The 57,347-nt window shown below is 72.9% G+C and carries 46 protein-coding genes and 1 riboswitch (1 of these 47 cut by a window edge); of the genes, 10 read left to right on the forward strand and 36 right to left on the reverse strand.

All coding sequences use genetic code 11. The features are described 5' to 3' along the window. Both ACIRRU_RS01015 and ACIRRU_RS01020 read right to left on the reverse strand, forming a co-directional pair. Positions 1-1,765, reverse strand: the 5' portion of a protein-coding gene (locus ACIRRU_RS01015; RefSeq protein ID WP_403675581.1) for a putative bifunctional diguanylate cyclase/phosphodiesterase. 1,061 nt of this gene lie to the left of the window's left edge; 1,765 of the gene's 2,826 nt are visible here — the first part of the coding sequence; its start codon is at positions 1,763-1,765; its stop codon lies beyond the left edge, outside the window. A gap of 337 nt (positions 1,766-2,102) precedes the next feature. Then, positions 2,103-3,050, reverse strand: a complete 948-nt coding sequence (locus ACIRRU_RS01020; protein ID WP_403674553.1) for a 2-hydroxyacid dehydrogenase — start codon at positions 3,048-3,050, stop codon at positions 2,103-2,105. 288 nt (positions 3,051-3,338) lie between these two features. Here ACIRRU_RS01020 and ACIRRU_RS01025 point away from each other — a divergent pair, with 288 nt between their 5' ends. Beyond that, on the forward strand, positions 3,339-4,514 hold the full coding sequence (locus tag ACIRRU_RS01025; RefSeq protein WP_403675584.1) for a PQQ-dependent sugar dehydrogenase: 1,176 nt from the start codon (positions 3,339-3,341) through the stop codon (positions 4,512-4,514). A 53-nt stretch (positions 4,515-4,567) separates the two neighbouring features. On the opposite strand, the gene ACIRRU_RS01030 is transcribed toward ACIRRU_RS01025, so the two are convergent. The 16 genes from ACIRRU_RS01030 to ACIRRU_RS01105 form a co-directional block, all read right to left on the reverse strand. After that, positions 4,568-7,657, reverse strand: a complete 3,090-nt coding sequence (locus ACIRRU_RS01030; RefSeq protein WP_403675586.1) for an AAA family ATPase — start codon at positions 7,655-7,657, stop codon at positions 4,568-4,570. 155 nt (positions 7,658-7,812) lie between these two features. Next, positions 7,813-7,986: a hypothetical protein gene (locus tag ACIRRU_RS01035; RefSeq protein ID WP_403674555.1), complete on the reverse strand. Its 174-nt coding sequence runs from the start codon at positions 7,984-7,986 to the stop codon at positions 7,813-7,815. A gap of 264 nt (positions 7,987-8,250) precedes the next feature. After that, complete coding sequence (locus ACIRRU_RS01040) at positions 8,251-8,865, reverse strand: hypothetical protein (RefSeq protein WP_403674558.1); 615 nt, start codon at positions 8,863-8,865, stop codon at positions 8,251-8,253. A 48-nt stretch (positions 8,866-8,913) separates the two neighbouring features. After that, positions 8,914-9,471, reverse strand: coding sequence for a GNAT family protein (locus ACIRRU_RS01045; RefSeq protein WP_363200715.1), 558 nt, complete (start codon positions 9,469-9,471; stop codon positions 8,914-8,916). Beyond that, positions 9,449-11,689 carry an MMPL family transporter gene (locus ACIRRU_RS01050; RefSeq protein ID WP_403674561.1) on the reverse strand — a complete coding sequence of 747 codons (2,241 nt, stop codon included), beginning with the start codon at positions 11,687-11,689 and terminating at the stop codon, positions 9,449-9,451. Before ACIRRU_RS01050 ends, ACIRRU_RS01045 begins: the two co-directional genes overlap by 23 nt. A 268-nt stretch (positions 11,690-11,957) precedes the next feature. Next, positions 11,958-14,060 (reverse strand): phosphocholine-specific phospholipase C, encoded by a 2,103-nt coding sequence (locus ACIRRU_RS01055; protein ID WP_403674563.1) that lies wholly within the window; start codon positions 14,058-14,060, stop codon positions 11,958-11,960. A 134-nt stretch (positions 14,061-14,194) separates the two neighbouring features. After that, positions 14,195-15,433, reverse strand: coding sequence for an arsenic transporter (locus ACIRRU_RS01060; RefSeq protein WP_403675589.1), 1,239 nt, complete (start codon positions 15,431-15,433; stop codon positions 14,195-14,197). A gap of 103 nt (positions 15,434-15,536) precedes the next feature. Further along, on the reverse strand, positions 15,537-17,045 hold the full coding sequence (gene gatB, locus ACIRRU_RS01065) for an Asp-tRNA(Asn)/Glu-tRNA(Gln) amidotransferase subunit GatB (RefSeq protein ID WP_403674566.1): 1,509 nt from the start codon (positions 17,043-17,045) through the stop codon (positions 15,537-15,539). Between the two features lie 16 nt (positions 17,046-17,061). Beyond that, entirely contained in the window at positions 17,062-17,295 is a 234-nt protein-coding gene (locus tag ACIRRU_RS01070; protein WP_363201034.1) for a hypothetical protein, read from the reverse strand. Between the two features lie 5 nt (positions 17,296-17,300). After that, complete coding sequence (gatA, locus tag ACIRRU_RS01075; protein ID WP_403674569.1) at positions 17,301-18,803, reverse strand: Asp-tRNA(Asn)/Glu-tRNA(Gln) amidotransferase subunit GatA; 1,503 nt, start codon at positions 18,801-18,803, stop codon at positions 17,301-17,303. 5 nt (positions 18,804-18,808) lie between these two features. After that, on the reverse strand, positions 18,809-19,105 hold the full coding sequence (gene gatC / locus ACIRRU_RS01080; protein ID WP_003966094.1) for an Asp-tRNA(Asn)/Glu-tRNA(Gln) amidotransferase subunit GatC: 297 nt from the start codon (positions 19,103-19,105) through the stop codon (positions 18,809-18,811). A 284-nt stretch (positions 19,106-19,389) separates the two neighbouring features. Further along, positions 19,390-21,546: a putative bifunctional diguanylate cyclase/phosphodiesterase gene (locus ACIRRU_RS01085; protein WP_403674572.1), complete on the reverse strand. Its 2,157-nt coding sequence runs from the start codon at positions 21,544-21,546 to the stop codon at positions 19,390-19,392. A gap of 349 nt (positions 21,547-21,895) precedes the next feature. Next, positions 21,896-24,151 (reverse strand): NAD-dependent DNA ligase LigA, encoded by a 2,256-nt coding sequence (ligA, locus tag ACIRRU_RS01090; RefSeq protein WP_403674574.1) that lies wholly within the window; start codon positions 24,149-24,151, stop codon positions 21,896-21,898. Positions 24,152-24,183: 32 nt separating this feature from the next. Then, entirely contained in the window at positions 24,184-25,212 is a 1,029-nt protein-coding gene (locus ACIRRU_RS01095; protein ID WP_403674577.1) for a methionine synthase, read from the reverse strand. Positions 25,213-25,258: 46 nt separating this feature from the next. After that, positions 25,259-25,948, reverse strand: coding sequence for an SDR family oxidoreductase (locus ACIRRU_RS01100; RefSeq protein WP_403674578.1), 690 nt, complete (start codon positions 25,946-25,948; stop codon positions 25,259-25,261). Between the two features lie 24 nt (positions 25,949-25,972). Continuing rightward, positions 25,973-26,512, reverse strand: coding sequence for a TIGR00730 family Rossman fold protein (locus tag ACIRRU_RS01105; RefSeq protein WP_363200724.1), 540 nt, complete (start codon positions 26,510-26,512; stop codon positions 25,973-25,975). Between the two features lie 94 nt (positions 26,513-26,606). Here ACIRRU_RS01105 and ACIRRU_RS01110 point away from each other — a divergent pair, with 94 nt between their 5' ends. Both ACIRRU_RS01110 and ACIRRU_RS01115 read left to right on the forward strand, forming a co-directional pair. After that, positions 26,607-26,942 (forward strand): DUF427 domain-containing protein, encoded by a 336-nt coding sequence (locus ACIRRU_RS01110; protein WP_403674581.1) that lies wholly within the window; start codon positions 26,607-26,609, stop codon positions 26,940-26,942. 77 nt (positions 26,943-27,019) lie between these two features. After that, positions 27,020-27,820 carry an alpha/beta fold hydrolase gene (locus ACIRRU_RS01115; RefSeq protein WP_403674584.1) on the forward strand — a complete coding sequence of 267 codons (801 nt, stop codon included), beginning with the start codon at positions 27,020-27,022 and terminating at the stop codon, positions 27,818-27,820. A 65-nt stretch (positions 27,821-27,885) separates the two neighbouring features. Here ACIRRU_RS01115 and mnmA read toward each other — a convergent pair whose 3' ends face one another. Continuing rightward, complete coding sequence (gene mnmA, locus ACIRRU_RS01120) at positions 27,886-29,022, reverse strand: tRNA 2-thiouridine(34) synthase MnmA (RefSeq protein ID WP_403674587.1); 1,137 nt, start codon at positions 29,020-29,022, stop codon at positions 27,886-27,888. A 61-nt stretch (positions 29,023-29,083) separates the two neighbouring features. Here mnmA and ACIRRU_RS01125 point away from each other — a divergent pair, with 61 nt between their 5' ends. Then, a complete protein-coding gene (locus ACIRRU_RS01125; RefSeq protein WP_363200728.1) occupies positions 29,084-29,809 on the forward strand; it encodes a peptidoglycan recognition family protein in 726 nt (241 codons plus the stop codon). A 6-nt stretch (positions 29,810-29,815) separates the two neighbouring features. Here ACIRRU_RS01125 and ACIRRU_RS01130 read toward each other — a convergent pair whose 3' ends face one another. From ACIRRU_RS01130 to ACIRRU_RS01140, 3 genes are all read right to left on the reverse strand, one after another. After that, positions 29,816-30,985: a cysteine desulfurase family protein gene (locus ACIRRU_RS01130; RefSeq protein ID WP_403674590.1), complete on the reverse strand. Its 1,170-nt coding sequence runs from the start codon at positions 30,983-30,985 to the stop codon at positions 29,816-29,818. 81 nt (positions 30,986-31,066) lie between these two features. Continuing rightward, on the reverse strand, positions 31,067-31,453 hold the full coding sequence (locus ACIRRU_RS01135; RefSeq protein WP_403674593.1) for a hypothetical protein: 387 nt from the start codon (positions 31,451-31,453) through the stop codon (positions 31,067-31,069). Positions 31,454-31,537: 84 nt separating this feature from the next. Beyond that, complete coding sequence (locus tag ACIRRU_RS01140) at positions 31,538-31,696, reverse strand: hypothetical protein (RefSeq protein ID WP_403674596.1); 159 nt, start codon at positions 31,694-31,696, stop codon at positions 31,538-31,540. Between the two features lie 116 nt (positions 31,697-31,812). Here ACIRRU_RS01140 and ACIRRU_RS01145 point away from each other — a divergent pair, with 116 nt between their 5' ends. Beyond that, the gene (locus tag ACIRRU_RS01145) at positions 31,813-32,487 is read left to right on the forward strand and encodes a TetR family transcriptional regulator (RefSeq protein ID WP_403674599.1); all 675 of its coding nucleotides are present in this window, start codon (positions 31,813-31,815) and stop codon (positions 32,485-32,487) included. A 109-nt stretch (positions 32,488-32,596) separates the two neighbouring features. On the opposite strand, the gene ACIRRU_RS01150 is transcribed toward ACIRRU_RS01145, so the two are convergent. The 10 genes from ACIRRU_RS01150 to ACIRRU_RS01195 form a co-directional block, all read right to left on the reverse strand. Beyond that, on the reverse strand, positions 32,597-33,478 hold the full coding sequence (locus tag ACIRRU_RS01150; RefSeq protein ID WP_403674601.1) for a thioesterase family protein: 882 nt from the start codon (positions 33,476-33,478) through the stop codon (positions 32,597-32,599). A 63-nt stretch (positions 33,479-33,541) separates the two neighbouring features. Then, complete coding sequence (locus ACIRRU_RS01155; RefSeq protein WP_403674604.1) at positions 33,542-34,213, reverse strand: trimeric intracellular cation channel family protein; 672 nt, start codon at positions 34,211-34,213, stop codon at positions 33,542-33,544. An 18-nt stretch (positions 34,214-34,231) separates the two neighbouring features. Beyond that, positions 34,232-35,422, reverse strand: a complete 1,191-nt coding sequence (locus ACIRRU_RS01160; RefSeq protein WP_403674607.1) for an ABC transporter ATP-binding protein — start codon at positions 35,420-35,422, stop codon at positions 34,232-34,234. Next, complete coding sequence (locus ACIRRU_RS01165) at positions 35,419-36,411, reverse strand: ABC transporter ATP-binding protein (protein ID WP_403674610.1); 993 nt, start codon at positions 36,409-36,411, stop codon at positions 35,419-35,421. The genes ACIRRU_RS01160 and ACIRRU_RS01165 overlap by 4 nt, the downstream gene beginning before the upstream one ends. Before the next feature lie 6 nt (positions 36,412-36,417). Then, a complete protein-coding gene (locus ACIRRU_RS01170) occupies positions 36,418-37,380 on the reverse strand; it encodes an ABC transporter permease (protein ID WP_363200737.1) in 963 nt (320 codons plus the stop codon). Between the two features lies 1 nt (position 37,381). Then, positions 37,382-38,386, reverse strand: a complete 1,005-nt coding sequence (locus tag ACIRRU_RS01175; RefSeq protein WP_403674613.1) for an ABC transporter permease — start codon at positions 38,384-38,386, stop codon at positions 37,382-37,384. Between the two features lie 85 nt (positions 38,387-38,471). After that, positions 38,472-40,142 (reverse strand): ABC transporter substrate-binding protein, encoded by a 1,671-nt coding sequence (locus ACIRRU_RS01180; RefSeq protein WP_363200739.1) that lies wholly within the window; start codon positions 40,140-40,142, stop codon positions 38,472-38,474. A gap of 222 nt (positions 40,143-40,364) precedes the next feature. Next, complete coding sequence (locus ACIRRU_RS01185) at positions 40,365-41,108, reverse strand: enhanced serine sensitivity protein SseB C-terminal domain-containing protein (protein ID WP_403674616.1); 744 nt, start codon at positions 41,106-41,108, stop codon at positions 40,365-40,367. A 209-nt stretch (positions 41,109-41,317) separates the two neighbouring features. Beyond that, positions 41,318-42,088, reverse strand: coding sequence for an enhanced serine sensitivity protein SseB (locus tag ACIRRU_RS01190; RefSeq protein ID WP_363200741.1), 771 nt, complete (start codon positions 42,086-42,088; stop codon positions 41,318-41,320). Positions 42,089-42,177: 89 nt separating this feature from the next. Continuing rightward, positions 42,178-42,876 carry an AAA family ATPase gene (locus tag ACIRRU_RS01195; RefSeq protein WP_403674619.1) on the reverse strand — a complete coding sequence of 233 codons (699 nt, stop codon included), beginning with the start codon at positions 42,874-42,876 and terminating at the stop codon, positions 42,178-42,180. Between the two features lie 162 nt (positions 42,877-43,038). Further along, a riboswitch (glycine riboswitch) is annotated at positions 43,039-43,136 on the forward strand. Between the two features lie 178 nt (positions 43,137-43,314). On the opposite strand from ACIRRU_RS01195, the gene gcvT reads away from it, so the two are divergent. From gcvT to ACIRRU_RS01215, 4 genes are all read left to right on the forward strand, one after another. After that, on the forward strand, positions 43,315-44,430 hold the full coding sequence (gene gcvT, locus ACIRRU_RS01200; protein WP_403674622.1) for a glycine cleavage system aminomethyltransferase GcvT: 1,116 nt from the start codon (positions 43,315-43,317) through the stop codon (positions 44,428-44,430). Between the two features lie 148 nt (positions 44,431-44,578). Continuing rightward, positions 44,579-44,956: a glycine cleavage system protein GcvH gene (gcvH, locus tag ACIRRU_RS01205; RefSeq protein ID WP_148020931.1), complete on the forward strand. Its 378-nt coding sequence runs from the start codon at positions 44,579-44,581 to the stop codon at positions 44,954-44,956. An 18-nt stretch (positions 44,957-44,974) separates the two neighbouring features. Continuing rightward, positions 44,975-46,234: a serine hydroxymethyltransferase gene (gene glyA / locus ACIRRU_RS01210; RefSeq protein WP_403674625.1), complete on the forward strand. Its 1,260-nt coding sequence runs from the start codon at positions 44,975-44,977 to the stop codon at positions 46,232-46,234. 227 nt (positions 46,235-46,461) lie between these two features. Continuing rightward, entirely contained in the window at positions 46,462-47,847 is a 1,386-nt protein-coding gene (locus tag ACIRRU_RS01215; RefSeq protein ID WP_363200745.1) for an L-serine ammonia-lyase, read from the forward strand. Between the two features lie 78 nt (positions 47,848-47,925). Here ACIRRU_RS01215 and ACIRRU_RS01220 read toward each other — a convergent pair whose 3' ends face one another. The 4 genes from ACIRRU_RS01220 to ACIRRU_RS01235 all read right to left on the reverse strand — a co-directional run bounded on the left by ACIRRU_RS01220 (position 47,926) and on the right by ACIRRU_RS01235 (position 55,000). Beyond that, positions 47,926-50,112 carry an AAA family ATPase gene (locus ACIRRU_RS01220; RefSeq protein WP_403674627.1) on the reverse strand — a complete coding sequence of 729 codons (2,187 nt, stop codon included), beginning with the start codon at positions 50,110-50,112 and terminating at the stop codon, positions 47,926-47,928. Next, entirely contained in the window at positions 50,109-50,816 is a 708-nt protein-coding gene (locus ACIRRU_RS01225; RefSeq protein WP_403674629.1) for a DUF4255 domain-containing protein, read from the reverse strand. Before ACIRRU_RS01225 ends, ACIRRU_RS01220 begins: the two co-directional genes overlap by 4 nt. Next, entirely contained in the window at positions 50,813-54,046 is a 3,234-nt protein-coding gene (locus ACIRRU_RS01230; RefSeq protein ID WP_403674632.1) for a hypothetical protein, read from the reverse strand. Before ACIRRU_RS01230 ends, ACIRRU_RS01225 begins: the two co-directional genes overlap by 4 nt. A gap of 225 nt (positions 54,047-54,271) precedes the next feature. Next, the gene (locus ACIRRU_RS01235) at positions 54,272-55,000 is read right to left on the reverse strand and encodes a response regulator transcription factor (RefSeq protein WP_403674635.1); all 729 of its coding nucleotides are present in this window, start codon (positions 54,998-55,000) and stop codon (positions 54,272-54,274) included. Between the two features lie 263 nt (positions 55,001-55,263). Between ACIRRU_RS01235 and ACIRRU_RS01240 the strand changes: the two genes are divergently transcribed. Beyond that, on the forward strand, positions 55,264-56,706 hold the full coding sequence (locus ACIRRU_RS01240; protein WP_403675592.1) for a hydrolytic protein: 1,443 nt from the start codon (positions 55,264-55,266) through the stop codon (positions 56,704-56,706). Positions 56,707-57,347 lie beyond the last annotated feature (641 nt).

Consider the following 57,347-nt stretch of genomic DNA (forward strand, 5'->3'; position numbering starts at 1 on the left):
TGAGGCGCAGCCGGTCGGCGATCTCGTGGACCTGGTACTCCCGGGCGCCCTGGTCGCGGGTGCCGTCGCCGACGATGAGGGCGGCGAACTCGTCGCCGCCGAGCCTCGCCGCGGTGTCGCCCGCCCGGACGGACTCCTGGAGGCGGCGGCCCGCCTGGATGAGCAGCTCGTCGCCCGCCTGGTGGCCGATGGTGTCGTTGACGGCCTTGAAGCCGTCCAGGTCGATGAAGAGGACGGCGGTGCCGGGGTCGCTCGCCCGGCGGCCGCCGAGTGCCTGGCGGACCCGGGCGGTGAACAGGGCCCGGTTGGGCAGGTCGGTGAGCGGGTCGTGCTCGGCGTTGTGCTGCAACTGGGCCTGGAGCCTGACCCGTTCGGTGACGTCCCGGCTGTTGAGCAGGAGGCCGCCCTGGTGGCGGTTGACGGTGGACTCGACGTTGAGCCAGTCGCCGGTCCCGGAGCGGAAGCGGCACTCGATGCGGGTGGTGGGCTCCTCGTGCGGCGCCGCGGCGAGGAAGCGCCGCACCTCGTGGACGACCCGGCCGAGGTCCTCGGGGTGGATGATCGAGGACAGCTCGGCGCCCACCAGGTCCTCCGCCTCGCGCCCGTAGACCCCGGCGGCGGCGGGGCTGACGTAGCGCAGGGTGCCGCTGGGCGCGGCGATCATGATGACGTCGCTGGAGCCCTGGACCAGGGAGCGGAAGTGGTTCTCCTTCTGGGCCAGTTCCTGGGTGAGCGCGATGTTGTCGAGCAGCATGATGCCCTGCCGCACGACCAGGGCCAGCACCACGGTGCAGCCGGTGAAGATGACGACCCGGTCCACCTGCCGTCCCTCGACCGCGTTGTACAGGATGCCCAGGGTGCAGACGGCGGCGGCGAGATACGGGGTGAGGGCGGCCAGGGAGCCCGCGATGGGGCGGCTGGCGGTGGAGGAGCGCGGGGGTGCCGGGCGCTCGGCTCCCCGGGCCGCGCGGCGGGCCGCCCAGGGGGCGTAGGCCAGGAGCAGCGAACCGGCGAACCAGCCCGCGTCGAGCAGTTGGCCCGAGTGGTAGGTCGAGCGCAGCAGCGGTGAGGTGAAGACCGCGTCGCTCAGCACGGTGAGCGCCAGGGCGGCGATCGCGGTGTTGACGGCGGAGCGGTTGACGCCGGAGCGGCGGAAGTGCAGGGCCAGCACCATCGAGACGAGCACGATGTCGAGCAGCGGGTAGGCCAGCGAGAGGGCGGCGGGCGCCACACTGGTCTCCTGGAAGCCCGCCACGTGCGCGGTGTGGGCGAGGGCGAGGCTCCAGGCGAGGGTCAGCAGGGACCCGCCGATCAGCCAGGCGTCCAGCGCCAGGCAGACCCAGCCGGCCCGGGTGACGGGGCGTTTGGCGAGGACGAGCAGCCCGATGATGGCGGGCGGCGCGAAGCAGAGGAAGAAGACGTCGGCGAGGGACGGGGAGGGCACGGGGACCCCGAGGATCACCTCGTACCAGCCCCAGACCGCGTTGCCGCAGGCCGCCATGAGCGAGGAGAACGAGAACAGCAGCCAGGCGGGGCGCAGGCGCCCGGCGCCCGAGCGGGCGTAGAGGAAACAGGAGACGGCGGCGATCAGCGCCGCCACGGCGAGGCCGAAGTCCCCCATGATCAGCGCCAGTCGGGGCGAGCCCCAGCCGACCGCGGCGCCCACCGAGTATCCCGCGCAGACCAGACCGAGCAGGATCCGCGAGCGCAGCCCCGAGCCCGCGGCGGCGGAGCGCGGGGACAGCAGGGCCCCCAGCGCGCTCACCGGAGGGCTCCCCGCCCCGGGCCCGGCCTCGCCGCCGGCGCGGGAGAGGGGCCGGAATCCGGCCACCGGGGGGCACGGGACCGGGCCGGGGCCGACGGCCTCGGCCGCCCGCTCGCCCGCGTCGGATCGTCTCTCCATGGCCAGCACATCGCCCGTCGCCCCCTCGCGTTCCGGTGATCCCCCCGCGCCTTCCCTTCCCCGGCGCAGCCTCCCGGTGCGGACCATACACCAGATCCGTCACTCAGGGCCATAGCTTCTCTACTCTCCGTGACGAAATACGAGGTGAGCGGCACTGCGTGCACCTGAACCACCCCGCAGCGTGGCCGCCCGGGGCCGGTCAGCCGGTGGTGGCGACGACGTTGCGGACCGGCTCTCCGGCGGCGAACCGGGTGAGCTGCTCGGCCAGCAGCCGCTTGGCGCGCGGTGCGAACGCCGAGGTGCTGCCGCCCACATGAGGTGTGATCAGGACATTCGGAGCATGCCAGAGTGCGTGGCCCTTGGGGAGTGGTTCGGGGTCGGTCACATCGAGTGCGGCCCGCAGCCGACCGGTGACGAGCTCGCCCAACAGGGCCTCGGTGTCCACGACTCCGCCCCGGGCGACGTTGACGAGGAGGGCGCCGTCGGGCATCGCGGCGAGGAAGCCGGCGTCCACCAGCCCCTGGGTGGAGGGGTTCAGCGGGGTGGAGAGGATCACCACGTCGGCCCCGGGCAGCAGGGCGGGCAGCTCGCCGAGCGGGTGTACGGGACCGCGCCCGGTGGTCCGTGCGGAGCGCGCGACGCGGGTCACCCGCGCGCACTCGAACGGGACGAGCCGGTCCTCGATGGCCGCGCCGATGGAGCCGTAGCCCACGATCAGCACGGACTTGTCGGCGAGGGCCGGGTAGAAGCCGGACCGCCACTCCTCGGCGTCCTGGCCGTGGACGAATCCGGGGAAGCCGCGCAGGGAGGCGAGGATCAGGGCGATCGTCAGCTCGGCGGTGGAGGCCTCGTGCACCCCCTTGGCGTTGCACAGGCGCACCCCGGCGCGCAGCAGGGGAAGGCCGGGCTCCACGTGGTCGATGCCCGCGGAGAGCGTCTGCACGACCCGCACGGCGCTCATCGCCGCGAGCGGCCGGACCGCGACCGTGGTGCCCTTCATGTAGGGGACGACGTAGTAGACGCAGTCGGCCGGGTCGCCGGGGAGGTCCGGGCCGCCGTCCCAGAAGAGGTAGTTGAGGCCCTCGGGGAGCCCGTCGATCTCGTCGGCCGGGAAGGGCAGCCATACGTCACCAGTCGTCGCAGTCATGGTCAGGAGGCTATGCGACCAGGTGTGCGAGCGCTCCAGAACCGCTGTGCGGGGGCCGGGGGCGGCAGAGGTTACGTCGGAGTGCGGCGGGGCTCGCCGTGGGCGCGGTCGGGGCAGGGCTTAAGGGTGTTCCAGGAGTTCTGTTGATCCGGCTGACGGAAGGGTGGCCGCTTCGGGAACTTCTTGACCACCCCGGGGTGTAGGAACAGGTAGGCCGGTAGTCAGGCAGCCGTCGAAGGGATCGGTTCCGTGCGTGGTGCTCTGTTCGGACCTGTGCAGTCCGCTGCGATGCGCAGGGGGGCGGTGGCCGCGCTGGCGTCGGCCGCCCTGCTGCTGTCCGCGGCGTGTTCCGGCGGGGGTGAGGGGGACGGTGGGCCGAGCGGCCGGACCGGTTCCCCGGCCGCGTCGGGGGGCTCCCCTCCCCCGGCCTCGCCCAGCGGTTCGGCCGGTCTGCCGCCCGCGAAGGGCTCGGCGAAGGTCGTGTCGACGCTGAGCGAGGACCTGAAGTCGCCCTGGGGGCTGGCCGCCCTGCCGGGCGGGGATCTGCTGGTGTCCTCGCGGGACGAGGGCACGGTCCACCGCGTCGACGGCGAGAGCGGCAGGAAGACGCTGCTGGGCTCGGTGCCGGGGGCGTCCCCGGCGGGCGAGGGCGGGCTGCTCGGGCTCGCCGTCGCCCCGACGTTCGGCGCGGACCAGCTGGTGTACGCCTACGTCACCACCACGTCCGACAACCGGATCGTGCGGATGAACTACGACGAGAAGCGCCCGGCGGGACAGCAGTTGGGCGCGCCGGACACCGTCCTGCGCGGCATCCCCAAGGGGAGCATCCACAACGGGGGGCGGATCGCTTTCGGCCCGGACAGGATGCTGTACGCGGGCACGGGCGAGGCAGGGGACACCGAGCTGTCCCAGGACAAGGAGTCACTGGCGGGCAAGATCCTGCGGATGACCCCCGACGGCGAGCCGGTGCACGGCAACCCCGAGGCGGACTCGGTGGTGTATTCGTACGGGCACCGCAATGTGCAGGGGCTCGCCTGGGACGCGCGAAAGCGGCTGTGGGCGGCCGAGTTCGGCCAGAACACCTGGGACGAGCTGAATCTGATCGAGCCCGGGAAGAACTACGGCTGGCCCGAGGTCGAGGGCCAGGAGGGGAAGGACGGGTTCGTCGACCCGGTCGCCCAGTGGAAGACCTCGGAGGCCTCGCCCAGCGGGATCGCGTACGCGGGGGGTTCGATCTGGATGGCGGGGCTGCGCGGTGAGCGGCTCTGGCGGATCCCGCTCTCCGGCAAGAACACCGGGGAACCTCTGGCGGACCCCCAGCCGTTCCTGGAGGGGAAGCACGGCCGCCTGCGTACGGTGGTGAGTGCGGGGAGCGACCGGCTGTGGCTGGTCACCAGCAACACGGACGGCCGCGGGACGCCTCAGCCGGGAGACGACAGGATTCTCCTGGTGGAGGTGGAGTAGCGGCCGGAGGCCTCCTCGTACGGGGGCGGGGTCCGGGGCCCCCGGGCACGCTGTCACTGGCCGGGGTAGAGGCGGAGGCGGTGGGCCAGGGCGGCTGCCTCGCCCCGGCTGGAGACGCCGAGTTTGGCCAGGATGTTGGAGACGTGCACGCTCGCGGTCTTCGGCGAGATGAACAGCTCCTCGGCGATCCGGCGATTGGTGTGCCCGGCCGCGACCAGCCGGTGCACGTCCTGCTCGCGCGGGGTCAGCCCGAAGGACTCGACGGCCGCGGTCGCGGCGGCGGTCTCTTCGGTGGCGGTCGGCCCGGTCGGCTCCGCGGCTCCGTCGTCCGCGGCGGCCCCCGGGTGTTCCGGCCCGGCCGGACCGGTCGTGCCCAGGGGGATCCGGGCCCGGCCCGCCAGCTGCTCGATGGCCTCGGCCAGCGGGCGGGCGCCGAGTTCCCGGGCGACCGCGTGGGCCTGGCGCAGCGGCTCCGTGGCGGCGGACCGGCCGCCGGGGGCGTTGAGCAGGGACTCGGCCCAGCGGTGGCGGATCCGGGCCAGCTCGAAGGGGCGGCCGAGCGGGGCGAAGGCCTCGGCGGCGCGCGCCCAGTGCGCGGGGGTGTCGGTGCCCTCCGCGCGGGCGAGCTCCGCGTCGATGAAGGGGCCGTGGGCGGCCCAGACGGGGACGAGCATCGGCAGGGCCTTCAGGGACGCGCGGATCAGGGCGAGGATCTCGGGCCGCCCCGCTTCGGCGGCGGGCAGTCCCCGGGCGTCGGCCTCGATCATGGCGGCGGACTGGAGCAGCGGCAGGGCGTAGCGCTGGGTGCCGGGCGGGAAGCCGGGCCGGGCCAGCTCCTGGAAGGCGGCCCGCGCCTCGGCGAGCCTCCCCCGGGCCGCCGCCAGGAGCATCCCGTGCTGGACCGGGGTGATCAGATGCTGGGGCTGCGGGTCGCGCTGACCGAAGTGCCCGCGGACCAGGGCGAGCAGTTCCTCCGCTTCGGCGAGGTCCCCGCGGGCGACGGCCAGGTCGGCCAGGCGCTGCGCGGCGAGTCCCTTCGCCTTGGGCGACAGGGCGAGTCGGACGGCCGACTCGGCGGCGGCCGTGCTGCGCGTCCAGTGCCCGAGGGAGAACAGGGACTGGGCCTGGTTGGCGTGGACCCAGGCCCCGGAGTCGGCCAGCCCGTGGTCGTGACAGACCTCGATGCCGTGGTCGGCGGCGGCGACGGCCTCCAGGGAGCGGCCCATCGACTCCAGCGACGAGGGCAGGTTGACACTGGCCCGGCCCAGCAGCTGGACCAGGCCCAGCTCCTCGGCGCGGTCCCGGACGGCGTACATCTCGGCGAGACCGTCCTCGATGCCGCCCGCGTCCGCGGTGAGCCAGCCGCGGGTGAGGCGGGCGTGCAGTTCGATGAACTCGTTGCCGACGAGCCGGGCGTACTCCACCGCGCGGTCGCTGTCGGCGAGCGCCTGCGGGCCGGGCTGGTGCAGGGCCCGCCAACTGGCCACGTTGGTCAGGACGTCGGCCGTCACGGCGGACGGCGGCAGGCCGCGGACCAGTTCCTGCGCGGTGGCCAGCTCCTCCCAGCCGTCGCCCTTGTCGAGGCTCTGGACGAGCCGGGAGCGCTGCACCCAGAACCAGGCCTCGCGCAGCGGGTCGGCCTCGGTCCGCAGGACCCGCATGGCCTTCTTCGAGATGGCCAGGGCCCGCCCGCGGTCGCCGCCGAAGCGGGCGGCGACGGTGGCCTCGGCCATCACGTCCAGGTAGCGCAGGGGCGCGTTCTCCGGGTCGCGGCCGGAGGCCGGGTAGGCCTCCGCGTAGTCGAAGGGGCGCAGGGTGGCGAGGACCGTACCGGGCACGTCGTCCCACAGCTCCATCGCCCGCTCCAGCAGCCGTAGTTGCTCGGAGTGCGCGTAGCGGCGCCGGGCCTCGACGGCGGCCTGGAGCACGGCGGGCAGGGCCTTGGCCGCGTCGTGGGCGGCGTACCAGTAGCTGGCGAGGCGGGTGGCGCGTTCGTCGGCCCGGACGAGGGAGGGGTGGGCTTCCAGCGCTTCCGCGTAGCGCCGGTTGACGCGGGTGCGTTCCCCGGGCAGAAGGTCGTCGCTGACGGCCTCGCGGACCAGGGAGTGCCGGAAGCGGTAGCCGTCGCTGTCGGGCGCGGGTTGCAGCAGGTTGGCGCCGACGGCGGCCCGCAGCGCCTCGTTGAGTTCGTCCTCGTCGAGCCCGGCGACGGCGGCCAGCAGTTCGTGTTCGACGAAGGAGCCGCCCTCGGCGGCGACCCGGGCGACGCGCTGGGCGTGTTCGGGGAGCGTCTCCACGCGGACGAGCAGCAGGTCGCGGAGCGATTCGGTCAGCCCGGAGCTGTCGCCGCAGCACTCCAGGGAGCGGGCCAGCTCCTCGACGAAGAAGGCGTTGCCGTCCGAGCGGTCGAAGATCTCGTCCACGAGCCCGCTCTCGGGGGCCACCGCGAGGATTCCGGCGAGCTGGCGGCCGACCTCCTCGTGGCTGAACCGGTCGAGTTCGACCCGGGTGACGGTGCGCAGCCGGTCCAGTTCGGCGAGGAGCGGGCGCAGCGGGTGGCGGCGGTGCAGGTCGTCGGAGCGGTAGGTGCCGACGACCATGAGGCGACCGCTGCGCAGCGTACGGAAGAGGTAGGCGAGCAGATGCCGGGTGGAGGCGTCCGCCCAGTGCAGGTCCTCCAGGACGAGGACGACCGCGCGGTCGGCGGAGATCCGTTCCAGGAGCCGGGCGGTGAGTTCGAAGAGGCGGGCGATGCTGTGCTCGTCGGTGGCGTCCTGATGGACCTCGCCGAGTTCGGGCAGGAGGCGGGCCAGCTCGTCCTCCTGCCCCGCGCAGGCGGCGGCCATCTCCTCGGGCAGGGCCCGGCGCAGGGAGCGCAGGGCGGTGGGGAAGGGTGCGAACGGCAGTCCGTCGGCCCCGATCTCGACGCAGGCCCCGACGGCCACCACGGCCGCCCGACGCTCGGCCGCCGCGACGAACTGCTCGACCAGACGGGTCTTGCCGACGCCCGCCTCCCCGCCGATCAGCAGCGCCTGCGGCTCACCGGACGCGGCACGTGCCAGCCCCTGGGTGAGCGAGGCGAGTTCCTCGGCGCGCCCGACGAACACGGGGTTGACTGACCTGGTCTCCACGTCGTCGAGCATCGCATACGCCGCCGGTACGGTGACGCCCTCCTCACCGAAGGTGACCCCGCGCGCGAAGCCGTCCGCCCCCGGCCCGGAGGAGGTTCGGGCGGGGGCGGACGGGGCGAGGACGGGCCCGGGTCGCGGGGCGAGGGGTGTCCCGGGACGTCCCACGCTCAGGCGGCGGACACGCGGCGGGCGGGGCCCTGGATCACCTTCCTTCCGGGGGCGCCGCGTCCACTGCGGCGGGCGGCGCGGCGGGCGCGGCGGGCCCGGCCGACCTCGCGCTCGGTGTCGGCACGGCGGATCAGCTCGGCGGAGACGCTGCGGTAGAGCTCGTACTCGTACATGGATCTTCCCCTGGCTCCTGGTCGGTGGCCGTGGCCGGCCGGTGACCCTCGTGGCAGCGGACCGGAGAGTCGCCCCGCCCGGTCGGCCGGGGCCCGTTCGCGCTGTGTGTCCACTGTCGTCGGCCAGGAGGGGGCGCCGCATCGGGCGAGTTCCGCATCTTCGCGGCCCCGGGTGCCTTAGGCGGGCCCGGTCCGGCGCCCGAGGGGCGGGGCGGGTGCCTTAGACCGTGCCTTACGGGGCGGGGTCAGCCTTACGGGGCGGGGTCAGCCGCCGTTGGGGGTGCCCGCGCTGGGCAGGGAGAGGAACAGGTCGGCGTACATGCCCGCGGAGATCAGGACGCCGAGGACGCCGAGGGCCACACCGGCGAGGGCGACCGCCCGGACCCACGTCGGCTGCGGCACGGCGGCGGGCGCGCCGAAGGAGGGGCGGGCCAGGACCACGGCTCCGACCAGCAGGGCCAGGAGGGCGAAGAGGCCGTTCACCAGGGCGGTGGTGTGCCAGGCGTCGCCGTAGATCTCGGAGATCTGCTGGGCCGCACTGCCGCCGCCGGAGGTCTTGATCTGGCCGATCAGGGTCTCGCGCTCGGCCGCGACCCGGCCGGTCCAGGCACCGGTCAGGGCGACGACGCCCAGGGCCGTGGAGACGACGGCGGCCGCGCCCGCCCCGACCCCGGGCCGGGCCTCGGCGTGCGGGGCGGGGTCCAGATCCTCGTCCGGGTCGGCGGCCTCGGCTGTGCCGGTCGCGTCGGCGGCCTCGTCCGGGCCGGTCGCGGCGGCCGGAGCCCCGGCCCCGTCCTCCGCCGTCGCGTCCTTCGTCGCGGCGACCTCCGCCGCGGCCGTTTCGTCGGTGCTGGTCGTCCTGGAGGGGGTGGTGTTCATGTGCCGCACGCTAGGGGGCCCGGATGAGAGCCCGCTTAACGCCGGGGCTCAGCGCCCGGGGCGGGCCCGCCACTCCGGGGCGAGGACGGACCAGATCTCGGAGTCGTGGCGCACGCCCCGGTAGAGGTAGTTCTGCCGGATCACCCCGTCGCGGGTCATCCCGAGCCGCTCGGCCACCGCGATCGAGCGGGTGTTGGCGGCGGAGGCGACCCACTCCACGCGGTGCATGCCGCGGTCGTGCACCGCCCAGTCGACCAGCCGCTCGGCGGCCCGGGTGACCAGCCCCCGGCCCTGGGCGGCGGGCTCCAGCCAGACGCCGATCTCGCAGGTGCCGGACGCCGTGTCGAAGGTCCGGAAGAGGACGCCGCCGACGAGGGTGCCCTCCAGCCAGATCCCGTACAGCCGCCCGGTGTCCGCCGCCTGCTTCTCCGCGTACCGCCGGAGCAGGTCGCGCGCCGACTCCAGGTCGGTGGCGAAGGAGGCGAAGGGAATCCAGGGGTCGACCAGCTCGCGGGCCCGGTCCATGTGGGCCAGGAACTCCTCGGCCTGCCAGATCTCCAGCGGGCGCAGCTCCGCCGAGTCCTCACCCAGGGATAGGGCGAACATCGTGTTCCTCCTCCGTCCGCGCGACGCCGTCCTCGATGGCGCGCGCCCCGGGGATCCTCGCATGGACCGGTACGCAGTCGGGCGGCTCGATGCTGATCCGGGGCAGCCGCCGGTCCAGCCAGCCCGGCAGCCACCAGTTCGCACCGCCGAGCATGTGCATCAGGGCGGGCACCAGCAGGGTGCGCAGGACGAAGGCGTCCAGGGCGACGGCGGTGGCGAGCGCGATGCCGAACATGGCGATCACCCGGTCGCCGCTGAGGACGAAGGCGAGGAAGACGGAGATCATGATCACGGCGGCGGAGTTGATCACCCGGCCCGTCTCGGCGAGGCCCACCCGGACGGAGCGCCGGTTGTCCCCGGTCTCCAGCCACTCCTCGTACATCCGGCCGACCAGGAAGACCTGGTAGTCCATGGAGAGGCCGAAGAGGACCGAGACCATGATCACCGGCAGGAAGGGTTCGATGGGCCCGGCGCTGCCGAGGCCGAGGAGTTCGCTGCCCCAGCCCCACTGGAAGACGGCGACGACGACGCCGAAGGAGGAGGCGACGGCGGCCACGTTCATCAGCGCGGCCTTGACCGGGATGCCGATGGACCGGAAGGCGAGGAGCAGCAGCAGGCAGCCCAGCGCGATGACCACCCCGACGAAGAGCGGCAGCTTCCCGACGATGATCTCGGCGAAGTCGTCGTAGCTCGCCGTCACCCCGCCGACGTACGCCTCCAGCGAGGTGTTCTCCTGGACCGGCGGCAGGATGTCGCCGCGGATGCGGTCGACCAGTGCGCTGGTCTCCTGGGACTGGGGCGCCGAGCCGGGGACGACGGTGAGGAAGGCGGTGTCGCCGCCGCCGTTGTAGGTGACCGGGCTGACGGAGGCGACGTTCTCGGTGGCCCGGAGCTTCTCGGGCAGGGAGTCCAGGGCGAGCCGGTCGTCCGCGCCGTCGAGCCGGGCGGCGATGGTGAGGGGACCGTTGACGCCGGGGCCGAAGCCGTCGGCGATCAGGTCGTAGGCCTGCCGGGTGGTGGAGGAGGCCGGGTTGTTGCCCTGGTCGGAGGTGCCCAGGTGGAGGCCGAGGGCGGGCAGGGCGAGGACCAGCATGACGACGGCCGCGACACCTCCGAGCAGCTTGGGGTGGCGCTCCACGAACGCGGACCAGCGGGCGGCGAAGCCGGTGGGCGGTTCGGGGCGCGGTCCGTGCTCGGCGAGCCGGCGCCGTTCGCGGCGGCTGAGGGCCCGGGTCCCGATGAGGGAGAGCAGGGCGGGCAGCAGGGTGACCGAGGCCATCACCGTCAGGACGACGGTGAGGGAGGCGGCGATGGCGACGCCGTTGAGGAAGCCGAGGCGCAGGATCAGCATGCCGAGCAGGGCGATGCAGACGGTCGCCCCGGCGAAGACGACCGCGCGCCCGGTGGTGGCGACGGCGTTCTGGGCGGCTTCGGGGACGCTCATGCCCTGCCGGAGACCCTTGCGGTGCCGGGTGACGATGAACAGCGCGTAGTCGATGCCGACGCCGAGCCCGATGAGCATGCCCAGCATCGGGGCGAAGTCGGCCACGGTCATCGCGTGGCCGAGGAGCACGATGCCCGCGTAGGCGGTGCCGACGGAGACGAGGGCGGTGGCGATGGGCAGCAGGCTGGCGGCGAGCGAGCCGAAGGCGAGGAAGAGGACGACGGCCGCGACGACGACGCCCACGGCCTCGGCGATGTGCGCGGAGGGGGCCTCGGTGAGGGCGACGGCCGTGCCGCCCAGTTCGACCTGGAGCCCGTCGGCCTCGGCCTCCTTCGCGGTGTCCACGAGGGCCTGGGCCTGGGAGGCGGAGAGCTCGTCGGTGGGGCGGTCGAAGGTGACCGTGGCGTAGGCGGTGCGGCCGTCCTGGCTGATCCCGCCGGCTCCGGAGGCCCCGTAGGGGCTGGTGACGCCGCCGACGGCGGGCAGGTCCTCGATGGCGTGGAGCGTGCGGGTCATCGTCTGTTCGACGTCGGCGGCCCGGACCGTGGAGCCGGAGGTGTGCCAGACCACGGTGTCGGTGTCACCGCCGAGGTCGGTGAAGCCGCGCGAGAGGAGTTCGGTGGCCCGGCCGGACTCCGTGCCGGGGACCTCGTAGTCGTTGGAGTAGGCGGAACCCGCGAACCCCGCGGCCGCGGCGGTGCCGCCGAGGGCGGCGAGCCAGACGAGGACGGCGAGGAGACGGTGCCTGATGCACCAGCGGGCGATGGCGGCCAACGGTCGGGCTCCCTGCGGGTTCGTGGACGTTCACCCGCGGATGACGTGATCTGCCGGAGAGCGTCGCATGACCTGAGACCGCCACTCTGACAGCCAAAAGTGATCCTTTGCCCCTTTCGTGGCCATGGTCACAGGGGTTGATCCGCTCCTTACGCGGGACACACCGCCCCCGGCGGCCCGATGCCGTCCGGGCCGCCGGAACGGCCGCCCGCCCAGCCCGGGGCGCGGCCCCGGCCGGCCGGGAGAGCGGCGCCCGGAGCACCGCGGATCAGCCGGAGACGCTCGCCCGGCCGTTCTCGATGTGGCCCATCAGCCGCCGCCGGAAGCCGTCCTCCCCGTCGGCCGTGACGGCCAGGTCGTACCAGCCGTGGGCGTCGGCCGCCGAGTGCACGACCGTACGGCTGCGGCCGGGCTTGACCGTGACCCGGCGGGTCCAGTCCCGCAGGTCGTCCTCGTCGGCGTAGCCGAGGGGCCGCACCAGGAAGGTCAGGGTGCGGCGGCCGGTGTTGCGCAGGGTCAGGTGGAGGTCGCGGTCGCGGGGGTCGAGACGGGTGGTGACCTCCGCTCCCCCGTCCACCGGCCCCGCGAACTCGCGCCGGAAGCCGTTCGGGCCGATGACGGTGAAGCGGTACGCGTCCCCGGTCACCGGCACGGTCCAGTGCGCCCGGCCCCGGACGTCCTTGTGCTGCGGGGCCGGGAACTCACCGGCGTACGGGTAGAGCGTGAAGTGCGCCGAGGAGCGGCCGGTGTTGTCCACCTCCACCCGCAGTCCGCCGCGGGTCCTGCGGGCCTCGGCGTCCGGCTGGTAGGGCAGCGGGCGCGCCGGGCGCGCGCCGGGCTCCTGCTCGGGGAGGCGCTGCACGGCGGGCGGCCTGGGCTGCCAGCGGCCCTGGAACGGCGGGATCGCCCCGGGCGTGCGCACGGCGGGTTGGCGCCGGGCCCGGGAGAAGTCGAAGGCGGAGGTCAGGTCGCCGGTGACGCGGCGGCGCCAGTCGCCGATGTTGGGCTCCCGCACGCCGGTCCAGCGCTCCAGGAAGCGGATGACGGAGGTGTGGTCGAAGACCTCCGAGCAGACGTATCCGCCGACGGTCCACGGCGAGACGACGAGCAGCGGCACCCGGATGCCGAGGCCGGTGGGACGGCCCTCCCAGTGCTCCTCGGTCACCTCGGGGGGCGCGACGGGCGGCGGGACGTGGTCGAAGAAGCCGTCGTTCTCGTCGTAGTTGATCAGTACGGCGGTGTGCCGCCAGACGTCCGGATGCCGGCCCAGCGCGTCCAGGATCTTGTAGACGATGGTGGCGCTGTGCACCGGCGAGGAGGTGCTCGGGTGCTCGGAGTCGACGGCCGAGGGCACCAGGTAGGAGACCTCCGGCAGCGTCCCGGCCGCCACGTCCCGGGCGAACTCGTCGGCCAGGGTCCCGGTGGGCACCCGGCGCAGCCCGCGCTCGAACAGGCTCCGCTCGCGCCGGGTGAGCGTGGCGACGCCCTCCTCCAGCAGCCCGAGCAGCCGTTCCCGCTCCGCCTCGGAGGCTTCGCGGACCTTCGCGTAGAACGCCTCCATGTAGGTGTGGCCGCCGGTGCGGGCGAGGGCCTTGCGGGCGATGGCCTTGAAGGTGGCGTAGAACTCGATCTGGTTGTCGGTGAAGTTCTCCCACTCGGTGTACGTGCGCCAGGTGCGGCCCGCCTTCTCCAGCCGCTCGGCGTAGGTGGACCAGTCGTAGCCGGGGTGACTGCCCTCGTCGTACGCGTCGTTGCCGACGGCCCGCTCGCCGTTCGCCTCGTAGCCGGTCTTGCCGCTCCACAGGTGGTTGCGGTTCGGGCTGGTGGAGGTGTGGATCGAGGAGTGGTAGGCGTCGCAGACGGTGAAGGTGTCGGCCAGCTCGTAGTGGAGCGGGATGTCGCGCCGGTCGTAGTACGCCATCGTCGCGGCGGTCTTCGCGCTGATCCAGCCGTTCATCCAGCCGCCGCCCCAGGCCTTCGCGCCGCCGCTCCAGGAGTGGTCGAGGGCCCCGATGTACTGGAGGTCCTTCTTCTGCTCGGCGGCCGCCTCCCGTACCGGGAAGGGCAGCACGGTGCTTCCGGCGGTGCCCGGCTGCTCGAAGACGGTCCCCCCGGTGGGCAGCTCGACGGCGTTGCGGTCGCCGAAGCCGCGCACCCCGCGCAGGGTGCCGAAGTAGTGGTCGAAGGAGCGGTTCTCCTGCATCAGGATCACCACGTGCTTGATGGCTGCGAGCCCTCCGGACCCCGCGTGGGCGGGCTGCGCGGCGATGGCTGCCTGGAGCGACGGCGGCAGGAACGATCCGGCCGCAGCGGCGCCGAGGGCGCCCCCGCCGAGGGCGAAGAGCCGCCGCCGTGACATGTCCGTGGTCAAAAGAGCCTCCTGGTTCCGGTGCGTGCCATCCGGAAGCTAGTCAGGACAGGTGGCTTCGGGAAGGACGGTGCACGGCCCGGTGGTGAACGTCCAACAGGTCGGACGAGAAGTCCAACCGGCTCTCCGGGAGCCCCTCACACCCCGATGAGGTGCAGCGATCCCCACAGCGCGAGCGTCGACGCGAGGAGGGTCGCCGGTACGGTCGCCAGCCCCAGCCGGGTGAAACGGCCCAGCTCCGGGGCGTCGCCGTGGGCGTGCAGGACGCGCCGCCACAGCAGCGTGGCGAGGGATCCGACATAGGTGAGGTTCGGGCCGATGTTCACCCCGATCAGGGCGGCGAGCAGCGGCCCGGGACCGGCCGCGGCGACGATCGGGAGCAGGGCGAGGATCGCGGGCAGGTTGTTGATCAGGTTGGCGAGCAGCGCCGCGACCACCGCGACGCCGAGCAGCGCGGGGAGGGTGTCGCCGTCGGGCAGCAGGGCGGCGATCCCGTCGCCGAGCCCGTGGTCGACGACCGCCTTGACGACGATGCCGAGCGCGAGGACGAACAGGCAGAACAGCGGGTTGGCGGAGCGGACGAGGGCGGCGGGGGTGGTCTCCCGCCGGGCGAGCGCCCGCACGGCGAGCACCGCCGTCCCCGCCAGCGCGGCCCACAGCGGCTCGGCCCCCGCGAACGAGGTGACGACGAACCCGGCCAGGGTCAGCGCCAGCACGACGAGCGTGAAGACGGGCACCGGGGTGCGCTCGGCCTCCGGGTCGGGCGCGTGCGCCCCGGCGGCCAGGTCGTCCCGGAACGCCCGGCGGAACACGGCGTACTCGACGGCGATCGCGGCCAGCCACGGCAGCGCCATCAGCGCGGCGAACCGGGTGAAGGAGAGGCCGCTCGCGGTGAACGCCAGCAGGTTGGTGAGGTTGGAGACGGGCAGCAGCAGGGAGGCCGAGTTGGCGAGGTGCGCGCAGGCGTAGACGTACGGGCGGGGCCGCGCGCCGACCCGGGCCGCGGTCGCGAGGACCACCGGGGTGAGCAGGACGACGGTGGCGTCCAGGCTGAGGACGGCGGTGACGAGGGCGGCCACGCCGAAGACCCCGCCGAGGAGGGGACGGGTCCGCCCCTGGCAGACCCGGGCGACCCAGTCCCCGGCGGCCCGGAACAGCCCCTCGTCCGCGCAGAGCTGGGCCAGCACCAGGATCGCGGCGAGGAATCCGACGACGGGCAGCAGTTCCCCGGCCTGGGCCCGTGCCTCGGGCCATGACACCGCGCCCAGCGCCACCACCAGGACCGCGGCGGGCACGGCGACGGTCGCCTCCGGCAGGCCCCGGGGGCGGACGACGGCGAAGGTGAGGACGCCCAGGAGCAGGGCGAGGGAGACGATCTCGGCGGTGACGGTGGTCAGGGGGGGCTCTCAGGGTTCATGGGAAGGGGCGGTGCGCCCGCGCCACGCGGGTGCACCGCCCCTTCGCGGTGGTGACGGGGGATCAGCCCGCGACGCCGAGCTTCTCCAGGATCAGCTCGCGCACACGGCCCGCGTCCGCCTGGCCGCGGGTGGCCTTCATGACCGCGCCGACGAGCGCGCCCGCCGCCGCGACCTTGCCGCCGCGGATCTTGTCCGCGATGGCCGCGTTGCCCGCGATGGCCTCGTCCACGGCGGTGGACAGCGCGCCCTCGTCCGAGACGACCTTCAGGCCGCGCTTCTCGACGACGGTGTCCGGGTCGCCCTCGCCCGCGAGGACGCCCTCGATGACCTGGCGGGCCAGCTTGTCGTTGAGGTCGCCCGCGGCGACGAGTCCGGCCACCCGGGCGACCTGCGCCGGGGTGATCGGCAGCTCGTCCAGACCGCGGCCGGTCTCGTTGGCGTTACGGGCGAGCTCGCCCATCCACCACTTGCGGGCCTGGTCGGAGGGGGCGCCCGCCTCGGTAGTGGCGACGATCAGGTCGACCGCGCCCGCGTTGAGGATGGACTGCATGTCGTGCTCGGAGACGCCCCACTCCTCCTTGAGCCGGGCCCGGCGGACCCGGGGCAGCTCGGGGAGGCCCTTGCGCAGCTCCTCGACCCGCTCGCGCGCGGGCGCGACGGGGACCAGGTCCGGCTCGGGGAAGTAGCGGTAGTCCTCGGCGTTGTCCTTGATGCGGCCGGCCGTGGTGGAGCCGTCCTCCTCGTGGAAGTGCCGGGTCTCCTGCACGATGGTGCCGCCCGAGGACAGCACGGCGGCGTGCCGCTGGATCTCGAAGCGGGCGGCCCGCTCGACGGAACGCAGCGAGTTCACGTTCTTCGTCTCGGAACGGGTGCCGAACGTGACGGTGCCGTGGGGGCGCAGCGACAGGTTGACGTCGCAGCGCATCTGGCCCATCTCCATGCGCGCCTCGGAGACCCCGAGGGCCTTGATCAGCTCGCGCAGTTCGGCGACGTACGCCTTGGCGACCTCGGGGGCGCGGGCACCGGCCCCCTCGATCGGCTTGGTGACGATCTCGATGAGCGGGATACCGGCCCGGTTGTAGTCGAGCAGGGAGTGGGACGCGCCGTGGATACGGCCGGTGGCGCCGCCGACGTGCGTCGACTTGCCGGTGTCCTCCTCCATGTGGGCGCGCTCGATCTCCACCCGGAAGACCTCGCCGTCCTCCAGCTGGACGTCCAGATAGCCGTTGAAGGCGATCGGCTCGTCGTACTGGGAGGTCTGGAAGTTCTTCGGCATGTCCGGATAGAAGTAGTTCTTCCGGGCGAAACGGCACCACTCGGCGATCTCGCAGTTGAGCGCGAGGCCGATCTTGACGGCGGACTCGACGCCGATCTCGTTGACGACCGGCAGCGCGCCGGGCAGTCCGAGACAGACCGGGCAGGTCTGGGAGTTGGCGTCCTGCTTCAGCTCCGTGGAGCAGCCGCAGAACATCTTGGTCTTGGTGCCGAGCTCGACATGGACCTCCAGGCCCATGACGGGGTCGTAGGACGCTAGCGCGTCCTCGTACGACACCAGGTCAGTGACAGTCACGGTGAGACTTTCCCTCTCAGCCCAGCAGGACGTCTTCGTCGCCGAGACGCTTCAGTTCGCGATAGAGGATCGCGAGTCCGGTGACGACGGCGGCCGCGGAGACGGCCGCGTCGATGAGCCGCAGCACGTCGTTGTCCTGGCGGGCGAGCTTCGCCTGCTTGGCGATGCTGATCGCGCCGAACGCGGTACTGCCGAGCGAGACGTACAGCCCGGTCTTGGACTTCCTGAAGTTACTGGCCTTCTTTGCCATGGCACTCACAGCGACGGAGCCTCCTCGAGCAGCGGGTGCCCCCACTTTTCCACGAAAGCCGCCTCGACGGCGGATCCGACCTGGTAGAGCCGGTCGTCCTTCATGGCGGGGGCGATGATCTGCAGTCCGACCGGCAGACCGTCCTCCGGGGCCAGGCCGCAGGGCAGCGACATGGCGGAGTTGCCGGCCAGGTTGGTGGGGATGGTGCACAGGTCCGCGAGGTACATCGCCATCGGGTCGTCGGCGCGCTCGCCGATCGGGAAGGCGGTGGTCGGGGTCGTCGGGGAGACGATCACGTCGACCTGCTCGAAGGCCTTCTCGAAGTCCTGGGTGATGAGGGTGCGGACCTTCTGGGCGGAGCCGTAGTACGCGTCGTAGTAGCCGGAGCTGAGCGCGTAGGTGCCCAGGATGATCCGGCGCTTCACCTCGTCGCCGAAGCCCGCCTCGCGGGTCAGCGCGGTGACCTCCTCCGCCGACTTCGTCCCGTCGTCGCCGACCCGCAGGCCGTAGCGCATGGCGTCGAAGCGGGCCAGGTTGGAGGAGCACTCCGAGGGCGCGATCAGGTAGTACGCGGAGAGCGCCAGGTCGAAGGAGGGGCAGTCCAGCTCGACGATGTCCGCGCCGAGCGACTTCAGCAGCTCGACCGACTCGTCGAACCGCTGGAGGACACCGGCCTGGTAGCCCTCGCCGCGGAACTGCTGGACGACGCCGACGCGCATCCCCCGGACCGAGCCGTTACGGGCGGCCTCGACGACCGGCGGGACGGGGGCGTCGATGGACGTCGAGTCCATCGGGTCGTGGCCCGCGATCGCCTCGTGCAGCAGCGCCGCGTCCAGGACCGTACGGGCGCAGGGCCCGCCCTGGTCGAGGGAGGAGGAGAAGGCCACCATGCCGTAGCGGGAGACGCCGCCGTAGGTGGGCTTGACGCCGACGGTGCCGGTCACGGCGGCGGGCTGGCGGATGGAACCGCCGGTGTCCGTGCCGATGGCGAGCGGTGCCTCGTAGGAGGCGAGGGCGGCGGAGGAGCCGCCGCCGGAGCCGCCGGGGATGCGGGTGAGGTCCCAGGGGTTGCCGGTGGGGCCGTAGGCGCTGTTCTCGGTGGAGGACCCCATGGCGAACTCGTCCATGTTGGTCTTGCCGAGGATGACGACGTCGGCGGCGCGCAGCTTCCGGGTGAGCGTGGCGTCGTACGGCGGGACCCAGCCCTCCAGGATCTTGGAGCCGACGGTGGTCGGCATGTCCTGGGTGGTGAAGATGTCCTTCAGCGCGAGCGGGACACCGGCCAGCGGGCCGAGCTTCTCGCCCGCCTCGCGCTTGGCGTCCACGGCGCGGGCCTGGGCCAGGGCGCCCTCGCGGTCGACGTGCAGGAAGGCGTGGACCTTCTCGTCGACGGCGTCGATCCGGGCGAGGTGGGCCTCGGTGACCTCGACGGCGGTCAGTTCGCCGGAGGCGATCCTCGCGGCGATCTCGGCCGCGGTGAGCTTGATGATGGTGCTGATGTCCGTCATGGCGGTTAGTCCTCCCCCAGGATCTGCGGCACCTTGAAACGCTGCTGCTCCTGGGCCGGGGCGCCGGAGAGCGCCTGCGCGGGGGTGAGCGACGGACGGACCTCGTCCGCGCGCATGACGTTGGTCAGCGGCAGCGGGTGGGAGGTCGGCGGTACGTCTTGGTCGGCGACCTCGGAGACGCGGGCGACCGCGCCGATGATGTCGTCGAGCTGACCGGCGAAGTGATCGAGCTCTTCGCCCTTCAGCTCCAGACGCGCCAGCCGGGCGAGGTGGGCGACCTCCTCGCGCGTGATGCCAGGCATGCGGCGATCCTCAGGGGTTGGTGTGTGGTTGTGGCCGTCGGTGGCACATTCCCGCCGCCCCTCCTCGGGGCGGGCCGCGCGGCGTCGGGCGCCTGCGACCGCAGGGCGCCGGAGCGCCCTCGTGACGGAGCCACGTGGGCGGTTCGGCGACGCGGCGGGCGGGTGGGCCGGGCGTCGTGCGGCGGGTGGAGACGTGCCATCGGCCCCCAATCCTATGGGGTCCGCCGGAGGCGGATGCCCCACCCCGACCGGCCCGCCCCCGCGGGGCGGCCCGGCCCGGCCCCTCAGGGGGTGTCGGTCTCCGCGGGGCCGGTGGCCGCGCCGTTCAGCGAGGCGTTCATCGAGCCGGTGGCCGACCCGGTGGCGGCGGCCGCCTGGGCTCTCAGCTCGGCGGGCCGCCGCCAGCCGTGCTCGCCCCGGGCACGCAGCCAGGCGGTCGTCTCCTGGGGCGGCATCGCCGCGGCCACCAGCCAGCCCTGCACGGCGTCGCAGCGCAGGTCCCGCAGGCGCTCCCACGTCTCGTCGTCCTCGACGCCCTCGGCGACGACGACCAGGCCGAGGGAATGGGCCAGGTCGATGGTGCAGCGGACGATCTCCGCGTCCTCCTGGTCGAGGGCGAGCCGGGCCACGAAGGAGCGGTCGATCTTCAGTTCGCTGACCGGCAGTCTGCGCAGGTGGACCAGGGAGGAGTAGCCGGTGCCGAAGTCGTCCAGGGACATCCTCACGCCATGCGCGGTGAGCCCGGCCAGGGTGTCGGCGGCGCGCTGCGGGTCCTCCAGCAGGACGTGCTCGGTGATCTCCAGTTGGAGCGCTCCCGCGGGCACGCCGTGGCGGGCGAGGCGGGCGGCGACGCCCCCCGCGAAGCCGGGGGTGTGCACGTCGCGCGGGGAGACGTTGACCGCGACCGGGACGAACAGGCCCTGCGACCGCCACCGGGCGACCTGGGCCAGCGCCGTCTCCAGGACGTACTCCGTGAGGTGGGGCATCAGGCCGGAGGACTCGGCGATGGCGATGAACTCGTCCGGGGGGACCCGGCCGCGCTCCGGGTGCACCCAGCGCACCAGCGCCTCCAGCCCGGCGACCTGTCCGTCGAAGCGGACCTTGGGCTGGTAGTGCAGCTCGACGTCGCCCGCGTCCAGGGCCCGGCGCAGATCGCCCAGCAGCCCCAGCCGGTCGGGGGTGTTGCTGTCCCGCTTGGACTCGTAGACCTCCACCCCGGTGCGGTCCCGCTTGGCCTGGTACATCGCGACGTCCGCCCGGCGCAGCAGCCCCTCGGCGTCCAGGGCGTGGTCGGGGTAGACGGCGACCCCGGCGCTGGCCTCCAGCACCAGGGTGAGGCCGTCGAGGTCGAGCGGCGAGGACAGCTCGGCGGCCAGATGGCGGGCGACCTGCTGGGCGCTGGTGGTGGAGTCGGTGTGCGGCAGCAGTACGGCGAACTCGTCGCCGCCGAGCCGGGCCGCCTCGGCTCCGCCCGGCAGGGCGAGCCGCAGGCGTTCCGCTATCTGGAGCAGCAGCCGGTCCCCGGCCAGGTGGCCCAGGGTGTCGTTGACCGCGCGGAAGCGGTCCAGGTCGATCAGGACCAGGGCCGAGCGGGTGCCGAGGGACTCCGCGTCCTCCAGGGCCGACCAGGTCCGCTCCAGCAGCCACTGGCGGTTGGGCAGCCCGGTCAGCGGGTCGCGCAGCTGCTCCTCGGCGCGGGCGCGGGCGATCCAGAGCGTGGAGTCCAGGGCGATCAGGGGTACCGCGAAGAGCGGCAGCAGGATGGGCATGGACATCGCGACGGCGCAGATCAGCGGGGCGAGGCCGAGGAGCGCGACGGCGACGAGGCCCTGGCGCAGCAGCGCGGTGCGGGCGACCGTCGGCAGACCGCCGCCGAGCGGGGCCCGGACGTACCACAGCAGGACCCGGGTGACGAGCAGGTACGTCGACGCCGCCAGCACCAGCTCGGGCACGGCCGCCGGGCCCCAGTCGAGTGGCTGCCAGGGCTGCTCGACGGTGGGCGCGACCCCGAAGGCGGCCAGTACGAGGGCCGCCGCCGCGATGCCGAGGATGTCGACCGAGCCGTGGAGCAGCCCCTGCCACCAGCGGTGCCTGCGGGCGCTGCCGACGAGCACCACCACGGCGAGACTGACCAGGCCGGCCGGCAGCCAGCCGTACAGCAGGAGCACGGCGAGGGTGAGGGCCGCCCCGGAGCCGGTGCCGCCCCACCACCGGTCGCGGCCGAGGGCCACCAGGTGGCCGACGACGATCCCGGTGAGGACGGCGAGGGACCAGCCCACCCGGCCGTCGGGGAAGAGCGCGTGGCCGTCGCGCACGGTCCGGTAGAACCCGGCCGCCAGGAGTAACGCGGCGGTCCCCACGACGGCGGCGCCGAGCGGGGGTGTGAGGCCGGCGAAACCTCGCAGCCGCGACACCGGGGCGGCGCTCTCGGTCGGTTTCATTCCGTCCCTCTCACAGCCGGCGGTGCCGATGTCCCTCGGTGGCGCCCGTCTCCGGGGCACCACGGCTCCGTTCGGGCAGCCGTGCGCGGCGGGCGCACCTCTCAACAGTAGGCCGCGAAAGGCTCCCAGGGGCAGCGCTCTACAGCTCTTGCCCGAATGCGAGCCGACCGACCGTCACCATCTGCTATGCGCCGACCGGGTGAGAGGTGAGGACCGTTCGGGTCCCGTGGACCCCTTCTTCACCCCTCTGCCCCGTTTCCTTCCCGCTCGGGGCCGCGCCACGCCCGGAGCGCGTCTCGAAGACGTCTCGATCCGGAGAACGGCCGACGGCCCGGACCCCGGCCGATGGTTACTCCGTGTCGCCCTCCGTGCCGCCCTCCGGGGTCTCTTCGGACGCAAGTTCGGGATCGGCTCCCGGCACCGGCAGGGCCGCCTCCCTGGCTTGTTCGGGCCCCTGTTCGAGCAGGATCGCGAAGCCGTCCTCGTCGAGCACCGGGACCTTCAGCTGCATCGCCTTGTCGTACTTGGAGCCGGGATTGTCGCCGACGACGACGAACGCGGTCTTCTTGGACACCGATCCGGTGACCTTCGCGCCGCGGGCCTGGAGCGCCTCCTTCGCACCGTCGCGGGTGTGGCCCGCGAGGGTGCCGGTGACGACGACGGTGAGTCCTTCGAGGGGGCGGGGGCCCTCGTCCTCCCCGGAGCTCTCGTCCGCCATCCGCACCCCCGCCTCACGCCACTTGCGCAGGATCTCGCGGTGCCACTCCTCGGCGAACCACTGCTTGACCGAGGCCGCGATGGTCGGCCCGACGCCGTCGGCCGCGGCCAGCTCCTCCTCGGTCGCCTCGTCGATCCGGTCGACGGAGCGGAACTGGCGGGCCAGCTCCTGGGCGGCGACCGGTCCGACGTGGCGGATGGAGAGCCCGGTGAGCACCCGGGCGAGCGGGGCCTGCCGGGCGGCGGCGATGCCCTCCAGCATGGCGACGGCGTTCTTCTTCGGCTCGCCCTGCTGGTTGGCGAAGACCGTCGCGATCTTCTCCTCGCCGGTCTTCGGGTCGCGCTTGGGCAGCCCGCTGTCCTGGTCCAGGACGTAGGCCCGGATCGGCAGCAGCTGCTCGATCGTGAGGGAGAACAGGTCGCTCTCGTCCTTCAGGACCGGCTCGGCGGGCTCCAGCGGCCGGGTCAGGGCGGCGGCGGCCACATAGCCGAAGTGGTCGATGTCCAGGCTCTTGCGTCCGGCGAGGTAGAAGACCCGCTCGCGCAACTGGGCGGGGCAGGTGCGGGCGTTGGGGCAGCGGAGGTCGATGTCGGCCTCCTTCATGGGGCGCAGCTCCGTGCCGCATTCGGGGCAGTGCGACGGCATCTCGAACGGCTTCTCGGTGCCGTCGCGCAGGTCGACGACGGGGCCGAGGATCTCGGGGATGACGTCTCCCGCCTTGCGCAGGACGACGGTGTCCCCGATGAGGACGCCCTTGGCCTTGACCACGTTCTGGTTGTGCAGGGTGGCGAACTCGACCTCGGAACCAGCCACTTCGACCGGCTCGACCTGGGCGTAGGGGGTGACGCGGCCGGTGCGGCCGACGCCGACGCGGATGTTGACCAGCTTGGTGTTGACCTCTTCGGGGGCGTACTTCCAGGCGATGGCCCAGCGCGGGGCGCGCGAGGTGGAGCCGAGGCGGCCCTGGAGCGGGATCTCGTCGAGCTTGACGACGACCCCGTCGATCTCGTGCTCCACGGAGTGCCGGTGCTCACCGAAGTGGGCGATGAACTCCCGGACCCCGGCGAGGGAGTCGACGACCTTGTTGTGCCGGGCGGTGGGCAGGCCCCAGCCCTTGAGGAGGTCGTACGCCTGGGAGAGGCGGTCGATGCTCAGGCCCTGGTGGGCGCCGATGCCGTGCACCACCATGTGCAGCGGCCGGGAAGCGGTGACCTTGGGGTCCTTCTGGCGCAGCGATCCGGCGGCCGCGTTGCGCGGGTTGGCGAAGGGCTTGTCGTCGGCGGCGACGAGCCGGGCGTTCAGCTCCTCGAAGCCCTCCATCGGGAAGAAGACCTCCCCGCGGATCTCGACCAGGGCGGGGAGGTCCTCGCCCTCCAGGCGGTGCGGGATGTCGGCGATGGTGCGGACGTTGGGGGTGATGTCCTCGCCGGTGCGGCCGTCGCCCCGGGTCGCCGCCCGGGTCAGCCTGCCGTGCTCGTAGGTGAGGTTGACGGCGAGCCCGTCGACCTTCAGCTCGCACAGGAAGTGGTGGTCGGGGGTGCCGGTCTCCTTGGCGACGCGGTCGACCCAGGCGGCCAGCTCCTCGTCGTCGAAGGCGTTGTCCAGGGAGAGCATCCGCTCGGCGTGCTCCACGGAGGTGAACTCCGTGACGTAGGGCCCGGCGACCTTCTGGGTCGGGGAGTCGGGGGTGCGCAGCGCCGGGTGCTCCTCCTCCAGGGCCTCCAGCGAGCGCAGCAGCCGGTCGAACTCGGCGTCGCTGACGACCGGCTGGTCCTTCACGTAGTAACGGAAGCGGTGCTCCTCGATCTGCTCGGCCAGCAGCGCGTGCTTCTCCCGCGCCTTCGCCGGAACCGAGCTGTCCTGCTCCACCCGCTGTTCGGCCACCATCGTCCCCAACCTCCCGTTACCCGTCGTGCCCGTCACTCAGGGTTGTCAGCGAGCGACCTCGCCGCCCGCGCGCAGTGGGCGAGGGCGGCGCGGGCGTGCGCGGGCGACGCCCCCGCGAGACCGCACGACGGAGTGATCACGACGGACTCGGCGAGAGTCCCCGGATTCAGCCCCAGCCTGCTCCACAGCTTCCTGACACCCATGACGCTACCGCCCGGGTCTGACAATGGGCCGGAGGCCGGGTCCGTGGAGGGCACCACGCCGAGGAACAGCTGGGTGCCGCCCTCGACCGCCTCCCCGATCGCCTCCTCCTCACGCTCGGTGAGCAACGAGAAATCGAACGAGATCCCGTCGGCCCCGGCCCGGCGCAGCAGCGCGAAGGGCACTTCGGGGGCGCAGGAGTGGACGATCGCCGCCCCGTCGCCACCGACGACGGCCAGCACCTCGCGCAGGGCGGCCTCGACGAGCTGGCGGTCGACCGCGCGGTAGGTGCGGTAGCCGCTGGCGGAGCGGACCCGGCCGCGCAGGACGGCGGTCAGGGACGGCTCGTCGAGCTGGAGGACCACCTCCGCGCCCGGCACCCGGCGGCGTACCTCGGCGAGGTGGGCGCGCAGCCCCTCGGCCAGCGAACCGGTCAGGTCCCGGCAGGCTCCGGCGTCGGCCAGCATCGCCTCGCCGCCGCGCAGCTCCAGGGCGGCGGCGAGCGTCCACGGCCCGGTCGCCTGGACCTTCAGCAGGCCCGCGTAGCCCTGGGTGAACTCCTCCAGGGCGTCCAGGTCCTCCCCCAGCCAGGAGCGGGCGCGGCGGGTGTCGCGGCCGGGCCGGTCGCTGATCCGCCAGCCGCTCGGCTCGACGTGCCCGTACATCTCGGCCAGCAGGCCGACGCTCCGGCCTGTCATGTCGGCGCCGGGCCCCCGCGCGGGCAGCTCCGCCAGATACGGCATGCCCCGGCCGTCGGCGAAGGAGCCGATGACGGTCTTGGCCGCCTCCCGCGCGTCTCCTCCCGGCATGGACCCGACACCGGTCGCCGGACACCCGCTGAACTCGCTCTTCTCACTCACGCGGGAAGCCTACGGTCCCCGGCGCGCCCGCCCGGCAGGCGGGGCGTCAGCGGCCGGGACGGACGGTGAGGTCGTTGACCTCGGCGTCGCGCGGCAGGTCGATCGCCATCAGGATCGTCGTGGCCACCGACTCGGGGTCGATCCAGCGTCCGGCGTCGTACTCCTTACCCTCCTGCTGGTGCACCTTGGCCTGCATCGGGCTGGCGGTACGGCCGGGGTAGACCGAGGTGACGCGGACGCCGTTGCCGTGCTCCTCGTGGCGCAGCGCGTCGGCGAGCGCCTTGAGGCCGTGCTTGCTCGCGGCGTACGCGCCCCACTGGGCGTGGGCGTTGAGTCCGGCGCCGGAGTTCACGAAGAGGACGTGGCCCCGGGCGACGCGCAGCTGCGGGAGCAGCAGGCGGGTGATCTCGGCGGGGGCGAGGAGGTTGGCGTTGAGCTGGAAGTGCCACGCCTTGGGGGTGAGTTCGGCGACGGAGCCCAGTTCGACGACGCCCGCGACGTGCAGCAGGGTGTCGATCCGCTCGGGCATGGTCTGCTGGCCGAACGCCCAGGACAGCCGGTCGGGGTTGCCGAGGTCACCGACGAGGGTACGCGCGCCCGGGTGGCGCTCGGCGAGTTCCCTGGCACGGCCGGCGTCACGGGCGAGCAGGACGAGGTCGTCGCCGCGCTCCTGGAGACGGCGGGCGACAGCGGCTCCGATGCCGGAACCGGCGCCGGTGATGAGGTGGGTAGCCATGGGGGGATTTTAGGGCGGGCGTGATCACCGCATTCCGGCGGACTCCTCCAGGTAGGCGAGCGCGCCGACGCCGTCCTTGGCGAAGAAGACCAGGTCGGTGAGGGGCACCGGGAGGAACCCCTCGTCCTCCATCCGCTGGAACTGCTGGCGCAGACCGTCGTAGAAGCCCGCCGTGTTGAGCAGGACCACCGGCTTGGTGTGCTTGCCGTGCTTCTTGAGCTCCAGGATCTCGGTGGCCTCGTCCAGGGTCCCGGTGCCGCCGACCATGATCACCACGGCGTCGGCCTTCGCCAGGAGGAGCGCCTTGCGTTCGGCGAGGTCGCGGGCGATCACCATCTCGTCCGCGTCCGTCCGGGCCTTCGCGGCCAGGAAGTCGACCGACACCCCCACGAGCCGTCCGCCCGCCGCCTGCACGCCGTCCGCGACGACCTTCATCAGGCCGCTCTCCGACCCGCCCCAGACCAGGGTGTGCCCGCCGCGGCCGAGCAGTTCGGCGAACTCCCGGGCGGGCACGGTGTAACGGTCGTCGAGGTCGGCGGCGGAGAGGAAGACACAGATGTTCATGGGCCAACCGTACGGCCGGGGTCCGACAGTCCCCCGGTCCGGTGGATTTCGCGGTCCGGGGAAGATTCGGGCCCCCTGGACCGCTGGAACAGACATGACTGCCACCCGAGGACACCGCATCACCGTCGAGCAGGGCACCGAGCACGTCCGGGCCGTTCACGACGGGCAGGTGCTGGCCGAGAGCCACCGCCCGCTCGTGCTCCGCGAGACGGGCTGTCCGGTCCGCTACTACCTGCCGCCCGAGGACGTCCGCACCGAGTTGCTGACCGCGTCGGACACCAGCACCCACTGCCCGTTCAAGGGGGACGCCTCCTACTGGTCGGTGCCGGGCGCGGCCGATCTCGTCTGGGCCTACCCCGACCCGAAGTCCGAAGTCGCCGCGATCAAGGACCACTTCTGCTTCTACGCGACGGAGCCGGTGGGCGGCTGACCTGCGGGGCGCGTGCTCCGCGAAGTTTTTCCGCGCCGGAGCGATGAGTTTCCCGGTCCGGCGCGGTCTCCTCTCCCATGGACAGGACTCTCTCAGCCGACGGCACTCCGATCGCCTACCGCCGCCAGGGCGAGGGCCTTCCGCTGGTCCTGGTCGGCGGGGCGCTGAGCAGCGCGGCGACCGACGCACCGCTGGCCGCCCTGCTGGCCCCGCGCTTCACGGTGGTCACCTACGACCGTCGGGGCCGGGGCGCCAGCGGAGGCGCCGGGCCCCCGGTCGTGGCGCGGGAGGTCGAGGACCTGACCGCCGTCGTCCGGGCCGCCGGAGCGGGCGCGGCGGTCTTCGGGACGGGCTCGGGCGGCGCGCTGGTTCTGGAGGCGGCGGCCGCCGGGCTTCCGGTGGAGCTGCTCGCCGTGTACGAACCGCCCTACACGCCCGGCGCTTCCGGCCTGCTGTCCAAGGCCCGCCGCACGGACCGGCTGCACCGACTCCTGACGGCCGGGGACCGGGGCGGGGCGGTGGAGCTGCACCTGTCCGCGACGGGCGTGGAGCGGGAAACCGCCGCGCGGCTGCGGCGCTCCCCCCGGTGGGCGGAGCTGGAGGCGATGGCCCACACCCTGGCGTACGACGAGGCGCTGCTGGGCGACGGGGCGATCCCGGTGGAGCGGTTCGCCGCAGTCGCCGCCCGGACGCTGGTGCTCTGCGGCGGCTTCAGCTCCGCTTCGGCCCGCGCGGCGACCCGGACCCTGGCGGAGGCGTTGCCCCGGGGCCGGCACCGCACGCTGACGGGTCAGATGCGGGAGGTGGCCCCGCAGGTGATCGCGCCGGTGCTGGCGGACTTCTTCGCCCGGGAGGTGTACGCGCGAGCGGGCTCGTAGCCCGGACGCCGGGGCGCCCGCCGCCCTACCCACGGGAGCGACCCGGTCTCCCCCGTGGGCCCGCCTCAGGAACCCGCCGTCACCCGCTCGCGGCGGACCGTCGTCGCGATGGTGGCCGAGCCGACCACGCGGGTGCCGTCGTAAAGGACGACCGCCTGGCCGGGGGCGACGCCCCGGACCGGCTCGGCGAAGGTGACGTTCAGCTCGGCGCCGTCGACCAGTTCGGCCGTGACCTCGCACTCGCCGCCGTGGGCGCGCAGCTGGGCGGTGTACGCACCCGGGCCGGACGGGGGCGTTCCGCACCAGCGGGGCTTGATCGCGGTCAGCGCGGTGACGTCCAGGGCCTCTAGGGGGCCGACGGTGACGGTGTTGTTCACCGGGGAGATGTCCAGGACGTAGCGCGGCTTGCCGTCGGGGGCCGGGTGGCCGATCTTCAGGCCCTTGCGCTGGCCGATCGTGAAGCCGAACGCGCCCTCGTGGGTGCCCAGCTTCGTACCGGACTCGTCGAGGATGTCGCCCTCGGCCGGGCCGCCGAGGCGGCTCGCCAGGAAGCCCTGGGTGTCGCCGTCGGCGATGAAGCAGATGTCGTGGCTGTCGGGCTTCTTGGCGACGGCCAGGCCCCGGCGCTCGGCCTCGGCGCGGATCTCGTCCTTGGTGGTGAGGGTGTCGCCGAGCGGGAACAGGGCGTGGGCGAGCTGCTTCTCGTCCAGGACCCCGAGGACGTAGCTCTGGTCCTTGGCCATGTCGGAGGCGCGGTGCAGCTCGCGGCCGCCGTCCTCGGTGAGCCGCACCGTGGCGTAGTGGCCGGTGCACACGGCGTCGAAGCCGAGGGCGAGGGCCTTGTCGAGCAGCGCGGCGAACTTGATCTTCTCGTTGCAGCGCAGGCACGGGTTGGGGGTGCGCCCGGCCTCGTACTCCGCGACGAAGTCCTCCACGACGTCCTCGCGGAAGCGTTCCGCCAGGTCCCAGACGTAGAACGGGATGCCGATGACGTCGGCGGCACGGCGGGCGTCCCGGGAGTCTTCGATGGTGCAGCAGCCGCGCGCCCCGGTCCGGAAGGACTGGGGGTTCGCGGACAGGGCGAGGTGGACACCGGTCACGTCATGGCCCGCCTCGACGGCGCGGGCGGCGGCGACGGCGGAGTCCACTCCGCCCGACATCGCGGCGAGGACACGCAGGGGGCGCTGGGAAGTCTCAGTCATAGCCCCTCAAGGGTACGGGTCGCCGGGAACCGAACGCTCGCGGATAAGCGTTGACGATCACATGGGGAACAACGGGAGCACCCGGGCGCCGCGGCAGAAGCCGGCGGGCGGCGTCAGCCGGCGTGCGCTGCTGATCGGCGGCGGGGCGGTGGCGGCCGCCGGGACCGCCGCCGTGCTCGCGCGCGACGGGCTGAAGCGGATGTGGTGGCAGGTGCCCGGTGTCGACAAACCCCGCAAGCCGGGCGAGCTGGACTATCCGGGAGCGAGCTGGGTGGCCGCCTCCGAGGCGAACTGGCGGCGGGCGGACCGCCCCGCCGACTTCAGGATCGACCGGGTGATCGTCCATGTCACCCAGGGCAGTTTCGCCAGCGCGGTGCGGGTGTTCCAGGACCCCGCCCACCAGGCCGCGACCCACTACATCGTGGGGCAGGACGGGCGGGTGGTGCAGATGATCCGCGAGCTGGACGTGGCGTACCAGGCGGGCAACCGCGCGTACAACGAGCGGGCCGTCGGCATCGAGCACGAGGGGTTCGTGGACCGCCCGAAGGACCTCACCCAGGAGATGTACGCGTCGTCGGCGCGGCTCACGGCGTCGATCTGCGCGCGCTACGGCATACCCGTCGACCGGGAGCACATCATCGGGCACGTGGAGGTGCCGGGCACCGACCACACCGACCCGGGTCCGCACTGGGACTGGGACCGCTACATGGAGCTGGTGCGGCGCGCCGCGACGGCCCCGCCCTCCCCCTCGGCCACGCCCTCCGCCTCCGCCGGGACCCCGGGGTGACGGCTCTCAGCTGAGCCCGGCCGTGCGGGCCCGCTCCACCGCCGGGCCGATCGCCTGTGCCAGTGCCTTGACGTCCTCGTCCGTCGAGGTGTGGCCGAGCGAGAAGCGCAGGGTGCCCCGGGCCAGCTCCGGATCGGTTCCGGTGGCCAGGAGTACGTGGCTGGGCTGGGCGATCCCGGCGGTGCAGGCCGATCCGGTGGAGCATTCGATGCCCTGGGCGTCCAGCAGCAGCAGGAGCGAGTCGCCCTCGCAGCCGGGGAAGCTGAAGTGCGCGTTGGCGGGGAGCCGTCCGGCCGGGTCGGGGTCGCCGCCGAGGACGGCGTCCGGGACGGCGTGGCTCACGGCGGCGACGAGGTCGTCGCGCAGGGCGCCCACGCGCCGGGCGAACCGCTCGCGGCGTTCGGCGGCCAGCTGTCCGGCCACCGCGAAGGAGGCGATGGCGGGCACGTCCAGGGTGCCGGAGCGCACGTGCCGCTCCTGGCCGCCGCCGTGCAGGACGGGTACGGGGGTGTGGTCGCGGCCCAGCAGCAGCGCGCCGATGCCGAACGGGCCGCCGATCTTGTGGCCGCTGACCGTCAGCGCGGCCAGGCCCGAGGCGGCGAAGTCGACCTCCAGCTGTCCGAAGGCCTGCACCGCGTCGGCGTGCATGGGGATCGCGAACTCCGCTGCCACCTCGGCCAGTTCGCGGACCGGCATGATGGTGCCGATCTCGTTGTTGGCCCACATCACGGTGATCATCGCGATGTCGTCGGGGTCGCGGAGGATCGCCGCGCGGAGGTCGTCGGGGTGGACCCGGCCGTAGCGGTCGACCGGGAGGTAGTCGACGCGCGCGCCCTCGTGCTCGGCGAGCCAGTCGACGGCGTCCAGGACGGCGTGGTGCTCGACGGGGCCCGCGAGGACCCGGGTGCGGCGCGGGTCGGCGTCGCGGCGGGACCAGTACAGGCCCTTGACCGCGAGGTTGTCGGCCTCCGTGCCCCCGGAGGTGAGGACCACCTCGCTGGGGCGTGCGCCGAGGGCGTCGGCGAGGGCTTCTCTGGACTCCTCGACGGTACGGCGGGCCCGGCGTCCGGCGGCGTGCAGGGAGGACGCGTTGCCGGTGACGGAGAGCTGGGCGGTCATCGCCTCGATGGCTTCGGGAAGCATCGGGGTGGTCGCGGCGTGGTCGAGGTAAGCCATGGTGGGGCTGATTCTACGAGCCCCGGGTGGGGCGCACGGCGGGCGCGTCACGGTCCGGTGGGCGCGCACCCACGCGCGGGCTCAGCCGCCCAGGCTCCAGGCGACCGTTCCGTTGACGGTGACCAGGGTGGCCAGCACGACGAGGTCGGCCACGCCCAGGGCCAGGCCGAGGAAGGCGCGGCCCCTGCGGCGGGTGCGGCGGGCCAGGGCGAGAAGCGCCATCACGATCGCGGTGGGCCCGAGCAGCAGGTTGAAGACGAGCAGGCCGACGAGGCCGAGCACGAACGAGGCGACGGCCAGCCCGTCCGCCTCCCGGCCCTCCGCGCGGGAGGCCGCGGAGTCCGGGGCGGGCTTCGCACCCGGAGCCGCGTCCGGGGCCGCAGCCGGGGCCCGGTCCGGGGCCGGTGGTGCCGCTTCCGTCTCCGTACCGGTGGTGCGGCGGGCGAGGTCCGGGAGGGTGAGGGCCATGGTGCGAGCTCCTTCGGATCGGGACGGGACACGTCAGGCCGGGCGCGGGCGGAACGGGCGGCGGGTCCGGCGGCCGGGCCGGGATCAGCGGGGGTGGCGGGCCGCGAGGCGCTCGCGTACGGCGAAGACCAGCAGCCAGCAGCCGATCACGGCCGCGGCGGCCAGCGACAACGGGAGAGGAAGATGGGTGACCGCCCCGAGGACGATCCCCAGCAGAAGCAGTGCGGCGACGAGGACGAGCACGGCGGGACCTCTCTGTGCGACGACGAAGGCCGTTCAGAGTACGAGTGTTCACTGACTTGAGAGTCTAAACCTCCGGCCCTTTCCCCGGCTCGGAGAACAGTTGTTTACTCCATGGCATGAGTCACACCGCCGGGATCCGCCAGACCCAGAAGCTCCGCACCCGTCAGGCCCTCCTGGACGCGGCGCTCGTCCTGCTGGAGCACCAGAGCCTGAGCAGCCTGGGACTGCGCGAGGTCACCCGGGCCGCCGGGGTCACCCCGACCGCCTTCTACCGGCACTTCGAGGACACGGCGGCGCTCGGCGTCGCCCTGGTCGAGGAGACCCTGGGCAGCCTGCACGGGCTGATCGCCGCGGTGCTCGCGGAGACGGGCGACAGCCAGGAGCGCGTGGACCGCAGCGTGGAGGTGATAGCGCGCCATGTCGGCGCGCAGCCCGCCCACTTCCGGTTCATCGCCCGCGAACAGCACGGTGGCGTGGGCCCGGTGCGCGCGGCCATCGCCGCCCAGCTGCTCCGCTTCGCCGAAGAAGTGGCGGACGCGCTCGGCCAGGAGCCGGGGGCGGCCGGGTGGAGCGAGGAGGATCTGCTGATGCTGGGCCGCTTCTACGTGGACCACATGGTGATGACCGCGTCGGCGCTGCTGGAGGCCGGACCCGAACACGAGCGGGAGGTGGTCCGGCAGGCCCGTCGGCGGCTGCGCCTGGTCTCCCTCGGCCGCGCCCACTGGCTCGACGAGGGGGCGGCGGGAGGAGCGGCGGCCCCGGGGGCGGCCGACGGCGACACCCCCGCCTGACCCCGCGGCGGACACGAGGAGCACCACGGGCGCCACCGACGCGGCGAACACCCGGGTCCATCTCGTGGACCCGGGCGTTCGTGAGCCGGGGGGCCGGCGCTGTCGGCCGCTACGCGCCGCGCGGGGCCTTGGCCAGCTGGCGGGACTGGGCGACGAGGCGGTCCGCGCTGTCCCAGACCTCGGCGTCCTCCTCCAGGAAGCCGCCCGCGAGGTTGCGGGTGGTGAGGGCGACGCGCAGCGGGCCCGGGGCGGGCCGGCAGCGGACGTGGGTGGTCAGTTCGACGGTGGGGGTCCAGCCGGTCAGCCCCAGCTCGAACGAGGTCGGCGGCAGGGCGTCCACCGCGAGCAGCAGCGAGAGCGGGTCCGGGTCGCGGCCGTCGGCCAGGCCGAGCCAGCCGCGCATCTCCCCCTTGCCGGACGGGGCGCCGACCACCCAGCCGACGGTCGCCGGGTCGAGCTTGATGTCGAGGCGTCCGGTGATGGCGGCCTCGCCGGGGATCGGGCCCTCGGAGTCGTCGGGCCCGAGGCAGTGGTCCCGGTCGGGCATGGCGGGCGGCAGGGCGGTGGTGCGGACCTCGCCGGTGAGCGTGCCGAGGTCGCCGTAGGTGGCCAGGACCCGGATCCGCTCGGTCTCGCTGCCGTCCTCGCCGTACTGGAAGAGGGACGCCTGCCCGGTGGAGAGGGTGCGGCCGGTGCGGACGATCTGGGTCCGGATCACCGCCGGACCGGGCTCCGACGCGGTGAGGTAGTGCGCGGAGACCGAGAGCGGGTCGGGGTGCGGAAGGGCCTCTGCGAGGGCGCGGCCGATCACGGCCAGCAGATAGCCGCCGTTGACGGCGTGGAGGACGGTCCAGCCCGCCGCGAGTTCGGTTTCGTAGACACCCTCCTCCTTCCGGGTGACCGCGGTGTCCCGGTCGAATTCGCTGTCGCCGATGGTCGCGGGGGCGGTACGCGCCGCCCCGGCCTGTGCCTCTGCCGCTGTTCGTGCCATGCCCTGCACGGTACATCGACGGAATTACTGAGCGGTAGCTTTTCGTTGGCCGGACCTCGGCGGTCAGGTCGCCGCCGGACCCTCCTCCGCGCGCGCCGAGGAGCGGTTGTAGGCGCGCGGCGCCCGCCAGTGGAAGCGCAGCGCCAGCAGCCGCAGGACGAACGCGGCGATCACCGCCATGCCGCTGGTGAAGGCGTTGAGGGTGTCGAAGCGGATGCACAGGACGACCAGGGTGGCGCCGACGATCGCGGGCACCGCGTACAGGTCGCGGTCCCAGCGCAGCAGCGAGGGCACCTCGTTGGCCAGCACGTCGCGCAGCACGCCGCCGCCGACCGCGGTGGCCAGGCCCAGCGCGGCGGACGCGGTGAGCCCGAGGCCGTACTCGTACGCCTTGACCGTGCCGGTCACGCAGAACAGGCCGAGGCCCGCCGCGTCGAAGACGTTGACGCCGACCTGGATGCGTTCCACGTGCGGGTGGAGGAAGAAGACCAGGCAGGCGGCGAACAGCGGGGTGATGAAGTAGCCGAGATCGGTGAAGGCGGCGGGCGGGATCGCGCCGATCATCACATCACGGAAGAGCCCTCCGCCCAGCGCTGTCACCTCGGCGAGAACGGCGATGCCGAAGACATCGAAGTTCTTGCGGACGGCGAGCAGGGCGCCCGAGATCGCGAAGACGAAGATCCCCACGAGATCGAGCGCGTGCTGGACGGAGGGTGTGAACAGTTCGGTGAGCACCGGCCAATTGTGCCGGTGTCAGGCCTTGGAGCTGTCCTCCGCCCGCTCGGCCCCGTCCGCGTCGGCCACCGCCCCGGCCGGGGCCGGTACGGTCGCGGGCTTCGGATCCGCCGTGGCGGCCGGGGTGTCCTCGCCCTCCGAGACCTCCACCGCCTCGGTGGCCACCGCCTCCGTCGCGGTGACCGCCTCGATGCCGGTGGCCAGGGTCTGCCGCACCGTTCCGGCCTCGATCTCGGCCGTGAAGTGGCAGGCGACCTTGTGGCCGTCGCCCGTGTCCAGCAGCGGCGGGCGCTCGGTGGCGCACTTGGTCTCCTGCACCCACGGGCAGCGGGTGTGGAAGCGGCAGCCGGCCGGCGGGTTCGCCGGGGAGGGCAGGTCGCCGTGGAGCAGGATGCGCTCGCGGCGGTCCTCCACCTCCGGGTCCGGCACCGGGACGGCCGACATCAGCGCCTTGGTGTACGGGTGCCGGGGCTTCGCGTACAGCGCGTCGCTCGGCGCCTCCTCGACCAGCCCGCCCAGGTACATCACCCCGATGACGTCCGAGATGTGCCGGACGACGGCGAGGTCGTGGGCGATGACCAGGTAGGTCAGGCCGAGGGACTCCTGGAGTTCCTCCAGCAGGTTGATGACCTGTGCCTGGACCGACACGTCCAGCGCGGACACCGGCTCGTCGCAGATGATCACGTCCGGCTCCAGGACGAGCGCGCGGGCGATGCCGATGCGCTGGCGCTGGCCGCCGGAGAACTCGTGCGGGTAGCGGGACATCGCGTTGGACGGCAGGCCGACCTTGGCGAGGATCGCCTTGATCTTCTCCCGGCGCTCCGCCTGGTCGGTGCCGATGCCGTGGGCGGCCATGCCCTCGGAGAGGATCGACTCGATGTTCTGCCGGGGGTTGAGGCTGCCCAGCGGGTCCTGGAAGACCATCTGGAGGCGGCGGCGGAAGGCCCGCATCTCCTCCGACGGCAGCTTCGCCAGGTCGGTGCCGTCGAAGACGACCCCGCCGTCGGTGATGTCGTTCAGCCGCAGCACCGCCCGGCCGAGCGTCGTCTTGCCGCAGCCCGACTCGCCGACCAGGCCGTACGTCTGACCGGCCTCGATGGTCAGCGAGACGCCGTCGACCGCGTAGACGTGGCCCACCGTACGGTCGAAGAAGAGGCCCTTCTTGACCGGGAAGTGGACTTTGACGTCGTCCAGTTCGAGAAGGCTCATGCCGGGACCTCCGCTGTGGGCAGGACCGGGTTGACGCAGCGCACCTGGTGTCCGGCCGTGCGTGGTTCGGTCAGTTCGGGGGTGCCGGTCAGGCACTCCATCGTGTAGTGGTCGCACCGGGGTGCGAAGGCGCAGCCGTCGGCCCAGGCGATCTTGTCGTTGATGGACCCGCGGATCGGGTGCAGCGGTTCGCCGCGCGGGGCGTCCAGGCGCGGGATGGAGCCGAGCAGCCCGTGCGCGTACGGGTGGGTGGGGTGGGCGAACAGCTCGCGGCGGCCCGCCGACTCCACCGCCCGGCCCGCGTAGAGGACGTTGACCTCGTCGCAGAGTCCGGCGACGACGCCCAGGTCGTGGGTGATCATCAGCAGGGCGGTGCCCTCCTGGTCGACCAGTTCCTTCAGGAGCTCCAGGATCTGCGCCTGGATGGTGACGTCCAGGGCGGTCGTCGGCTCGTCGGCGATCAGCAGGCGGGGCGCGCAGGCCACCGCCATGGCGATCAGCGCGCGCTGGCGCATTCCGCCGGAGAGCTGGTGCGGGTACTCCTTGAGCCGCCGCGCCGGGTCGGGGATGCCGACCCGGTCGAGCAGCGACGCGGCCTCCTTGCGGGCCGCCTCGCCCTTCAGCCCGCGGTGGCGCTGGAGGATCTCGGTGACCTGGATGCCGATGGGGACCACCGGGTTCAGCGAGGACAGCGGGTCCTGGAAGATCATCGCGAGCTGGCTGCCGCGCAGGTCGCGCAGTTTCCGCTCGCTCATGGTCAGCAGGTTCTGGCCGTCGAACTCGGCGCGGCCGCCGATCCTGGCGCCCTTGCGGGGCAGCAGCCCCATCAGGGCGAGCGAGGTGACGGACTTGCCGCAGCCCGACTCGCCGACCAGGCCCACGACCTGGCCCTGGTCGACCTCGAAGGAGACGCCGTCCACGGCCGTGGCGTCCTTGCGGCCACGGGCGGTGAAGGTGACGCTGAGTTCCTCAACGGAGAGCAGTGACATGGGACTTCAGCCTCGCAACTTCGGGTCGAGGGCTTCGCGCATGGCCTCGCCGAGCAGGGTGAAGCCGAGTGCGGTGATGATGATGCCGATGGCCGGGTAGGCCGCCATCATCGGGTCGTTGTCGAAGAAGCGCTGCGCCTGGGAGAGCATCACACCCCACTCCGGAACAGCCGGGTCGGGGTTGCCGAGCCCCAGGTAGGACAGGGCGGCGGCCTCGATGATCGCGGTGGCCAGGCTCAGGGTGGCCTGGACGATCACGGGGCTCAGCGAGTTCGGCAGGATCTGGGTGAGCACGATCCGCTTGCGCCGGATACCTACCGACTTGGCGGCGAGCACGTAGTCCGCGCCGCCCTGCACCAGCATCGAACCGCGCAGCAGGCGGGCGAAGATGGGGATCTGGACGACACCGACGGCGATCATCACCGTGGTCAGCGACTGTCCGAGTACCGCGGCGATGGAGACGGCCAGCAGCAGGGACGGCAGCGACAGCATGATGTCGGTGATGCGCATGATCACGGTGTCGACGCGCTGGCCGGCCTTGCCGCCCAGGGTCGCCGCGGCGCCGGAGAGGATGCCGACGAAGGCGCCGACGATCAGGCCGATCAGCATGGAGACCACGCCGACGAGGAGGGTCTGCCGGGCGCCGACGAGCCAGCGGGAGAACATGTCGCGGCCCAGGTGGTCCAGGCCGAACCAGTTCTCGCCGCGCATGCCGACGAACTTGCCCTGGTTGGGGAAGACCTCGCCGCGCCAGGTCTGCGCGGTCGGGCCGTACGGGGCGAGGATCGGCCCGACGATGGCGACCAGGACGAACGCGGCGATGATGCCCGCGCCGATGATCGCCATCTTGCTGGAGCGCATCCGGCGGAACGCCTCGCGCCAGAGGCTGGTCCCGGCGACCGACTCGGAGCTCTGGGTCAGCTCCGCGAGGCGGTCGATCTTGTCTGCTTTGTTGGTCAGGATCGTCACGTCAGTGCACCCGCACTCTCGGGTCGATGATGCTGTACGCGAGGTCGACCAGGAGGTTGATGAGCACGTACACCATCGCGATGAAGAGAATGAACCCGACGAGGACCGGGTAGTCACGGCCGTCGATCGCGGTACGGATGAACGAACCGATGCCGCCGAAGTCGAAGACGGACTCGGTGAGCACCGCCCCGGAGAGCAGGCTGCCGGTGAGCAGGCCGACCGCGGTGATCACCGGAAGCAGCGCGTTGCGCAGCACGTGGCGGCCGCGGACGGTCTTCTTGTCCAGGCCCTTGGACTCGGCGGTGCGGACGTAGTCCTCGCCGAGCACCTCCAGGACGCTGGCGCGGGTCATCCGGACGATGACGGCGAGGGGGATCGAGGCCAGGGCCACGGCGGGCAGGATCAAATGCATGATCGCGTCCCAGCTCGCGTCGAACTCGCCGGTCAGCAGGCCGTCCAGGACGGCGAATCCGGTGACGTCGGTGGCGTTGATGCCGGTGTCCAGCCGCCCCTGGCTCGGGAACCAGCCGAGTTCGACGGAGAAGATCCCGCGCAACAGCATGGCCAGGAAGAAGACCGGGATGCAGATGCCGAGCAGCGACCCGGAGACCGAGGCGACGTCCAGCCAGCCGCCGCGGTGCCTGGCCGCCAGGTAGCCCATCGGGATGCCCACGACGACGGCGATCAGGATCGCCGCGACGCTCAGCTCCACGGTGGCCGGGAAGCGCAGGGCGAACTCGTCCCACACCGGCTGCCCGGTCTGGGTGGAGGTCCCGAGGTCGAGTTCGAAGATGCGCTTGAGGAAGCGCCAGTACTGGACGTGCACCGGCTCGTCGAGCCCGAGTGCACGGTTGATTCTCGCCACTTCGGCTTCGGTGGCCCGCTCGCCCAGGATCGCTGAGGCGGGTCCGCCGGGCAGACGGTTCAGCCAGAGGAACAGCAGAACCGACAGGCCGAGCAGGGTGGGAATGAGCTGGAGAAGTCTTCTGACGACGAGTCGCAGCACCCCGCATGCCCCTTTCTCACGTGCGTCGAAGCGGGTCCGCCCGGCCACTTGGGTGCTGTGGCCGGGCGGACCCGCTGATGTGCGATTACTTGAAGGAGACCTCGGCGAAGTTCTCCTGCGTCAGCGGAGAGACCTTCGGCGGGTTGACGTTCTTGGCGAACGCGATGGCCGGGGGCGAGGAGGAGATCGGCACGCCCGGGACGTACTCCATGATCGCCTCGTTGGCCTTCTTGTAGGCCTCGGTGCGCTCGGTGGAGTCGGTGACCTTGGAGGCCTCGTTCACGGCGTCGAAGACCTTCTCGTCCTTGAAGCCCCACTGCTTGTCGGGCCCGGAGAACCAGGTGCCGATGAAGTTGAACCCGTCGTTGAAGTCACCGGTCCAGCCGAGCATGTGCAGGTCGCAGGAGCCCGCCTCGGTGGCGTCCAGGTAGTCCGGGGCCCACTTCATGGCCTTCGGCTTGATGGTGATGCCGGCCTTCTCCAGGTCGGCCTTCATCAGCTCGAACAGGTCCTGCGGGGCAGGCATGTACGGGCGGGTGACCTCGGTCGGGTAGCAGAAGGTGACGGAGAGCTTCTCCTCGCCTGCCTGCTGGAGGAGGGACTTGGCCTTGGCGGTGTCGAAGGCGTACTTCTTCACCTGGTCCGAGTACCCGGCGACCGTGTCGGGCATGAACTGGTCGGCGACCTTGCCGCCCTCGGGCAGCTGGGTCTTGACCAGGTTCTCGCGGTCGATGGCGTGCGTGATCGCCTGGCGGACCTCGAGCTTCTTCAGCGCCGGGTTCGCGCTCTGGCTCATGCCCAGGTAGAAGATGTTGAAGACGTCACGGGTCGGGACCTCGTAACCCTGCTTCTCCAGCGTCGTCACATCGGCCGGGGCCACTAGGTCGTAGCCGTCGATGTCACCGGCCTGGAGGGCCTGGCGGCGGGTCTCCTCGGTGGAGATGGTGCGGAAGACCAGGTTCTTCACCTTGGCCTTGTCGCCCCAGTAGTCGTCGAAGCGCTCCAGGGAGACTTCCTTGTTCCCCTTGTTCCACTTGACGATCTTGTACGGGCCGGTACCGGCGACCGTGCCGGCCTCCTGGCTGTACTTGGGGTACGTGATGGCGTCGCCCTTGGCGGACGCGTCCTGCTTCGCGTACTCCTTGAGCGCCTTCGGCGAGTGGATCGCGAGCGCCTGGAGGGAGAATCCGCCCGGCAGGTTCGCCGAGGGCTTGTTCACCTCGATGACGGCCGTGTTGTCGTCCTTGGCGGTGCAGGACTTGTAGTTGGCCTCAGGGGTCTCGGGGTCCTCGTTCTTCGCGAACCCGCCCATGATGGTCTGCCAGTAGTAGGAGACCGCGCTGGACTGGTACGTGCCCTTCCAGTTGAACCAGTAGTCGTAGTTCGCGCACACGGCGGCGGCGTTGAGCGTCTCGCCGTCGTGGAACTTCACGCCCTGGCGCAGCTTGAACGTCCAGACCTTGCCGGCCGGGTCGCTCTCCCAGTTCTCGGCGAGGCCACCGACCAGCTTGCTGCCGCCGGGCTCGTGCTCCAGCAGGGCCTCGAACGCCTGGCGGGTGACGCGGAACGTCTCGCCGTCGCTCGCGAGGGCGGGGTCGAGGGAACCGGGGTCACCGGACCCCGCGAAGACGAAGGTGTCCTTGTCTCCCCCCTTGGCTCCGTCCTGGTCCCGATCGCTGGAACAGCCCGTGGCGATCAGACCGACAGCGACCGCTGTCGTGATCGCCCGGACAGCCCGGGACGTGAATATGTGCATGGGTCCACCCCTGGTTAGCCATGTAATGAGGTTTGATGGCCGCACACTACCGATGGGGTGCGTCGGAAGAGAACAGTCCGGATAGCGGTGAGACCTAGTCGAGACCCGGACAGTTACCAAAACGCCCAGTTACGGGACATCCCCCCACCGGCAGTTAACAAGCCGGACATCCGGGGGCCTTCGGCGGGCCCGGATGTCCGGCCTCCGCGGGGTCCGGCGCGGTCAGCGGTGCTGCGGCGGGTAGCCGTACCCGGGAGCGGCGGGCGGCGGGCCCGCGGGGGCGTGCGCCTCGCGGTCGTAGAAGGGCCGGGCGTTGGCGGTCAGCCACATCGCGACCGGGTCGTACTCGTCGGACATGGCGACGGTGGAGACCGGCAGCCCCTCGGGGACCGCGCCGACCGACTCCCGCATCATCGCGCGCACCGCCTCGACGGAGGCGCGCCCGGTGTCGTAGAGGTCGAGACCGATGGCGAGATACGGGACGCCGACCGCGGGGTGAACCCAGGCGCGGCGCAGGGAGCGGATCGCGGGAGTGCGGTGGGCGTTGCGCGTGAGCAGGGCGTAGAACTGCGGGAGCTCGACGGCCGGTTCGGTCAGCCGGAGCGGTCCGGCGGGCAGCCGGTCCAGGCCGGTGGCGATCCGGCGCAGGTCGAGCCAGGGGATGCCGACACCGCCGCCGGGGGCGTGCGGGTTGAGCCAGATGCCCCAGCGGTCCGGGAACAGCGTGCGGGCGATGTCGCGTCCGGTGACCAGCTCGTGGGCGCGGGTCCAGCCGCTGGCGGCCAGCTCCTGGGCGGAGGTGACGCAGGGGGCGTAGCCGAGGCCGTCGATCTCCATGCTGCCGTACTGGGCGTCGGGGGAACCGGCGGTGCCGTGCCAGAGCAGCATCCAGATCCGGCCGTCGGCGAGGGCGGCGAGCAGCGCCTCGTAACTGTCGTACCGCCCGGGGGTCACCTGGCGCAGCATGTGCTCGACCTGCCCTGCCGCCGCAGTGCCCGACGCACTCACCCTGGGTCCCGCCCCTCGTCGTTCCATCGGATTCGCGCCGCTCCGGGCCCACGGGAGCGACTTCGCCATCAAACCAGCTTATGCGCCGCTCAAGACACCGGCTTGACGCCACGGTCCGGCAACGTCCGGCCGTCTCCGGCGCACGGCCCGCACGCGGTCGCGGCGGCTCAGAAGCCCTCGCGCCGGTAGAACGGGCGCACCTTCTCGCGCATCCAGTCGCCGACGAGATCCTGGGCCACGTCCAGCAGGACCAGGTTGACCGGCCAGGGCACCTCGACGCGGCCGAGCGCCCGGCCCAGGGCCTCCATGGGAGCGCTCTGGCCCGCCCCGTCCCAGGTGGCGAACTCGACGCCGACGAAGAGGACGGGGTCGCCGCCCTCGATGCTGGCGAGCGCCCGGCGGGCGGTGCTCACGACGCCGGTGGCCTGGAACTCCTCGGAGACGGCGGTGAGGAAGGCGACCGGGTCGTGCTGCCAGTCCGGTTCGTAGAGCTTGACCCGGCCGCCGGTGGCGGGGCCGTCCAGGGCGGTGCGTCCGGCCCGGCACAGTTCGGCGACGGCGGGCGGCGGCAGCGGTATGCCGACCGCTCCGCCCGGGTTCACCGCGATGCCGACCTGCGGGGGCAGGCCCCGGGCGAAGTCGCGGGCGGGCGCCACGGCGAAGGACATGTGGCTGCCGACGCAGCTGAGGAACTGGGCCTCGGAGCTGAAGACGGGGACGAACGCGGCCCCCTCGATCTCGATCATCGGCAGGTCGAGGTCGGCGCTGGCGGGGCTGCCGCCGCCCGGCAGCGGCACCCACAGGGAGCTGCGGCCGAGCACCTCGACGAGCCGGCCGCCCGCGTCCGGGACGCCGAGCGAGGCGGTCAGCACCTCTTCGAGCTCGTTGGCGGGCCATCCCTGCGGGGGGTGTGCCGGGGCGGGTGCCGGAATGTCCACTGCCTCTGTGCCTCTCTCAGCCCGTCGTCGCTTCTCGGCGCTCGCCGCCCGGCTGTGGTCGCCCCGGCGGTCGTCGCCCGGCCAGAACCCTAACCGGCACAGGCGGCCGGGGCCTCGCGGTCGGTGAAGGAGATGCTTCGCAGCGCGCTCGCGGCCTCGCGGTCCAGCAGGACCGCCGAGGCGCAGCCGGCGGGCAGCGCGCCGCGCTCGGTGTCGCGGATCAGCCGGGCGACCGCGTGGCGGTGCCGGGCGAAGGCGTAGCCGGAGACGCCGCGGCCGCGCTCGCGCTGGCCGCGGCGGGCCGTCTCGGGGTCCACGTCGAGCAGGAGCAGGTGCAGGGCGCGGCCCCGGCGCCCGGCGTGCCGGGCGAGCCAGCGGCGTACCCAGGTCTGTGTGCCGCAGTCGTGCACGACGACGGAGGCGCCGGAGCGCAGGACGGTCCAGAGGCCGAGGTAGTGGGCCGCGCGGACCAGGGGGCGGTAGAGGGCGTACGGGAGTAAGGGGGGCAGGGCCGCGGCCCAGCGGTCTCGGGTGTCCTGGGAGTCGATGGCGCGGCCGGTCACGGTGTGCCGGATCAAGGTGGACTTGCCGCCGCCGGGGAGGCCGGAGACGACCACGATGTCCCCGGCGGTGAAGTCGAGGCCGTCGGGTCCGTGTCCGGGGCGCCCGCGCAGATCACGTACCACCGGGGCGCGCTCGGTCAGCAGCTCCCGCGCCGGAGCGCCGGACTGTGCGGGCACCGCCCCGGGTGCGGCTCCGGTGACCGGTGTCGACCGCTGCAACGTCATGCCCATCCCCCTGCCGTCGAGCCGCCCCCACCTGCTCCAGAAGTGTAAAGAATCGGCAAGGTCGCACAACCGCGCCCGCCGTTCGCGGGGACGTCGAGGACCGGCCTCCCGCTCCGCCGCGATGCGTGCGATGATGGCCGCGCCAACTGCATACCGGCCGTTCGAATCCGCGCGGGAGAGTTCCGGCCACACTGTGGGCCGGGCGCCGAAGGAGCAAGATCCTCCCTTGAATCTCTCAGGCCCCGTACCGCGTGGATGAGGCAGATCTGAAAAGCGGGCCGCTCCGCGGCTCCACCCAAGGTGCAAGCCGACCCCCGTGACCGGGGGGCGCTCCGGTGCGGGCAACAGCCCCGCGGGGCTGTCGGCGAACCTCTCAGGTTCCGATGACAGATGGGGAGGATTTCCGTCCTGACGTCGTCATGCCCTGGAGCCGTATCCATGAGCACTGCCCCCCGTCTCACCGCCCTCGACACCCTGCACCGCTCGCTCGGCGCCACCATGACCGACTTCGCCGGCTGGGACATGCCCCTGCGGTACGCCAGCGAGCGCGACGAGCACCACGCCGTACGCACCCGGGCCGGGCTCTTCGACCTCTCCCACATGGGCGAGATCGCGGTCACCGGACCCCAGGCCGCGGCCTTCCTGAGCTACGCGCTGGTGGGCAACATCGCCACCGTCGGCAACGGCCGGGCCCGCTACACGATGATCGTCCAGGAGGACGGCGGCATCGTGGACGACCTGATCGTCTACCGCCTGGGCGAGACGGAGTACCTGGTGGTCGCCAACGCGGGCAACGCGCAGACCGTGCTGGACGCGCTGACCGCGCGGGCCGCGGGCTTCGACGCCGAGGTGCGCGACGACCGGGACGCCTACGCGCTGCTCGCGGTGCAGGGCCCGGAGTCCCCGGCGATGATGAAGGCCGTCACCGACGCCGACCTGGACTCTCTGAAGTACTACGCGGGCCTGCCGGGCACGGTCGCCGGGGTCCCGGCGCTCATCGCCCGTACCGGCTACACCGGCGAGGACGGCTTCGAGCTGTTCGTCGCCCCCGAGCACGCCGAGCGGCTGTGGCGGGCGCTGAGCGAGGCCGGGGAGCCGCACGGGCTGATCCCCTGCGGCCTCTCCTGCCGGGACACGCTGCGGCTGGAGGCGGGGATGCCGCTCTACGGGCACGAGCTGACCACGGAGCTGACCCCGTTCGACGCGGGTCTCGGCCGGGTCGTGAAGTTCGAGAAGGAGGGCGACTTCGTCGGGCGCGAGGCGCTGAAGGCCGCTGCCGGGCGCGCCGAGACCGCCCCGCCGCGCAAGCTGGTCGGCCTGGTCGCCGAGGGCCGCCGGGTCCCCCGTGCGGGCTTCCCCGTCGTCGCGGACGGCACGGTGATCGGCGAGGTCACCTCGGGCGCCCCCTCCCCCACCCTGGGCAGGCCGATCGCCATGGCCTACGTGGACGCGGCCTTCGCCGCGCCGGGCACCCAGGGCGTGGGCGTGGACATCCGGGGCACGCACGAGCCGTACGAGGTCGTCGCGCTGCCGTTCTACAAGCGCCAGAAGTGATATTCCGGCAGACGTGACACCCGGCCGGTGCGGCCTCCGGTGACGAGCCGGGCCCTCGCTCCCGGCGTCGCCGACGTCACGCCGCCGCGTCTCACCCCGTAAGACCACCGTTCATCAGCACTCCCCCGCGTACAGGAGAATTCAGGACATGAGCAACCCCCAGCAGCTGCGGTACAGCAAGGAGCACGAGTGGCTGTCGGCCGTCGAGGACGGCGTCGCCACGATCGGCATCACGGAGTACGCGGCCAACGCGCTCGGTGACGTCGTCTACGCCCAGCTTCCCGAGGTCGGTGACACGGTGACCGCGGGCGAGACCTGCGGCGAGCTGGAGTCGACCAAGTCGGTCAGCGACCTGTACTCGCCGGTGACCGGTGAGGTGACGGCGGCCAACCAGGACGTCGTGGACGACCCCTCGCTGGTGAACTCCGCTCCCTTCGAGGGCGGCTGGCTGTTCAAGGTGCGCGTCACGGATGAGCCGGCCGATCTGCTCTCCGCCGACGAGTACACCGCGTTCTCCGGCAACTGAGACCCAAGGGACCCCCTGATGTCGCTTCTGAACTCCTCCCTCCACGAGCTGGACCCGGACGTCGCCGCCGCCGTCGACGCCGAGCTCCACCGTCAGCAGTCCACCCTCGAAATGATCGCCTCGGAGAACTTCGCTCCGGTCGCGGTCATGGAGGCGCAGGGCTCCGTTCTCACCAACAAGTACGCCGAGGGCTACCCGGGCCGCCGCTACTACGGTGGCTGTGAGCACGTCGACGTCGTCGAGCAGATCGCGATCGACCGGATCAAGGCCCTGTTCGGCGCCGAGGCCGCGAACGTGCAGCCGCACTCCGGCGCCCAGGCGAACGCCGCCGCGATGTTCGCGCTGCTGAAGCCGGGCGACACGATCATGGGTCTCAACCTGGCCCACGGCGGTCACCTGACCCACGGCATGAAGATCAACTTCTCCGGCAAGCTCTACAACGTGGTCCCCTACCACGTCGACGAGAGCGGCCTGGTGGACATGGAGGAGGTCGAGCGCCTCGCCAAGGAGTCCCAGCCGAAGCTGATCGTGGCGGGCTGGTCCGCCTACCCGCGCCAGCTGGACTTCGCCGCCTTCCGCCGGATCGCGGACGAGGTCGGCGCGTACCTCATGGTCGACATGGCGCACTTCGCGGGCCTGGTCGCGGCCGGGCTGCACCCCAACCCGGTGCCGCACGCCCACGTCGTCACCACCACCACGCACAAGACCCTCGGCGGTCCGCGCGGCGGGGTGATCCTCTCCACCCAGGAACTGGCGAAGAAGATCAACTCGGCGGTCTTCCCCGGTCAGCAGGGCGGCCCGCTGGAGCACGTGATCGCGGCCAAGGCGGTCTCGTTCAAGATCGCGGCGGGCGAGGAGTTCAAGGAGCGCCAGCAGCGCACCCTGGACGGCGCCCGCATCCTGGCCGAGCGCCTGGTCCAGCCGGACGTCACCGAGGTGGGCGTCTCCGTCCTCTCCGGCGGCACCGACGTGCACCTGGTCCTCGTCGACCTGCGCGATTCCGAGCTGGACGGCCAGCAGGCCGAGGACCGGCTCCACGAGCTGGGCATCACGGTCAACCGGAACGCCGTCCCGAACGACCCGCGCCCCCCGATGGTCACCTCGGGCCTGCGCATCGGCACCCCGGCACTGGCCACCCGCGGCTTCGGCACGGAGGACTTCGCGGAGGTCGCGGAGATCATCGCCTCGGCCCTCAAGCCGTCCTACGACGCGGACGACCTGAAGGCCCGGGTAGTGGCACTGGCCGAGAAGTTCCCGCTGTACCCCGGCCTGAAGTAGCGCCTGGCCTGCGGTTCCGCGCACGCATGCGGGGCACCGCGCACACTGGAGAGAAGTGAGCGCGGTGCCCCGTTCCTTGCCCCCGACGATCCTTCTTGTTCCGCTTGCCCCGCTTGTCCCGCACACCGGGCCCGTCCGCGCACGACATGCCCACGCCCGCACCACCGGGCCCGTTCCCGCACCACCGGCAGACAACGGCGTCTTCCCACTCCCCAAGGAGTCCTCCCGTGGCCATCTCGGTCTTCGACCTGTTCTCGGTCGGCATCGGCCCGTCCAGCTCCCACACGGTGGGCCCGATGCGCGCCGCGCGGATGTTCGCGCGCCGCCTCAAGAACGAAGGCCTGCTCGCCCACACCGCCTCGATACGGGCCGAGCTGTACGGCTCCCTCGGCGCGACCGGCCACGGCCACGGCACACCCAAGGCGGTCCTGCTCGGTCTGGAGGGCGAGTCGCCGCAGACGGTCGACGTGGAGAACGCCGACACCCGGGTGGCGGAGATCCGCTCCACCGGCCGGATCAACCTGCTGGGCATGCACGAGATCCCGTTCGCCTTCGACGAGGACCTGGTCCTGCACCGCCGCAAGGCGCTGCCGTACCACGCCAACGGCATGACGGTCCTCGCGTACGACGCCGAGGGCGCGCCGGTCCTGGAGAAGACGTACTACTCGGTCGGCGGCGGCTTCGTGGTGGACGAGGACGCGGTGGCGGGCGAGAACCCGATCGTCCCGGACGACACGGTCCTGCGGCACCCGTTCCGCACGGGCGACGAGCTGCTGCGGCTGTCCCGTGAGACGGGTCTGTCCATCTCCTCGATGATGCTGGAGAACGAGCTGGCCTGGCGCACCGAGGCGGAGATCCGCTCCGGGCTGCTGGACATCTGGCGCGTGATGCAGGCGTGCGTCTCGCGCGGCATGACCCGCGAGGGCATCCTGCCCGGCGGTCTGAAGGTCCGCCGCCGCGCCGCCACCACCGCCCGCCAGCTGCGCGCCGAGGGCGACCCGCAGGCCCACGCGATGGAGTGGATCACCCTCTACGCGATGGCGGTCAACGAGGAGAACGCGGCGGGCGGCCGCGTGGTCACCGCCCCGACGAACGGCGCGGCGGGCATCATCCCGGCCGTCCTGCACTACTACATGAACTTCGCCGCCCACGGCTGCACGGAGACGGAGAGGGAGGACAGCGTCGTCCGCTTCCTCCTCGCCGCCGGGGCGATCGGCCTCCTCTTCAAGGAGAACGCCTCCATCTCCGGCGCCGAGGTCGGCTGCCAGGGCGAGGTCGGCTCGGCCTGCTCCATGGCGGCCGGAGCCCTGGCGGAGGTGCTGGGCGGCTCCCCCGAGCAGGTGGAGAACGCCGCCGAGATCGGCATGGAGCACAACCTGGGCCTGACCTGCGACCCGGTCGGCGGCCTCGTCCAGATCCCGTGCATCGAGCGCAACGGCATGGCGGCGGTGAAGGCGGTCACCGCGGCACGGATGGCGCTGCGGGGCGACGGCAGCCACAAGGTGTCCCTGGACAAGGTCATCAAGACGATGAAGGACACCGGGGCCGACATGTCCGTCAAGTACAAGGAGACGGCGCGCGGCGGGCTCGCGGTGAACATCATCGAGTGCTGAGGGCCTGGTGTCCGTGGGGAACGGTTCGCGGCGACGGCGGTCGGGGTCGTATCGCCGCGTGAAGCGGTGCGGCGGTCCCTACCGGCCCGCGCGGCCCCGTTCCTTCTCCAGCCACGGGCCGAACTCGCCCTCCAGCACCAGCCGACCCAGCTTGCGGTACTCCTGGAGCACCGCCGTGACCACCTGGTCCATGCCGAGCGGGCCCCCCGACTCCGCCGCGAGGTAGGCGGCGCTCACCGCGCAGGCCCGGATCGAGCCGCCCGCGAGTTCGAAGCGGTCGGCGCAGAAGGCCAGGTCGAGGGAGGTGTCGCGGGGCAGGGCCGGGCCCAGGCAGCGGTCCCACAGGGCGAGCCGCTCCCGGGCGTCGGGCATCGGGAACTCCGCGATCACGTCGAGGCGGCGGGTGAACGCCTCGTCCAGGTTGGCCCGGAGGTTGGTGGTGAGGACGGCGATGCCGTCGAAGGACTCCATGCGCTGGAGGAGGTAGGCGGACTCGACGTTGGCGTGCTTGTCGTGGGCGTCCTTGACCTGGGACCGCTTGCCGAAGATCGCGTCGGCCTCGTCGAACAGCAGGATGCCGTTGACGTCGGAGGCCTCGACGAAGATCCGCTCCAGGTTCTTCTCGGTCTCGCCGATGTACTTGTCCACCACGGTGGAGAGGTCCACGACGTAGAGCTCCATGCCCAATTCGGCGGCGATGACCTCGGCGGACATGGTCTTGCCGGTGCCGGACTCCCCCGCGAACAGGGCGATGACGCCCCGGCCCCGGCCGCCGCCCGGCCGCATCCGCCACTGGCCGAGGACCTGTTCGCGGTGGCGGGCGCGCAGGGCGAGCTCGGTGAGCTGGGTGCGGGTGGCCGGGGGCAGCACCAGGTCGTCCCAGCCGACGGCCGGTTCGATGCGGCGGGCGAGGCGCTCCAGACCCGCCCCGTTCTGGGCCCGCACCGCCGCCCGCAGGTCGCCGGGGTTCACCGGGCGGTCCCCGAGCAACGCGAGGCGGGAGGCGACCGTGGCGGCCCTGCGGAGCTGGTCGGAGTCGAGCCGGTAGGAGGCGGTGGCCTCGATCAGCTCGTCGCCCGGCGCGGCCTGCTCAGCGGGCAGACCGGCCGTCCGGGCCGCGTCCGCGAGGGCCCGCCGCCACCGCCGGGCCGCCCGCTCGGGGCCGGGGGGCGGGACGACGACGGGGACCGGACTCTCCGCGGCCCACAGCGGGTCCCAGTTCTTCTTCCCGTACGCGACCAGGGGCGTGCCGTGGAGCGCGGCGCACAGGGCGGCCAGCACCCGGGCACCCTCGGGGCGTTCGGGGGCGAGGGTTTCCAGCGGGCCGAGGATCACCCCGGCACCGGAGAGGCGGGCCTCGGTGGCCAGGGTCCGTACCAGCGGGGCCGGTTCGGTGGTGGCGGCGAGCGCCGCGACATCGACGGTCAGGGGGCGCAGTCCGGCGGCGCGCAGCGCCTCGGCGGCGAGGCCGCGCGGGTCGCCGCCCCGGTCGAGGAGGTGCACCAGCCCGCCGCCCGTGGCCAGAGCCGCCGCGACCCGGGGGGCCTCCGGGTCCGGGTCCGGGTCCGCGTCCTGTTCGGCGTCCGGGCCGGGGTTCCCGGTCGTCCCGGGGACCAGCCCGTCCGGGTCCTCCTCGGGTCCCGCCTCCCGTACCAGGCCGCGCAGCCGCCCGTCGATCGCGTCGTCGCCGAGCAGGTGGGCGGTGATCCGGTCCGGGACCCGCAGCACCCGGGAGAGCACCGGGCGTTCGGGCTCGGCGATCTCCAGGAGTCCGCCCGCGACGAGCGGGGCCGCCGGGGCGAGGCGGAAGCGGGCGGGACCCGCCGACGGCAGCGCGCACAGCTCCAGGGCGAGGCCGATGGTGGGGCGGCGGCGGGTCAGGTCGTCGTTGAGGTAGCCGTACAGGCGCTCGAAGCGGTGGTCGAGGTCCGGGGCCAGGGCGACCAGCAGGAGTTCGACGTCGAGCGGGGTGAGGGCGAAGCGCGCGGCGAGGCGTCCGAGCCTGCCCCCGGCGGGGGCGGTCGGGGCGCCCGCGTCACCGTACGCCGGTACGGGGGCGTACGCGGGGCGCTCGTCGAGGAGCCGGCCCGCCGCCTCGGGGGTGAGGTACTGGCCCCGGAAGGGGTCGTCCGGGTCCGGGTCGAGGGCCCGGCGGGCGGCGACGGCGAGCCGGACGCGCTCCTCGATGCGGGCGAGCCGTTCCCACAGGTCGTCGGGGGCCGTCGCGGGGGCGGTCCCGAGGGCCGCGTCGTCGGTCAGGGTCATCGGGTGCTGTTCCCCCGTCGGCGGCGGCCGGGCGGCAGTCGCCGCTCCCGTTCGGCGGCGAACCCCTGGGATTCCAGGTCGCCCGGGTCCTCGTAGCGCAGGCGGCGGCCCGGGTCCCCGGCCGGTGCGCCGTCCACGGCGGGTACGGCCTTCACCACCAGGCCCTCGGTGACCGGCGGGCCCGCGGTGGTGCGCTCCCCGGCGAGCGGAGCGACGACGCGCAGGTCGATGGCGGCCTTCAGTTCGCCGCCGAGCGCGGACCACACGTCGGAGGCGGACGGCCCGTCGACGGCGGGGCCCGCCGCCTCGATGTCCACGGTCAGGCCGAGTTCGGCGAGGCTGCCGGTGTGCAGCCGGGCGGGCAGCGTGTCGGCGCGGACCAGGGCGCGCAACACCTCGGAGAGCAGCCGGTGTTCGTCCTGGGGGCGGTTGGTCCAGGCGGTGACCAGGTAGGTCAGCTCGAACCAGCGGGGCGGGGTGCGCCAGCCGGTGACGACACCCTGTTCGTCGTGGATCTCGGCCGTGCCGGTGCGCCGCCGCCCCGCGTCCTCGCGGATGGCGTGCAGGAAGACGCTGATGGTGGGGGCGTTGCGGCGGGCGGACCACTCCTTGGTCGGGGCGTCGAAGACCAGGTCGACGCCGCTGTCCTCCAGTCCGGCCTCGGCCAGCAGCAGCCGCAGCCCCTCGTCGACCTCGTGGATCATCGGCGGACCACCTCGTCGGGCGGGGTGATGGTGCCGAGGACCACGAGGAAGTCCGTCGTGACGGGCCCGAAGCCGGGTCCCTCGGCGGTGATGGTGCGCGGCCCGGTCTGGTCCTTGGCCAGGATGAGCAGCTGGGCGATGAACGAGCCGTCGCCGAGCGGCCGGGTCGGTGCCGCGGCGGCGGTGATGCCGGGCTTCCAGCTGAGCGTCACGGGCGCACCGGGCGGGAAGTCCTTGCCCCGTACGGAGGTGACGAACCCGGGCTTGCCGATCTTGGGCACCGCGACGATCCGGGGCTGGAGGATGCGCAGCGGGATCCGGGAGACGTTGTCGCGCAGGTCCGCGTCCGTGCCGGTGGTGGTGAGCGAGGCGGTGATGGTGGTGCGCAGCGCCCGGTCGGGCGAGAGGACGACGCTGACGGTCGCGGATCCGCCGGGCCGCAGGTCGGGCAGGGTGCAGCCGCTCGCCGCGCAGCCCGCGGGGAGGGGTCCGGCGGGGATGTTCCGGGGCAGCCCGAGGTCCAGGCGCAGTCCGGTGGCGGTGGCGTCGCGGCCGTTGCGCACGGTGTACGTCACCACGACCTTGCCGCCGACGTATCCGGGGCTGGGCTGGGCCCGTACGACGACGCCGGGTCCGGCCTCGGGGGCGGGCGGCAGGGGCGCCGGGGGTGCGGGCGGCCGGGGCGAGGGCGGCGGGGGCGGTGCGGGCACGGTCGGCGTCGGGGTCGGCGTGGGGGTGGGCGGGGTGGGTGTCGGCGGGGTGGGGCCCGGGGTGGGCGGCGGCGGGTCCTGGACCGGGAGAATCGTTCCGGTGGCGTTGTCGCTGGGGTTGGGGTCCAGGACGGTGCCGGTGACCGACCAGGTGACGCGCTGATCGCCGGTGAGGACGCCGGTGAAGCGGGCGGTGACCTCGCGGGTGGCGCCGGGCGGGAGGATCCCGAGGTCGCACTGCGGGGTGGCGGCGGGGCAGTCGACGCCGGGGCCGGTCAGCTCCTCCAGCCGTACGCCGGGCGGCGCGTCGACGGTCAGGGTGGTGCCGGGCGAGGGCGAGGGGCCCTGGTTGGTGACGGTGATGCCGACCTCGGTGGAGGAGCCCACCTCCACCGGGTCGTGGGTGGGCGGCGCGGTCAGCGTGAGGTCGACGGACTGCTGGTAGGCGGGTTCCTTCTGGCGGCCGGTGTGATCGCTGACGAGCGGGGTCAGTTCGCCGGAGGCGAGGTCGAGCACGGAGAGCTGCTCGGAGGAGTTGGGGGCGAGTTCCCGGCGGGAGGTCAGCGCGATCCGGCTGCCGTCCGGCGACCAGGCGACGTCGCGCGGCTGGAAGGGTCCGGTGGCGGAGGTGTCGGGGAGGGGCTGTTCGCAGGCGGCGGGGTTGTCCCGCTGGGAGGCGGGCAGCACGACCTGGCAGCCGTCGCCGCGCAGCGGCCTGACGACGATCCCGGCCTGCTCGTTGGTGCGGCCGCCGCCGTCCTTGCGGTTGAACGCCACCCGCGTACCGTCCGGGGAGAACGCCGGGCTGTCGTCGATGACTTCGCAGGGTCCGGGGCAGCTCGCGGCGCTGAGGTCCCGCTGTTGGCCCAGGTCGTTCACCGGCACGGTCCAGATGTGCTTGTTGCCGCCGTTGCCGTTGATGACCTGGGTGCGGGTGAAGGCGAGGGTGGTGCCGTCGGAGGACCAGGTGGGCTGGGCGTCGCTGCCGCCCTGCTGGCCCCCGGGCGGGCGGATCTCGTCGAGGATCGCGCCGGTGGCCGCGTCGGCGATGAGGACCCGGCCGGGACCTGACGCGTCGCCGACCCCGCCGGGCGAGGTGCGGGTGAAGGCCAGCTTGGTGCCGTCGGGCGAGAAGGTCGGGTCGGTGTCCCAGTCGTCGGGGCCGCGCCCGGCGAGCGGCAGCGCGGCCGCGTCGGTGCCGTCGGCGTCGGCCAGCCAGATCCGCAGGACGCGTGGCCCGCCCTCGCCGCCGCCCTCGAAGCGGGTGACGACGATGCGCCGCCCGTCCGGGGTGTAGTTCTGCCGCTCGGTCCAGGGGTCGAACGGGGGCTCCGGGTCGAACAGCCGGTCGCGGTCCGGGTCGGTGAGGGCCTGCGGGTCCTCCTGGAGGATGGTCAGGTGGAGGTCGCGGGGGTCCGAGCCGTCCTGCCGTACGTCCTGGAGGGTGACGTCGTTGTTCTTCTCCGCCGTGGTCCGGGTGAGGATGACGTCCCCGTCGGCGTCGGAGCCGCGCCAGGTGGGCGGGCCGACCTTGCGGTCCTCGGTGAGCAGGGTCTGCCGGTTCTGGTCGGTGTAGGCGTCCACCCGGTAGACGTGGTCGAAGTCCTCGCAGCCGCACACGTGGTAGGGGCTGAGGAAGAGGACCCGGACGCCGTCCGGGAGCCACGCGGCGGAGCGGGTGCCCCAGTCGGCGGGGTCCCCGGCGAGCAGCGGCCGGTCGGTGCCGACGCCCTCGGTGGCGCGCAGCCGGGTGCCGTCGTCGACGTTCGGGTCGGGGTTGACGGTGAGGGTGTAGGCGACGGTGTCCCGGCGGCCCGGGTCGTCGGAGGGGTTCCACGCGGGTTCGGTGGCGTCGCCGGGCGGGCCGTCGCTGATCCGGGTCTGCGGGCCTCCGGCGACGTCCCGTTCGTATATCTGCCACCCCCGTACGAGGTCGCCGTCGCAGGCGTACGCGATGCGGGTGCCGTCCGGGGAGAAGGTCGGGTGCTCCTCGTTGTCCGGGGTGTCGGTGATCCGCCGCAGGTCCCTCCCGTCGACGCCGACCGCCCACAGGTCGCGCTGCTCGGTGCCGCCGGGACCGGGCTCGGCGGAGTCGAAGACCACGGTCCGGCCGTCCGGGGAGAGTTCCGGGTTTCCGGCGTCCTTGTCGGTGGTGAGCGCGCGGACCGTGCCGTCCGCCTCGCGTACGTACACCTGGGGGCGGGGGCTGTCGCGGAGGCTGGTGAAGACGACGGTGCCGCCCCGGGCGAAGGGGTCCTGGTCGTAGTGGGCGGGACCGTCGCCGAACAGCGGTTCGGTGCTGGTCTCGGTGGCGATCCGGCCCATGCTGCGGTGTTCGGTGCCCGCGAAGGCGATGCGTCCGGCCTCCGCCGCGTCCACGTCGGCCGCGGCCGGGGCGATCCTGGGCGCCCCCTGGGGGGCCGCCGCCGATCCGGCCACCAGCAGCGGCGCCAACAGCACCGCGGCCGCGGTCAGTCGGCCCAGCCGGAATTGTCGTGCCGGGCCAGCGGTGCCGGTCACGGCCCACCTCACAGTCTGTCGATGACTCTCCACCGGACAGCCTCGCGCCCGCGCGGGGTGCGAGGACAGGCCGTAAGTACCCGGAGCGGGGGAAGCGACCGCTGCCCTTTGCGGCGGCCGCCCGGGGGACGCCCGGCCCACGACCGGGCCGGGCGTCACAGAAGGGGGGCCGGGGCCGGGCGTCACGGAAGCCGGGCCGGGCTCACGGAAGCCGGGCGGGCGGCCTCAGATCAGTCCGTGCCGCATCGCGTAGCCCACCGCATGCGCCCGGTTGCGCAGTTCGAGGCGGGTCGCGACCTCGTGCAGCACGTTCTTGACGGTGCGTTCGGAGTACGAGGTCTTCTGGGCGATCTCCGTCGTGTCGTAGCCCTCCGACACCAGCCGGATCATCTCCGCCTCCCGTGCCGTGAGGGTGGAGAGCGTCAGTCCGCGCGGGTCCAGGACCGTGCGCTGGAGCGAGCTGACGTGATCGAGGAGCTTGCCGAGCAGATCGCCCGGCAGGACGCCCTCGCCGTTCGCCATGGCCTTGACCAGGTGGACGAGCCGGTCCTGGTCGGCCTCCGCACGCCGCAGCACGGCGGCGACCCCGCACTCGATCATCGTCTGGAGCGCGCCCGACTCGAAGAAGCCGACGACGAGCCCCGTGCGGGTCGCGGTGTTGCGCTGGAGGCGGTGCAGGAGCTGCACGGTGGAGTCGCCCACCGTGTCCACCACCACCAGGGAGACCTGGGCCCGGTCCGCCTCCGCCTCCGGCAGCAGCTCTATCTCGGGCCGTACCCGCAGTTGGTGGATCATGCCGGTCTGGAGGATCAGGTCCTCCGCGTACACCGCCACGGTGACCCGGCCCCCGGGTATCCCGCCCGGAGCGGCCGCACGCCGCCCCGACGCGTCGGACCTGCGGTGGTGGCCGTGGTCGGCGGCGCTGCTGTGGGTGTCCGTTGTCGTCGTCGTCATCGCCCCGTGCCCGTTGTCGTCGTCATCGTTCCGTACCCGTCTTCCTCAGGTGCTTGCGACCGATATGACCTGCTGCCACCGGTGTCACCCGGGAACGGCGGTCAGGGGGCGCGGGCCCGGTGGGGGGTCGCGGGGACACCGCGCCGGTGGGCCGCCGGGGCATCACCCCTGCCCGCTCGTTGCCCTCGCGTCTCTGCTGCGGGGCGGCGGGCGCGGCCTACCGTCGCAGCGTGACCACAACTGCCGAACTCGAAAGCTCCACGGTGACGGTGTCGCCGGGTGCCACCGCCACGACGACCCTGACCGTGCGCAACGACGGTGACATCGTCGAGGCCTACACACTTGAGGTGGTCGGCGACTGTGCCGCCTGGACCACGGTCGAGCCGGCACGCGTGTCGCTGTACCCGGGCACCTCCGAGACGGTGGCCCTGACCTTCGCCCCGCCCCGTTCGCACGAGGTGCGGGCGGGCGAGACCCCCCTGGCCGTCCGGGTGCTGCCCGCGGAGCGCCCGGAGTCGGTGGTGGTCCCCGAGGGCACGGTGAGCGTGGAGCCGTTCCACGAGCTGCGCACCGAACTGGAGCCGCGCCGCCGCCGGGGCTGGCTCGGCGCCCGGTTCCGTACCGCCGTGCGGAACAAGGGGAACGTCCCCGTCGAGGTGTCCCTCGCGGGCAGGCAGGACGGGGAGGATCTGCGGCTGGCGTTCACCCCGGACACCAAGCGCCTGGAGCCCGGCGAGTCCGCCGAGATGGCGCTCAAGGTGCGGGCCCGGAAGCTGATCTGGTTCGGGGAGCCCGTCACCTGGCCGTTCGCGGTGGAGGCCACCGAGACGGCCGGGACCAGCGGGGCCGTCGGGGCCGGCACCGCCACCGGGTCCGGTCGGACCGGCGAGGGCGGAAAGGGCGTCCGGGGCACCGGGCCCGGCGTCCCGGACGCGAAGCCGGAACCCGCGGTACGGCCCGGACCGGCCGCAGTGGCGGTGGCAGTGGCCGAGGACACCGTGCGGCCCGAGCCGCTGCCCGGGGAGTTCGCCCAGCTGCCGCTGCTGCCCAAGTGGCTGCTGATCGTGCTGGCGGCGCTGCTGGCACTGCTGCTCGCGTGGTTCGCCCTGGTCCGGCCGGCCGTGCAGAGCACGGCCAAGCAGGCGGCCACCGAGGCGGCGGAGGAGAAGGCCGCCCGTGACCAGGAGCAGGGGACGAACACACCGGGGAACCAGGAGAACCCGTCGGGCGGTCAGGGGCAGGGTTCGGGTCCGGACGGCGCGGGCGGCAACGGCGGAGGCGGCAACGGCGGCTCCGGGCCGGGAGGTTCGGGTCCGGGCGGCGGCGTGGGCGGCGGAGGCGGCGGAGGCGGCCAGGCGTCCGAGACCATCGACGTGCAGACGGGGGCGGGGGCCGAGGACGCGGGGACCTACAAGGTCCCGGCCGGGAAGGTGTTCAACGTCACCGACCTCGTCGTCGCCAACTTCCAGGGGGACGAAGGGCTGGTGACCATCTCCTTCGGCGAGCGCAAGATCATGACCATCGCGCTGGAAACCTTCCGCAATCAGGATTATCACTGGGTCACCCCCATTCAGGTTCCGGAGAACGCCACCATCACCGCTTCCGTCACCTGTGCCAGGCCGGGCACTCCGGCGACCGGAACACAAGCTTCCGGGTGTCATCAGGTCCTCAATGTCAGCGGCGTACTGAGCGATCTCGCACGGTAGAAGCAGCAGAAACGGCGGCCCGAAGAGCCCTGCCGCGCCTATCACTTGAGACAACAGCAGAAACCCCGTCCGGAAGAAACCCGGCGTGCCGAGGGGTGGCGGATTCACCGCCCCTAATGCGCCAGAGGTCCCTACCAGTTCGGTCATCCCGGACGGCCGCACCACCACGAGAATATCGGCTTCCCGCCGATGGGATCACGAACAGCCCTGCTCAGAGCAGATCCTGACGGTCCGAGGGCGGGCACCCTCTGCCCGTTCGGAGCGGATCGCCGCCCGCTTTCACCGGCACCTCACGGCCGGATCACCCCCCTTTCGCGGGACATTCTGTCCGAATCCCATCAGCATGCGGGGATACCCCCGGTCACCCCGGACGTCTTCACGCCTTCCGGGGTTTACCGGAGGAAAAGAGATACCGAACACACCGGTATCCCGGTTCCGCAATCTCCGTTCCGGCCAATCCCCCGGTACGGAAGTGACGGCGAAACACCGGCGTGACCCGCTGTTCTTCCGGGCCCCCGCCGGAGAACCGGTCACCGGCCGCCGAGGGCAGCGTTCACGGTGGTCCGGGTGCCCGGAAAGGCAGCGGAACTGCCCCACGCCGAGGACTCCCGGACCTACTCGCGGCGCACTCGGCCCGCCGA

This window comes from Streptomyces sp. NPDC101181 (genome assembly GCF_044767975.1).
In the GTDB taxonomy this organism is placed as follows: Bacteria; Actinomycetota; Actinomycetes; order Streptomycetales; family Streptomycetaceae; genus Streptomyces.

Bases quoted from the DNA above. Each gene is read 5' to 3' on its own strand.
- ACIRRU_RS01020 (WP_403674553.1), bottom strand. From the start codon at position 3,050: ATGACTGCGACGACTGGTGACGTATGGCTGCCCTTCCCGGCCGACGAG.
- ACIRRU_RS01025 (WP_403675584.1), top strand. From the start codon at position 3,339: ATGCGCAGGGGGGCGGTGGCCGCGCTGGCGTCGGCCGCCCTGCTGCTG.
- ACIRRU_RS01030 (WP_403675586.1), bottom strand. From the start codon at position 7,657: ATGCTCGACGACGTGGAGACCAGGTCAGTCAACCCCGTGTTCGTCGGG.
- ACIRRU_RS01035 (WP_403674555.1), bottom strand. From the start codon at position 7,986: ATGTACGAGTACGAGCTCTACCGCAGCGTCTCCGCCGAGCTGATCCGC.
- ACIRRU_RS01040 (WP_403674558.1), bottom strand. From the start codon at position 8,865: ATGAACACCACCCCCTCCAGGACGACCAGCACCGACGAAACGGCCGCG.
- ACIRRU_RS01045 (WP_363200715.1), bottom strand. From the start codon at position 9,471: ATGTTCGCCCTATCCCTGGGTGAGGACTCGGCGGAGCTGCGCCCGCTG.
- ACIRRU_RS01070 (WP_363201034.1), bottom strand. From the start codon at position 17,295: ATGGCAAAGAAGGCCAGTAACTTCAGGAAGTCCAAGACCGGGCTGTAC.
- gatA (WP_403674569.1), bottom strand. From the start codon at position 18,803: ATGACGGACATCAGCACCATCATCAAGCTCACCGCGGCCGAGATCGCC.
- gatC (WP_003966094.1), bottom strand. From the start codon at position 19,105: ATGCCTGGCATCACGCGCGAGGAGGTCGCCCACCTCGCCCGGCTGGCG.
- ACIRRU_RS01085 (WP_403674572.1), bottom strand. From the start codon at position 21,546: ATGAAACCGACCGAGAGCGCCGCCCCGGTGTCGCGGCTGCGAGGTTTC.
- ligA (WP_403674574.1), bottom strand. From the start codon at position 24,151: ATGGTGGCCGAACAGCGGGTGGAGCAGGACAGCTCGGTTCCGGCGAAG.
- ACIRRU_RS01100 (WP_403674578.1), bottom strand. From the start codon at position 25,948: ATGGCTACCCACCTCATCACCGGCGCCGGTTCCGGCATCGGAGCCGCT.
- ACIRRU_RS01105 (WP_363200724.1), bottom strand. From the start codon at position 26,512: ATGAACATCTGTGTCTTCCTCTCCGCCGCCGACCTCGACGACCGTTAC.
- ACIRRU_RS01110 (WP_403674581.1), top strand. From the start codon at position 26,607: ATGACTGCCACCCGAGGACACCGCATCACCGTCGAGCAGGGCACCGAG.
- ACIRRU_RS01115 (WP_403674584.1), top strand. From the start codon at position 27,020: ATGGACAGGACTCTCTCAGCCGACGGCACTCCGATCGCCTACCGCCGC.
- mnmA (WP_403674587.1), bottom strand. From the start codon at position 29,022: ATGACTGAGACTTCCCAGCGCCCCCTGCGTGTCCTCGCCGCGATGTCG.
- ACIRRU_RS01125 (WP_363200728.1), top strand. From the start codon at position 29,084: ATGGGGAACAACGGGAGCACCCGGGCGCCGCGGCAGAAGCCGGCGGGC.
- ACIRRU_RS01130 (WP_403674590.1), bottom strand. From the start codon at position 30,985: ATGGCTTACCTCGACCACGCCGCGACCACCCCGATGCTTCCCGAAGCC.
- ACIRRU_RS01135 (WP_403674593.1), bottom strand. From the start codon at position 31,453: ATGGCCCTCACCCTCCCGGACCTCGCCCGCCGCACCACCGGTACGGAG.
- ACIRRU_RS01145 (WP_403674599.1), top strand. From the start codon at position 31,813: ATGAGTCACACCGCCGGGATCCGCCAGACCCAGAAGCTCCGCACCCGT.
- ACIRRU_RS01150 (WP_403674601.1), bottom strand. From the start codon at position 33,478: ATGGCACGAACAGCGGCAGAGGCACAGGCCGGGGCGGCGCGTACCGCC.
- ACIRRU_RS01160 (WP_403674607.1), bottom strand. From the start codon at position 35,422: ATGAGCCTTCTCGAACTGGACGACGTCAAAGTCCACTTCCCGGTCAAG.
- ACIRRU_RS01165 (WP_403674610.1), bottom strand. From the start codon at position 36,411: ATGTCACTGCTCTCCGTTGAGGAACTCAGCGTCACCTTCACCGCCCGT.
- ACIRRU_RS01180 (WP_363200739.1), bottom strand. From the start codon at position 40,142: ATGCACATATTCACGTCCCGGGCTGTCCGGGCGATCACGACAGCGGTC.
- ACIRRU_RS01185 (WP_403674616.1), bottom strand. From the start codon at position 41,108: ATGCTGCGCCAGGTGACCCCCGGGCGGTACGACAGTTACGAGGCGCTG.
- ACIRRU_RS01195 (WP_403674619.1), bottom strand. From the start codon at position 42,876: ATGACGTTGCAGCGGTCGACACCGGTCACCGGAGCCGCACCCGGGGCG.
- gcvT (WP_403674622.1), top strand. From the start codon at position 43,315: ATGAGCACTGCCCCCCGTCTCACCGCCCTCGACACCCTGCACCGCTCG.
- gcvH (WP_148020931.1), top strand. From the start codon at position 44,579: ATGAGCAACCCCCAGCAGCTGCGGTACAGCAAGGAGCACGAGTGGCTG.
- glyA (WP_403674625.1), top strand. From the start codon at position 44,975: ATGTCGCTTCTGAACTCCTCCCTCCACGAGCTGGACCCGGACGTCGCC.
- ACIRRU_RS01220 (WP_403674627.1), bottom strand. From the start codon at position 50,112: ATGACCCTGACCGACGACGCGGCCCTCGGGACCGCCCCCGCGACGGCC.
- ACIRRU_RS01225 (WP_403674629.1), bottom strand. From the start codon at position 50,816: ATGATCCACGAGGTCGACGAGGGGCTGCGGCTGCTGCTGGCCGAGGCC.
- ACIRRU_RS01235 (WP_403674635.1), bottom strand. From the start codon at position 55,000: ATGACGACGACGACAACGGACACCCACAGCAGCGCCGCCGACCACGGC.